This window comes from Enterococcus sp. AMC1157, from assembly GCF_058216555.1.
Map to the genome: position 1 here is coordinate 1,005,172 of NZ_CM177099.1, position 57,671 is coordinate 1,062,842.

General features: G+C 35.6%; 62 protein-coding genes and 1 other annotated feature (2 of these 63 only partly in view). Of the genes, 12 read left to right on the plus strand and 50 right to left on the minus strand.

Annotated features, from left to right (window positions below; all coding sequences use genetic code 11):
- Both AC4BBX_RS04905 and AC4BBX_RS04910 read right to left on the minus strand, forming a co-directional pair.
- A protein-coding gene (locus AC4BBX_RS04905) for a cation:proton antiporter domain-containing protein (protein ID WP_490455329.1) crosses the window boundary here: on the minus strand, positions 1 to 6 show its 5' portion. Its footprint begins 1,179 nt before the window's first position; the window shows 6 of its 1,185 coding nt (coding positions 1-6); it begins with the start codon at positions 4 to 6; its stop codon lies off the left edge, out of view.
- A gap of 280 nt (positions 7 to 286) precedes the next feature.
- Positions 287 to 814, minus strand: a complete 528-nt coding sequence (locus tag AC4BBX_RS04910; protein WP_490455330.1) for a dihydrofolate reductase family protein — start codon at positions 812 to 814, stop codon at positions 287 to 289.
- A gap of 137 nt (positions 815 to 951) precedes the next feature.
- On the opposite strand from AC4BBX_RS04910, the gene AC4BBX_RS04915 reads away from it, so the two are divergent.
- The 3 genes from AC4BBX_RS04915 to AC4BBX_RS04925 are packed head-to-tail and all read left to right on the plus strand — an operon-like array spanning position 952 to position 3,502.
- Positions 952 to 1,335 (plus strand): GntR family transcriptional regulator, encoded by a 384-nt coding sequence (locus tag AC4BBX_RS04915; protein WP_490455331.1) that lies wholly within the window; start codon positions 952 to 954, stop codon positions 1,333 to 1,335.
- Positions 1,332 to 2,222: an ATP-binding cassette domain-containing protein gene (locus AC4BBX_RS04920; protein WP_490455332.1), complete on the plus strand. Its 891-nt coding sequence runs from the start codon at positions 1,332 to 1,334 to the stop codon at positions 2,220 to 2,222. The genes AC4BBX_RS04915 and AC4BBX_RS04920 overlap by 4 nt, the downstream gene beginning before the upstream one ends.
- A complete protein-coding gene (locus AC4BBX_RS04925) occupies positions 2,222 to 3,502 on the plus strand; it encodes a hypothetical protein (RefSeq protein WP_490455333.1) in 1,281 nt (426 codons plus the stop codon). The genes AC4BBX_RS04920 and AC4BBX_RS04925 overlap by 1 nt, the downstream gene beginning before the upstream one ends.
- Positions 3,503 to 3,546: 44 nt before the next feature.
- On the opposite strand, the gene AC4BBX_RS04930 is transcribed toward AC4BBX_RS04925, so the two are convergent.
- The 5 genes from AC4BBX_RS04930 to AC4BBX_RS04950 all read right to left on the minus strand — a co-directional run bounded on the left by AC4BBX_RS04930 (position 3,547) and on the right by AC4BBX_RS04950 (position 6,978).
- Positions 3,547 to 3,741: a CsbD family protein gene (locus tag AC4BBX_RS04930; RefSeq protein WP_490455334.1), complete on the minus strand. Its 195-nt coding sequence runs from the start codon at positions 3,739 to 3,741 to the stop codon at positions 3,547 to 3,549.
- Between the two features lie 61 nt (positions 3,742 to 3,802).
- Positions 3,803 to 4,651, minus strand: coding sequence for a S66 peptidase family protein (locus AC4BBX_RS04935; protein WP_490455335.1), 849 nt, complete (start codon positions 4,649 to 4,651; stop codon positions 3,803 to 3,805).
- A gap of 60 nt (positions 4,652 to 4,711) precedes the next feature.
- Positions 4,712 to 6,136: a signal recognition particle protein gene (gene ffh, locus AC4BBX_RS04940; protein ID WP_490455336.1), complete on the minus strand. Its 1,425-nt coding sequence runs from the start codon at positions 6,134 to 6,136 to the stop codon at positions 4,712 to 4,714.
- Between the two features lie 15 nt (positions 6,137 to 6,151).
- Positions 6,152 to 6,490, minus strand: a complete 339-nt coding sequence (locus AC4BBX_RS04945) for a putative DNA-binding protein (RefSeq protein ID WP_490455337.1) — start codon at positions 6,488 to 6,490, stop codon at positions 6,152 to 6,154.
- 29 nt (positions 6,491 to 6,519) lie between these two features.
- Positions 6,520 to 6,978, minus strand: coding sequence for a 2-thiouracil desulfurase family protein (locus AC4BBX_RS04950; protein ID WP_490455338.1), 459 nt, complete (start codon positions 6,976 to 6,978; stop codon positions 6,520 to 6,522).
- Positions 6,979 to 7,248: 270 nt separating this feature from the next.
- Here AC4BBX_RS04950 and AC4BBX_RS04955 point away from each other — a divergent pair, with 270 nt between their 5' ends.
- Together AC4BBX_RS04955 and AC4BBX_RS04960 are read left to right on the plus strand one after the other, a co-directional pair.
- Positions 7,249 to 7,950 (plus strand): response regulator transcription factor, encoded by a 702-nt coding sequence (locus AC4BBX_RS04955; RefSeq protein ID WP_490455339.1) that lies wholly within the window; start codon positions 7,249 to 7,251, stop codon positions 7,948 to 7,950.
- A 2-nt stretch (positions 7,951 to 7,952) separates the two neighbouring features.
- Positions 7,953 to 9,653, plus strand: coding sequence for a sensor histidine kinase (locus AC4BBX_RS04960; protein ID WP_490455340.1), 1,701 nt, complete (start codon positions 7,953 to 7,955; stop codon positions 9,651 to 9,653).
- 359 nt (positions 9,654 to 10,012) lie between these two features.
- Here the strand turns inward: AC4BBX_RS04960 and AC4BBX_RS04965 are convergent, their stop codons facing one another.
- Positions 10,013 to 10,918: a phosphate ABC transporter substrate-binding protein PstS family protein gene (locus AC4BBX_RS04965; RefSeq protein WP_490455341.1), complete on the minus strand. Its 906-nt coding sequence runs from the start codon at positions 10,916 to 10,918 to the stop codon at positions 10,013 to 10,015.
- Between the two features lie 367 nt (positions 10,919 to 11,285).
- Positions 11,286 to 12,452: a pyridoxal phosphate-dependent aminotransferase gene (locus tag AC4BBX_RS04970; protein WP_490455342.1), complete on the minus strand. Its 1,167-nt coding sequence runs from the start codon at positions 12,450 to 12,452 to the stop codon at positions 11,286 to 11,288.
- A 228-nt stretch (positions 12,453 to 12,680) separates the two neighbouring features.
- Between AC4BBX_RS04970 and AC4BBX_RS04975 the strand changes: the two genes are divergently transcribed.
- Positions 12,681 to 13,400, plus strand: a complete 720-nt coding sequence (locus AC4BBX_RS04975; protein ID WP_490455343.1) for a DUF2087 domain-containing protein — start codon at positions 12,681 to 12,683, stop codon at positions 13,398 to 13,400.
- A complete protein-coding gene (locus tag AC4BBX_RS04980) occupies positions 13,388 to 13,834 on the plus strand; it encodes a GNAT family N-acetyltransferase (RefSeq protein WP_490455344.1) in 447 nt (148 codons plus the stop codon). The genes AC4BBX_RS04975 and AC4BBX_RS04980 overlap by 13 nt, the downstream gene beginning before the upstream one ends.
- Positions 13,835 to 13,978: 144 nt before the next feature.
- Here the strand turns inward: AC4BBX_RS04980 and AC4BBX_RS04985 are convergent, their stop codons facing one another.
- The 10 genes from AC4BBX_RS04985 to map (AC4BBX_RS05030) form a co-directional block, all read right to left on the minus strand.
- Positions 13,979 to 14,512, minus strand: a complete 534-nt coding sequence (locus tag AC4BBX_RS04985) for a type II toxin-antitoxin system Phd/YefM family antitoxin (RefSeq protein ID WP_490455345.1) — start codon at positions 14,510 to 14,512, stop codon at positions 13,979 to 13,981.
- A gap of 172 nt (positions 14,513 to 14,684) precedes the next feature.
- The gene (copZ, locus tag AC4BBX_RS04990) at positions 14,685 to 14,894 is read right to left on the minus strand and encodes a copper chaperone CopZ (RefSeq protein ID WP_490455346.1); all 210 of its coding nucleotides are present in this window, start codon (positions 14,892 to 14,894) and stop codon (positions 14,685 to 14,687) included.
- A 19-nt stretch (positions 14,895 to 14,913) separates the two neighbouring features.
- On the minus strand, positions 14,914 to 15,342 hold the full coding sequence (locus AC4BBX_RS04995; protein ID WP_490455765.1) for a CopY/TcrY family copper transport repressor: 429 nt from the start codon (positions 15,340 to 15,342) through the stop codon (positions 14,914 to 14,916).
- 119 nt (positions 15,343 to 15,461) lie between these two features.
- On the minus strand, positions 15,462 to 16,199 hold the full coding sequence (locus tag AC4BBX_RS05000) for an ABC transporter permease (protein ID WP_490455347.1): 738 nt from the start codon (positions 16,197 to 16,199) through the stop codon (positions 15,462 to 15,464).
- Positions 16,189 to 16,950, minus strand: a complete 762-nt coding sequence (locus AC4BBX_RS05005; protein ID WP_490455348.1) for an ABC transporter ATP-binding protein — start codon at positions 16,948 to 16,950, stop codon at positions 16,189 to 16,191. The genes AC4BBX_RS05000 and AC4BBX_RS05005 overlap by 11 nt, the downstream gene beginning before the upstream one ends.
- Positions 16,934 to 17,872 carry an ABC transporter substrate-binding protein gene (locus AC4BBX_RS05010; RefSeq protein WP_490455349.1) on the minus strand — a complete coding sequence of 313 codons (939 nt, stop codon included), beginning with the start codon at positions 17,870 to 17,872 and terminating at the stop codon, positions 16,934 to 16,936. Before AC4BBX_RS05010 ends, AC4BBX_RS05005 begins: the two co-directional genes overlap by 17 nt.
- A 173-nt stretch (positions 17,873 to 18,045) precedes the next feature.
- Entirely contained in the window at positions 18,046 to 19,182 is a 1,137-nt protein-coding gene (locus AC4BBX_RS05015) for a glycosyltransferase family 4 protein (protein WP_490455350.1), read from the minus strand.
- The gene (locus AC4BBX_RS05020) at positions 19,182 to 20,117 is read right to left on the minus strand and encodes a YihY/virulence factor BrkB family protein (RefSeq protein ID WP_490455351.1); all 936 of its coding nucleotides are present in this window, start codon (positions 20,115 to 20,117) and stop codon (positions 19,182 to 19,184) included. Before AC4BBX_RS05020 ends, AC4BBX_RS05015 begins: the two co-directional genes overlap by 1 nt.
- Before the next feature lie 103 nt (positions 20,118 to 20,220).
- Positions 20,221 to 20,985 (minus strand): type I methionyl aminopeptidase, encoded by a 765-nt coding sequence (map, locus tag AC4BBX_RS05025; RefSeq protein WP_490455352.1) that lies wholly within the window; start codon positions 20,983 to 20,985, stop codon positions 20,221 to 20,223.
- 18 nt (positions 20,986 to 21,003) lie between these two features.
- On the minus strand, positions 21,004 to 21,768 hold the full coding sequence (map, locus tag AC4BBX_RS05030) for a type I methionyl aminopeptidase (protein WP_490455353.1): 765 nt from the start codon (positions 21,766 to 21,768) through the stop codon (positions 21,004 to 21,006).
- Positions 21,769 to 21,921: 153 nt separating this feature from the next.
- Between map (AC4BBX_RS05030) and AC4BBX_RS05035 the strand changes: the two genes are divergently transcribed.
- Positions 21,922 to 22,362 carry a flavodoxin gene (locus AC4BBX_RS05035; protein WP_490455766.1) on the plus strand — a complete coding sequence of 147 codons (441 nt, stop codon included), beginning with the start codon at positions 21,922 to 21,924 and terminating at the stop codon, positions 22,360 to 22,362.
- A gap of 39 nt (positions 22,363 to 22,401) precedes the next feature.
- Here AC4BBX_RS05035 and AC4BBX_RS05040 read toward each other — a convergent pair whose 3' ends face one another.
- A complete protein-coding gene (locus tag AC4BBX_RS05040) occupies positions 22,402 to 22,986 on the minus strand; it encodes a TetR/AcrR family transcriptional regulator (protein WP_490455354.1) in 585 nt (194 codons plus the stop codon).
- Between the two features lie 359 nt (positions 22,987 to 23,345).
- On the opposite strand from AC4BBX_RS05040, the gene AC4BBX_RS05045 reads away from it, so the two are divergent.
- From AC4BBX_RS05045 to zwf, 3 genes are all read left to right on the plus strand, one after another.
- On the plus strand, positions 23,346 to 24,581 hold the full coding sequence (locus AC4BBX_RS05045; protein WP_490455355.1) for an aminopeptidase: 1,236 nt from the start codon (positions 23,346 to 23,348) through the stop codon (positions 24,579 to 24,581).
- Positions 24,582 to 24,804: 223 nt separating this feature from the next.
- Positions 24,805 to 25,476, plus strand: coding sequence for a transcriptional regulator EfaR (efaR, locus tag AC4BBX_RS05050; protein ID WP_490455356.1), 672 nt, complete (start codon positions 24,805 to 24,807; stop codon positions 25,474 to 25,476).
- 57 nt (positions 25,477 to 25,533) lie between these two features.
- Entirely contained in the window at positions 25,534 to 27,054 is a 1,521-nt protein-coding gene (zwf, locus tag AC4BBX_RS05055) for a glucose-6-phosphate dehydrogenase (RefSeq protein ID WP_490455357.1), read from the plus strand.
- Between the two features lie 488 nt (positions 27,055 to 27,542).
- On the opposite strand, the gene AC4BBX_RS05060 is transcribed toward zwf, so the two are convergent.
- From AC4BBX_RS05060 to AC4BBX_RS05155, 20 genes are all read right to left on the minus strand, one after another.
- Positions 27,543 to 27,683, minus strand: a complete 141-nt coding sequence (locus tag AC4BBX_RS05060; RefSeq protein WP_490455358.1) for a hypothetical protein — start codon at positions 27,681 to 27,683, stop codon at positions 27,543 to 27,545.
- Between the two features lie 337 nt (positions 27,684 to 28,020).
- Positions 28,021 to 28,254, minus strand: coding sequence for a hypothetical protein (locus tag AC4BBX_RS05065; protein ID WP_490455359.1), 234 nt, complete (start codon positions 28,252 to 28,254; stop codon positions 28,021 to 28,023).
- 42 nt (positions 28,255 to 28,296) lie between these two features.
- The gene (locus AC4BBX_RS05070; protein WP_490455360.1) at positions 28,297 to 28,635 is read right to left on the minus strand and encodes a hypothetical protein; all 339 of its coding nucleotides are present in this window, start codon (positions 28,633 to 28,635) and stop codon (positions 28,297 to 28,299) included.
- Between the two features lie 364 nt (positions 28,636 to 28,999).
- The gene (gene ileS / locus AC4BBX_RS05075) at positions 29,000 to 31,798 is read right to left on the minus strand and encodes an isoleucine--tRNA ligase (RefSeq protein ID WP_490455361.1); all 2,799 of its coding nucleotides are present in this window, start codon (positions 31,796 to 31,798) and stop codon (positions 29,000 to 29,002) included.
- A 65-nt stretch (positions 31,799 to 31,863) separates the two neighbouring features.
- Positions 31,864 to 32,078, minus strand: a binding site (T-box leader).
- Entirely contained in the window at positions 32,075 to 32,755 is a 681-nt protein-coding gene (locus AC4BBX_RS05080; protein ID WP_490455362.1) for a DivIVA domain-containing protein, read from the minus strand. It overlaps the preceding feature by 4 nt.
- Positions 32,756 to 32,774: 19 nt before the next feature.
- Positions 32,775 to 33,557 (minus strand): YlmH family RNA-binding protein, encoded by a 783-nt coding sequence (locus tag AC4BBX_RS05085; protein WP_490455363.1) that lies wholly within the window; start codon positions 33,555 to 33,557, stop codon positions 32,775 to 32,777.
- A gap of 14 nt (positions 33,558 to 33,571) precedes the next feature.
- Entirely contained in the window at positions 33,572 to 33,814 is a 243-nt protein-coding gene (locus AC4BBX_RS05090; protein WP_490455364.1) for a YggT family protein, read from the minus strand.
- 48 nt (positions 33,815 to 33,862) lie between these two features.
- Positions 33,863 to 34,459 carry a cell division protein SepF gene (locus AC4BBX_RS05095; RefSeq protein WP_490455365.1) on the minus strand — a complete coding sequence of 199 codons (597 nt, stop codon included), beginning with the start codon at positions 34,457 to 34,459 and terminating at the stop codon, positions 33,863 to 33,865.
- A 15-nt stretch (positions 34,460 to 34,474) separates the two neighbouring features.
- Entirely contained in the window at positions 34,475 to 35,149 is a 675-nt protein-coding gene (locus tag AC4BBX_RS05100; protein WP_490455366.1) for a YggS family pyridoxal phosphate-dependent enzyme, read from the minus strand.
- A 17-nt stretch (positions 35,150 to 35,166) separates the two neighbouring features.
- Positions 35,167 to 36,402, minus strand: a complete 1,236-nt coding sequence (gene ftsZ, locus AC4BBX_RS05105) for a cell division protein FtsZ (protein WP_490455367.1) — start codon at positions 36,400 to 36,402, stop codon at positions 35,167 to 35,169.
- Between the two features lie 23 nt (positions 36,403 to 36,425).
- Positions 36,426 to 37,751, minus strand: a complete 1,326-nt coding sequence (ftsA, locus tag AC4BBX_RS05110; RefSeq protein ID WP_490455368.1) for a cell division protein FtsA — start codon at positions 37,749 to 37,751, stop codon at positions 36,426 to 36,428.
- A gap of 174 nt (positions 37,752 to 37,925) precedes the next feature.
- Complete coding sequence (locus AC4BBX_RS05115; RefSeq protein WP_490455369.1) at positions 37,926 to 38,822, minus strand: cell division protein FtsQ/DivIB; 897 nt, start codon at positions 38,820 to 38,822, stop codon at positions 37,926 to 37,928.
- 124 nt (positions 38,823 to 38,946) lie between these two features.
- Positions 38,947 to 40,038 carry an undecaprenyldiphospho-muramoylpentapeptide beta-N-acetylglucosaminyltransferase gene (gene murG / locus AC4BBX_RS05120; RefSeq protein WP_490455370.1) on the minus strand — a complete coding sequence of 364 codons (1,092 nt, stop codon included), beginning with the start codon at positions 40,036 to 40,038 and terminating at the stop codon, positions 38,947 to 38,949.
- Between the two features lie 20 nt (positions 40,039 to 40,058).
- Positions 40,059 to 41,420, minus strand: a complete 1,362-nt coding sequence (gene murD, locus AC4BBX_RS05125) for a UDP-N-acetylmuramoyl-L-alanine--D-glutamate ligase (protein WP_490455371.1) — start codon at positions 41,418 to 41,420, stop codon at positions 40,059 to 40,061.
- Positions 41,421 to 41,460: 40 nt separating this feature from the next.
- Positions 41,461 to 42,426 (minus strand): phospho-N-acetylmuramoyl-pentapeptide-transferase, encoded by a 966-nt coding sequence (mraY, locus tag AC4BBX_RS05130; RefSeq protein ID WP_490455372.1) that lies wholly within the window; start codon positions 42,424 to 42,426, stop codon positions 41,461 to 41,463.
- Between the two features lie 60 nt (positions 42,427 to 42,486).
- Entirely contained in the window at positions 42,487 to 44,715 is a 2,229-nt protein-coding gene (locus AC4BBX_RS05135; RefSeq protein ID WP_490455373.1) for a penicillin-binding transpeptidase domain-containing protein, read from the minus strand.
- The gene (gene ftsL / locus AC4BBX_RS05140; RefSeq protein ID WP_490455374.1) at positions 44,716 to 45,123 is read right to left on the minus strand and encodes a cell division protein FtsL; all 408 of its coding nucleotides are present in this window, start codon (positions 45,121 to 45,123) and stop codon (positions 44,716 to 44,718) included.
- A 5-nt stretch (positions 45,124 to 45,128) separates the two neighbouring features.
- Entirely contained in the window at positions 45,129 to 46,085 is a 957-nt protein-coding gene (gene rsmH / locus AC4BBX_RS05145; RefSeq protein ID WP_490455375.1) for a 16S rRNA (cytosine(1402)-N(4))-methyltransferase RsmH, read from the minus strand.
- Positions 46,086 to 46,099: 14 nt separating this feature from the next.
- Positions 46,100 to 46,531 carry a division/cell wall cluster transcriptional repressor MraZ gene (gene mraZ / locus AC4BBX_RS05150; RefSeq protein WP_490455376.1) on the minus strand — a complete coding sequence of 144 codons (432 nt, stop codon included), beginning with the start codon at positions 46,529 to 46,531 and terminating at the stop codon, positions 46,100 to 46,102.
- Positions 46,532 to 46,712: 181 nt separating this feature from the next.
- Entirely contained in the window at positions 46,713 to 47,072 is a 360-nt protein-coding gene (locus AC4BBX_RS05155; RefSeq protein WP_490455377.1) for a DUF3397 domain-containing protein, read from the minus strand.
- 1,065 nt (positions 47,073 to 48,137) lie between these two features.
- Between AC4BBX_RS05155 and AC4BBX_RS05160 the strand changes: the two genes are divergently transcribed.
- On the plus strand, positions 48,138 to 48,251 hold the full coding sequence (locus AC4BBX_RS05160) for a DUF4044 domain-containing protein (RefSeq protein WP_490455378.1): 114 nt from the start codon (positions 48,138 to 48,140) through the stop codon (positions 48,249 to 48,251).
- Between the two features lie 143 nt (positions 48,252 to 48,394).
- Here AC4BBX_RS05160 and recN read toward each other — a convergent pair whose 3' ends face one another.
- From recN to AC4BBX_RS05210, 10 genes are all read right to left on the minus strand, one after another.
- Positions 48,395 to 50,089: a DNA repair protein RecN gene (recN, locus tag AC4BBX_RS05165; RefSeq protein WP_490455379.1), complete on the minus strand. Its 1,695-nt coding sequence runs from the start codon at positions 50,087 to 50,089 to the stop codon at positions 48,395 to 48,397.
- A 737-nt stretch (positions 50,090 to 50,826) separates the two neighbouring features.
- The gene (argR, locus tag AC4BBX_RS05170; protein WP_490455380.1) at positions 50,827 to 51,279 is read right to left on the minus strand and encodes an arginine repressor; all 453 of its coding nucleotides are present in this window, start codon (positions 51,277 to 51,279) and stop codon (positions 50,827 to 50,829) included.
- Between the two features lie 175 nt (positions 51,280 to 51,454).
- Positions 51,455 to 52,273 (minus strand): TlyA family RNA methyltransferase, encoded by an 819-nt coding sequence (locus AC4BBX_RS05175; protein WP_490455381.1) that lies wholly within the window; start codon positions 52,271 to 52,273, stop codon positions 51,455 to 51,457.
- A 16-nt stretch (positions 52,274 to 52,289) separates the two neighbouring features.
- Positions 52,290 to 53,165, minus strand: coding sequence for a polyprenyl synthetase family protein (locus tag AC4BBX_RS05180; RefSeq protein ID WP_490455382.1), 876 nt, complete (start codon positions 53,163 to 53,165; stop codon positions 52,290 to 52,292).
- Positions 53,165 to 53,383, minus strand: coding sequence for an exodeoxyribonuclease VII small subunit (locus AC4BBX_RS05185; protein ID WP_490455383.1), 219 nt, complete (start codon positions 53,381 to 53,383; stop codon positions 53,165 to 53,167). The genes AC4BBX_RS05180 and AC4BBX_RS05185 overlap by 1 nt, the downstream gene beginning before the upstream one ends.
- Positions 53,364 to 54,716, minus strand: coding sequence for an exodeoxyribonuclease VII large subunit (gene xseA, locus AC4BBX_RS05190; RefSeq protein ID WP_490455384.1), 1,353 nt, complete (start codon positions 54,714 to 54,716; stop codon positions 53,364 to 53,366). Before xseA ends, AC4BBX_RS05185 begins: the two co-directional genes overlap by 20 nt.
- A gap of 40 nt (positions 54,717 to 54,756) precedes the next feature.
- Complete coding sequence (locus AC4BBX_RS05195) at positions 54,757 to 55,605, minus strand: bifunctional methylenetetrahydrofolate dehydrogenase/methenyltetrahydrofolate cyclohydrolase (protein ID WP_490455385.1); 849 nt, start codon at positions 55,603 to 55,605, stop codon at positions 54,757 to 54,759.
- Positions 55,606 to 55,742: 137 nt separating this feature from the next.
- Positions 55,743 to 56,192 (minus strand): transcription antitermination factor NusB, encoded by a 450-nt coding sequence (gene nusB, locus AC4BBX_RS05200; RefSeq protein WP_490455386.1) that lies wholly within the window; start codon positions 56,190 to 56,192, stop codon positions 55,743 to 55,745.
- Positions 56,185 to 56,610, minus strand: a complete 426-nt coding sequence (locus tag AC4BBX_RS05205) for an Asp23/Gls24 family envelope stress response protein (protein WP_490455387.1) — start codon at positions 56,608 to 56,610, stop codon at positions 56,185 to 56,187. The genes nusB and AC4BBX_RS05205 overlap by 8 nt, the downstream gene beginning before the upstream one ends.
- A 151-nt stretch (positions 56,611 to 56,761) precedes the next feature.
- Positions 56,762 to 57,671: the 3' portion of a M24 family metallopeptidase gene (locus AC4BBX_RS05210; protein WP_490455388.1), read on the minus strand. 155 nt of this gene lie beyond the right edge of the window; the window shows 910 of its 1,065 coding nt (coding positions 156-1,065); its start codon lies beyond the right edge, outside the window; the stop codon is at positions 56,762 to 56,764.

Consider the following 57,671-nt stretch of genomic DNA (forward strand, 5'->3'; position numbering starts at 1 on the left):
TAACATCCTCATCACCACCAACTTATTTGTTTGTATTTTAGCATATTTTAGTGATGAATAGCTTTGGAAGCGCTTATCACAAATTCCAAATATTAGTTAACAAAACTCATAGTTAAAAATATTTTTCTCCCTAATCTAAAGTTGCAACAATCGCTAACAATAGTTCTTAAGTCCCATTTACTGAATACTCCCAAAACATGATTCCTCTTACTTTGTTTTACATAAGCGACTTTTCCTTAAAAAATTCTGGATTGTCATAAGAAATAGGTGTTTTAATTCAAATGTGTTATCCTTGCTTTCTTTTGAAATGCAACTCTGTCAATTCGCCCATTTGTGTTGTTTCAACAAATTTTAAGCGTTGACGATAGTTTCCTTCCTCAAATAACCGCTTCCCTTTACCTAAAAGAACGGGTGCTATTTGAATCCAATATTCATCAATCAAATCCGCTTCGATTAGTTCAGAAAATAAGCCCCCTCCACCAACAATCCAAATATCTTTTCCTTCATTTTTTTGAAGTTCTTGTAACACTTGCACTGGGTTTTCAGCAGTAAAATAGCCTTCATCTAGTTCCTCATTTTTAGTGCGAGAAAAAATAATTTTTTCTTTTCCTAAATAAAAAGGTTTTTCTTCCAACATTTTTGTTGTCTCTTCGTATGTCACTCTTCCCATGACCACAGTATCAATATTTTTTTCAAATGCTTCGTAAGTGGATACACCTGCCAAATCCGTATCAAACAACCATTGCAAATTATCCTGTTCATCAGCTAAAAATCCATCCAAACTGATTGCTCCATAAAAAACTATTTTTCTCATATCAACACCTCTTTCAAACTTATTTTAACAAAAAATCAAAAAAAGATTGCTTTTTGTTACTGTACTATGTATAGTAGTACACGTAACTAGTGTATGACAACGAGTAGTACACTTTTGTCTCACAGAAAGGACTTGCCATGGTTAAAATTAATAAAAACAATAGTCGGCCATTTTATGAACAATTGATTATTGGCATCAAGGAAGAGATTTTACAGGGAATTCTACAACCCGGAGATCAAGTACCCTCAGTCAGAGAAATGGCTAAACAATTATTAATGAATCCTAATACCGTAAGTAAAGCCTATAAGATATTAGAGTCTGAACAGGTATTAATTACCGTTAAGGGAAAAGGAACATTTGTTAAATCGCTCGAAAATATTTCTCGAGATGAAGATCGCGTTCAGGAGTGGAAAAAACAATTCAGCATTCTGTTAATTGAAGCCAAGCATTTACAAATCACTGACGCTGAAATTAACGAATGGTGGGAAGAAGCAAAAGTTGAGTTAGGAGGGATTGCATGAAACTGTCTCATGTGACAAAACAAATTGATAAGCATGTCATTTTAGAAGATATAAATTTTGAATTATTTGAAAATGAAATTGTTGGTTTAATTGGTCGGAATGGCTCAGGAAAAACGACTTTATTTAGAACGATTGCTGGACATTATCGAACAGATGGTGGAGAAATGATAATTGATGGTCAAAATATTGAAACCGATCCTTTGCATCGCCAAGATATTTTTTACATCGATGACAAAGAAAACTTTTTAGGACAATATTCACTCAAAAAACTGAATGCTTTTTATCGTGCAATTTATCCTAATTTTGATCAAGATACCTTTCTTGATTTAATTCGTGAACATGAACTTCCAATAAATTTATCATATCGTCGGATGTCTAAAGGAATGCAAGGATTATTTCAAATGATTTTAGCTATCTCTTCCAATGCAAAATACCTATTATTGGATGAACCATTTGATGGACTGGATGTTATTGTTCGTAAAAAAGTCATTCGTTTATTGTTGGAAAACTTGAGCGAAGGTCGTCGAACAGCTTTAATTGCTTCACATAATTTAAATGAATTAGAAAATATTATTGATCGTGCCCTATTACTAAAAGGTAGCACGTTGTCTCGTGACTACCGTTTAGAAGAGTTAAGAGAACATGCGAAGAAAATTCAGATGGTCTTTAAAACCAAAAAAGTACCAGAAATTATCAAACAGAACTCGAAAGCCCTTGATTTTCAAGGTCGTGTGGTGACAGCCTTGTTCGAAAACTTCACTGTTGAACTTGAAAGTCAAATTAAAGAGTTAGAGCCACTAGTCTTTGAAGAACTTCCATTAACTTTAGAAGATTTATTTGAAGCTAACTTAAGTCAAGAATCGCTAGTCAAAGGAGTGAGTCAATAATGGAAAAAATCCGTACTATTTATTTTCAACGATATTTTGGTTATATGATTGCACTTAGCATTCTAATTTTAGGAATTTACATCTATCCTACTTTTAATAGTATAAATGCTTGGCATGAGCAACGTGACTACTATAATTCTGAAGAATTTATTCAAGATTTTGAGCAAAATCCAGAGTGGTTTTCTAAGAGTTATTTCGTTAATAACGATGGCGAAGATGAAGTCATTCTTTACGATTCTATCGAAGATTATCGAAGTGATACATTAAGAATTTTTTACAAATCAAACAACAAATATTTGGAGACATTTCGAGAAACAATCAATGATAACTCCACTTATTACTCTAGATATAATGAGATAGAGGAAGTTGAACCACAAGAGTATGAGCTAGGTGCTACTTATTATCAAAATTTCCATAATGACGGTAGCTTTATCCCTATTTTAATGGTTGCTTTAGGATTTTTACTCTTTTTCGTGGATCAAAAAACAAACTTTAATCGTTTGTTATTTTCCCTATCTGAAAAACGAAAAAAGCTATTTTTAGGAAAATTACTTTATGTTGCCCTTCCAATAATCGGAGTTACTGCCATTGGAATTTTAAGCTCTATCCTAATTCAATACATGGGAATCCCAGCTCCTTACCTAAATGCAAGTTTATTACAAATGGTTTATTCTGGTTTTAGTCAATTAATTTTCAGTATTTTTAGTTTAACGATTGGCATCTTTTTTGGAACTTTGTTAAATAATTTAGTTCTTGCCCCATTAGCCTTGATAACAGGTGGATATTTTATTCTATACACTGGATATAGTTTTTATTATGGTATTAATAATATTTTGACTTACTTTTTCCCAAACATTCGTATGCTAACACCCACTAGTTTGACTCGGTTTGATCTTGGGAAAACAGGCACTCCTTTATCAGGAATTTTATTCTGGGTTGTCTTCAGTTTGTTATTGTTATTTTTAGCTGAAAAAATTTTTAACAAAATTGCTCTCGAAAATGAAGGGGATTTTGTTACCAATGCTAATTTACGAAGACCAACATTCTTAAGTTTGTTTATCGGTTCAACAATCTATTTTGGAATAGCTTTGTTTGATTTCTATTCTGTATTAAATATGATTCAATTCAATCATCTGGGGTTAATAGATATACTGAAAAATTTCTTGATAGTCACAGCATTGGTCTTCACCGTCAGCTTCTCACTGGTCTACCATCGTTCCATTATTAAATGGTTCCAAGAACGAAGAGATTCACATTTGCGACAACAAATGAATAGATAGAAAAAAGCGTTGGAATCTTTTGTATTCCAACGCCTTTTTGATGCTTATTTATCTTCTTTATCTTTTTTATCTAGCTTTTCGTTGATTTTTGCTGAAGCATTATCAACTAATTCGCCAGCTTTTTCTTTGATGTCTCCGTATTTCCCTTGGATTTTACCTTTTAATTCTTCAGAGTCATCACCTGTAACTTTACCTTTTACTTCAGTTGCTTTTCCTTCAACTTGATCTTTGTTTACCATTGTGAAATTCCCCTTTCTTGAATCTATCTTAATAGTAACACCAAGCGAAAAAAAGTACCAATTATTTGACGTTTAACGTTATTTTTCTTCCTAAAGACAACGCATTCGATGTCGGCCGATGACCAATTTGTTGGGTGATAGCAATAGGAAGATCCGGCATTTGCAACACATCTTTTAATAATTCTGCAACCGGATAGCTATTTTCTTCTTGGTAGGAAATAAAGGTTCCAAGCAAGATTCCTTTTAATTTATCAAAATGAGGCTGTTGCTTTAACTGATGAAAACTTGAGAACAAAGCATTTTTATCTCCACCATAACTTTCTAGAAATAAAATTTTATCTGTAAAATCAGGTTTATAAGGTGTGCCTGCTAATTTTAAGAAACAACGAATGTTCCCACCAATCACTCTTCCTTCTAGTTCATTGCCTTGTATAAATTGCCAGTCGCTTTGATATAAACTATTTTTTCCTTCAAAAAATGTTTGTTTAAACTTTTCTACTTGTCCGCCACTTTCATCCCAAATGAGTGTTTTTAATTGGAATAATTCGGCAGTTTGTTCAGTATGAGCCAACAAGCTATTTAAAACAGAACTTACATCACTATAACCAAAAAAAGGAGTAGGATGAGCCTTTAACAACTGAAAATCAAGATAAGGTAACACGCCATTGGCTCGATCGCCACCAGAAATATCAAAAATTGCCTTAATTTCTCGATCTTGAAAAAAATGACGCATGACACGGGCTTTTTCCGCTCCATTCGTAAAACTATTTTCAAATAATAAAGGACTTTTTTTTACTTTTAAGCCCAAGGATTGCAGGCATTTTTCTAATTTTTGAATTTCTTCTGGACGATTTTGTGGATTGGAATTTGCAACAAAAGCAACAGTATCTCCGGATTTTAATTGAAACATCAAATCTCCTCCTCGTTCATTATAAAAATTGAGCCAACATTTCTGCTGACTCAATACTTGTTATTTTTTCTTTTTCTTCTTTTTCTTTTTGTTCTTTTTGACCATACGATTCATCGCCATTTTGCCAAGTTTTCCTTTTACTCCACCACCAAACATTTGATCCATGCCTGGGATATTGTTCAAGTTTCCGTTACTCATTTGTTGCATCATTTTACGAGATTCTTTAAACTGCTTGATCATACGGTTGACTTCCACCACACTATTTCCTGAACCAGCAGCAATTCGACGACGACGACTTGGGTTTAACAAGTCTGGATCTTCTCGTTCTGCAGGAGTCATTGAATAAACCATGGCTTTTTTACGTGCGACATCTTTCGGATCTAATTTGAAGTTTTCTAAACCTGGAACTTGACTCATTCCAGGAATCATTTTCATCAAATCATCTAATGGCCCCATATTTTCTAACTGATCAAATTGTTCGATAAAATCATTAAAGTCAAAGCTATTTTCACGCATTTTTTGCGCTAATTCTTCGGCTTTTTTCTCATCATAATCCTGTTGCGCTTTTTCAATTAAAGTCAGCATGTCTCCCATACCCAAGATTCGGCTAGACATCCGATCTGGATGGAAAATTTCAAGATCTGTTAATTTTTCACCAGTACCAGTAAATTTAATTGGTGCACCAGTAACGGAGCGAATAGATAAAGCTGCCCCCCCACGAGTATCACCATCTAATTTAGTAATAACCACACCAGTAATGCCTAATTGTTGATTAAAACTGTCAGCAACATTCACTGCGTCTTGACCTGTCATCGCATCAACAACTAATAGAATTTCATTTGGTTGAGCCACTTCTTTGATTTGTTGCAGTTCTTCCATCAAATTTTCATCAATATGCAGACGACCTGCCGTATCAATCAAAACATAATCGTTTTTCTTTTCTCTAGCTAATTCCATCCCTTGGCGAACAATTTCAACTGGACTTACATCAGTTCCCATATCAAAAACAGGGACACTTAATTGTTGTCCTAAAACTTTCAACTGATCAATCGCTGCCGGACGGTACACGTCTCCTGCAATTAATAAAGGACGAGCATTTTCCGTTTTCATTAAATGATTAGCTAATTTACCTGCAAAGGTCGTTTTACCCGCCCCTTGTAAACCGGCCATCATAATTACGGTTGGAATACGGGGATTTTTTTCTAGTCCTACTGTCTCCGAACCTAATGTTTTGGTTAATTCTTCATCAACGATTTTGACGATTTGTTGTGCTGGAGATAAGCTTTCTAAAACTTCCACACCAATTGCCCGTTCACGAACGTTTTTGGTGAATTCTTTTACAACTTGCAAGTTAACATCGGCTTCTAATAAAGCTAGACGAATCTCACGCATCATTTCTCTTACATCTGCTTCAGTCACTTTTCCTTTACGACGAAGCTTACTCATCGCCTGTTGCAGACGTTCTGTTAAACTTTCAAATGCCATTTTTTATTCATTCCTTTATTCTTCAATTTCTTGGATAGTACGAATTAAACTTGCTAATTGCTCATCTTCTGGATAATTATCTGTTACCCGTTCTGCTAATTGATCTAATAATTCTCCACGAACAATATAATCTGAAAATAAATGTAGCTTACGCTCATAATCTTCCAGTATTTTTTCTGTTCTCTTTATATTATCATAAACTGCTTGTCGACTGACACTAAATTCCTCAGCAATCTCTCCTAAAGAAAAATCATCAGCATAATACAACTCCATATAATTCATTTGCTTTTGTGTTAATAGCGTAGAATAAAATTCAAAGAGAGCATTCATTCGATTCGTTTTTTCGATTTCCATTAAAATCCCTCCTTGTTTTCAATCTTGTTCTATTCTAATTCATTTAACCATTCCGTTTCAGATTGAACGATCATTCCTTGTAAAATAAAATAGGCGGTTGCTACACCGACTCCTGCTACTTTTGTTCCTGAAAAGGTGCCATCATAAATTAATTGGCTGCCACAAGATGGACTCTTGTCTTTCAATACTAGTTGCGTAATGCCACGTGCTTGCAAAACTTTATAGGCTTTCTTAGCTCCTGCTTTAAACATTTCTGTCACATCTTCCCCACGATTGGTTTGGACAATCGTTTTTCCACTCCAAACATCAAAACCATTACCATTTAGAATTTCTGCAGGATCACGAGGGATCGGTAAACCTCCCAATACCTCGGGACAAACTTGTATCGCTTCTTTTTTTGCAATCATTTCTTTTAGTTGCGAAACCTCTTGATGTCGACCATCATACCGACAAAAACTACCTGCTAAACAAGCACTCACACCAATCATGAAAAAATGCCCCTTTTCTATTAAATTCGTCTTATATTATAACATTTAATTGGCTTATACAATAGTCCCAAGGGCGGATTCATGATAATATATAGATATATTCGTTTCTATTTGAAGATAGATTTATAGGATTAATTTCCTTAAATATTTTTCTAATTTTTTTCAGAAAAAGAAATCAATCAATCTAACTGTAAATAAAAATAATTTAAGCAATTTTTGTAACAGACAGAAACTTTTTTTCTGTTCAATCTTATATAAAAGGAGTCACTTATGAAAAAAGTATTAATCGTAGATGATGAACCGTCTATCGTCACTCTCTTAACATTCAATTTAGAAAAAGAAGGCTATCAAGTAACCAGTGCCACTGATGGTATGGAAGGTTACGAGCTTGCCCTAAATCACTCCTTTGATTTTTTGATTTTGGATGTTATGTTACCTAACCTAGATGGGATTGAAATTACTAAAAAATTACGTCAAGAAAAAATCGAAACGCCTATATTAGTTTTGACTGCAAAAGATGATCCAATTGACCGTATTTTAGGTTTGGAAATTGGGGCAGATGATTATCTAACAAAACCTTTTAGTCCTAGAGAAGTTGTAGCAAGAATGAAAGCTATTTTCAGAAGAATTGAGCCTCGTTCTGCTAAAAATGAAACCGAGGAACCACAGGAATTAATCACTGTTGGAAAAATTATTGCCGATGTCAATAACTATCAAGTAACAGTAGATGGAAAAGCCATTGTTCTTACACCTAAAGAATTTGAGTTACTTGTGTATTTTATGAGAAGAAAAGAACGTGTTATCGATCGCGATACTTTACTTGATCGCATTTGGCATTTTGATTTTGATGGACAAAGTCGAATTGTAGATGTACACGTTAGCCATCTTCGTGAAAAAATTGAAGATGATCCTAAGCATCCGCAATACTTACAGACCGTCAGAGGGTTTGGTTATAAGTTTCAGGAGCCTTAAACATGAAAAAAAGAACACTTTTTAGTTTAGTCGCATTACTGTTAACTATCTTTGCTGGTAGCTGGTATTTTATTCAAAACTTTTATGATCAACAGGTACTTTCTCAACATGAGACTTATCTTAAACAAAAAGCAGAATTATTCATTCGTTTAGCTGAAGAACAAAATTTTGATCAAATTGCCCGTGTATATGTGGCCGACTCTGAAGAAAGAATCACGCGCTTAAATAATCAAGGGCAAATTTTATTTGATACCTTCGATCCTACTCTTTCAGAAACACGCTCCCAAAGACCAGAAATCAAAGCAGTCTTGGAAGGACGAGCAGTTGGGCGTTCACTTAGGATGAGTCCTACACTACACAAAGAATTACTTTATGTAGCCATCCCAATTAAAGAAGATGGTGAGATAGTAGAAATCATTCGAGTAGCTGAGCCCACTGAAAATTTCTTACCAAACTCTAAAAGAATGAAACTAGGAATTTTTATTGTCTACAGTATTCTTTGTCTAATTTTGAGTGGTATGATTATCCAAATTTTACGACGACGGAACCGACCTATTGAAACAATTCTTCCCGTCTTAAAAAAAATGATTGAAACACCCGATCATCCAGAAGTCATTATGCAATCTTCTCCTCAATACGAAGAACTTTATCAAGTTATCAATTCCTTAAGTGAACAAATGAGTTTAACTTATCAAGCTTACAGTGCCAGTGAAAAACAATTGCATATTTTATTAAATGACTTGATGATTGGGATCTTTATTATTGATGAATACGGAAATCTTTTACTGATGAATGTAGCTATGCAAGAACAGCTAGCGACCTTCACTCCTTTTCTAAACGAGACTTTTACAAAGAGTATTACGGAAACTAGTCTAATTCAATTAATTTATCAAGTAACAACCTATCAAACGATTGTTCACGAAGAACTCAAAACAAGCAATAACCGAAAATTGGAAGTAACTTTACGCTACTTTGAAGAGTCTCAACAAACCTTGGGTATTTCTTACGATTTAACACGAATTCGCCAATTAGAAAAGTTACAAAAAGATTTTGTTGGCAATGTTTCCCATGAATTAAAAACACCAGTCACTTCTCTAATTGGTTTTACAGAAACATTGTTAGATGGTGCCAAAGATGATCCAGAAACAGCTACGCAATTTTTGAAAATCATGCAAAAAGAAGCTTATCGTCTTCAAACATTGATTCAAGAAATTATCCAACTTTCCAAAAATGCAGATATTGATTATCCTATACAAACAGTTGATGTCATCACAATTCTTTCGCAAATCACTACCAATTATCAACAACTAATCAATGAGAAGAACTTAACTGTAACTTTGGATGTTCCTGCAACTTATCTATTTACTACAAAATTGGAATTGTTTTACCCAATTTGCAAAAATTTAATTGAAAATGCCTTTAATTACTCTAAACAAAACGGTGCCGTAAAGATTCGCTTAGAAGAAAAATCGGGAGTGATTTTAACCGTTCAAGATTTTGGAATCGGCATTGAAAAAAAAGAACAGCAACGAATCTTTGAACGTTTCTATCGAGTAGATAAAGCTCGTACAAGAAATTCTGGGGGCACGGGATTAGGTCTAGCAATTGTGAAAGATTATGTTGAACTTTTAGGTGGGAATATTCAGTTAGAAAGCCATCTAGGAGTGGGCTCTACTTTTACAGTATCTCTTCCTATAGAATAAAAAAGGACTATGACATAAGAGTAAGACAATAATATTCGAACAAAATTGAATCAATTGCGACGAGGACCTACTGGACCACAAGAGCAATCTTCTATTATTCGGATATTTTACTGTTAAACTACTTATGTCACAGTCTTTTTTTACATAGCGAATGAGTTTAATCAAACAAAACTTCGAAAATTTAAGAATCGTGTAAGCTGGGGTGGATATGTTCTCTTATTTTGGCTACAAATTAAAAACCAACCGATGAATCGTGGCTCATCGGTTGGTTTTTTTATAAAAGGGCATTTAATTAGGGGTGCCGCACTAAGAAATTCCCTAGTGCGGCTATAAAAAGAGATGTCATCTCGTTTTATCAATTATAAATTTGTTACATCTCCATCTACGCTACGCTCAACTTGCATATCAGTAATCGGTAGGTAACCTAATTCAACAACTACGTTTTGTTGTACATCGTCTGTTAAGATGAAGTCTAAGAATGCTTGAACTTCAGCAGTTGGTTCGCCATTTGTATACATATGCTCGTAAGACCAGATTTCCCAGTCGTTTGTTTGAATGTTTTCAGCAGTCGGCTCAACACCATTAATTGCTAATGCTTGAATAGAATCGTCTAAGTAAGACAATGCTAAGTAGCTAATTGTTCCTGGTGTTTGAGCAACGATTTGACGTACAGTACCTGAAGAATCTTGTTCTTGAGTTTGGATTGTTTCCGCTCCATCAAGACCCCATTTTTCAAAAGTAGCACGAGTACCACTTCCAGAAGCACGGTTTACAACAGAAATTTCTAAATCAGCTCCGCCAACTTCACTCCAGTTTGTAATTTCACCTGTAAAGATGCCAATTAATTCATCTTTAGTAATGTCAGTTACGCCTGCATCTTTATTAACAATTGGCGCCATTCCGACAACTGCTACAAGATGATCGACTAAAATAGAAGCATCTACACCGTCTTTTTCTTCAGCAAATACATCTGAGTTACCGATATCTACTGCATCGGCTGCTACTTGGCTTAAACCAGTACCACTACCGCCACCTTGGACAGAAATTTGATAATTTGGATTATCTGTTTCAAACATTTCTCTTGCTGCATCAACTAATGGTTGTAAAGCTGTAGATCCTACTGCAAGAATTTCTACTGTTTCATTTGATGGTGCTGGTGTAGCTGCATCAGAAGAACCAGTTGCATCTGTTCCTCCATTGTTACCGCCGCCACATCCGGCTAATAATACTCCTGCTAATACAAGTAATCCTGTAAGTTTTTTCATGTTGTACAATCTCCTTATTAATAAAAATAATTTTTCGGACAAAAATTTTCATATGTTTCACATATGTAATTCCACTGGCATGAGTGAAACTGACATCCCCTTCTTTGTCACAACCATAGTCTAACAAGAGAATGTAAATCTCTAATGTTGTTTATGTAAAATTTACATCAATTTGTGTTAAGTTTTCGTAAAGTTGTTATGCTTCATGAATAAAAATTATTGTGCGAATTTCCAATAGTGAAGACTTGGCAACTAAAAACTATTTTACAAGAAAATATGACAATTGTTTCCTTTATCAAAGAGATTTATACTTAGAAAGTAAAAAACTGTGGCATAAGTCAAAATAAGACTTATGCCACAGTTTTTTTTATCTTTTTATATAACGCTCCATACGAGCCATTGCTTCTGTTAGACTTTCTAAACTAGCCGCATAACTAATTCGGATGTATCCTTCTCCCGCATCACCAAAGGCAATTCCTGGAATCACTGCTAAGGCTTCTTTTTGTGCTAAATCCACACAAAATTCCATTGAGTCTTGAATACATTGTGCTGGAATTTTTGCAAAAACATAAAAGGCACCTGATGGTTTTGCCACTTCAAATCCTAGTTCTGTCATTTTATCAAAAACAAAATCACGACGGATCAGATACTCTTTTTTCATTACTTGAGCATCATCGATTCCCTCAACCAAAGCTTGAACGGCTGCTTTTTGTGAAATCGTTGTTGCTGCAGTCACTAAATATTGATGAACTTTGATGATCTGTTTGGTCAACTCTTGCGGTGCAAAAATGAAACCAATTCGCCAGCCTGTCATAGCATGAGATTTAGATAAACCATTGATTAAAATAGTTTGCTCTCGTAAATATTCAGCAATCGATACATGCTTTTCATCATAAGTTAATTCACTATAAATTTCATCGCTAATCACAAACACAGGGTATTTTTTCAACACTTCTGCCAAAGCTTTTACTTCATCTCTAGAATAAGTAACACCTGTTGGATTGCTTGGATAATTTAAAATGACTGCCTTAACTTGCTCGCCATGTGTTTCTAAGGCTTCTTCTAAAACCTCAGGCGCCAGAACAAAACCATTGTCACTAGTGTCTAGATAAACGGGTTCTGCTCCTGCTAAGGTAATTACAGGCTCATAGCCTGGATAAATTGGCGCTGGTAGAATCACTTTATCCCCTGCTTCTAAAATTCCTAATAAACTAGCAGAGATCGCTTCTGTTCCACCAATGGTTATCATCACTTCAGTTTGCCAATCATAATTTAGATTATATTTTTTCTCCAAAAATTGCGTAGCTGCTTGACGGGCATCTGGTAAACCAGACATTCCTGAATAATGGCTATAATTGCCTTCAATAGCTTCAATACCAGCTTTCTTTACATGCTCAGGTGTATTAAAATCAGGTTCTCCTAAAGTCAATTTTAAGATATTGGGAATACTTGAAACTCTTTCATCAAATTGTCGAATTAAAGAAACGGCAATTTTATCTACTTGTTTATTAAAACGGTTGGTTAAATCAGTCATTTATAACACCCCTTGATTTATTGGTGGATTTCTCTGTAATTGTTTGTAACAGTCAGTTGAATATCCTATGAAAGATATCCTACCATAAAAAATGACTTTTGTGTGAAAAAGATGAGAGTGAATCTCATAATATTCTGATAATTGTTTGATCAAATGTAATTTGCAAACAATAACAATTTATGTTAGTTTTTATATAGATAAAATAATAAAACGTTTGGAGTCACCTAGATGAAAAATGAAAATGTTCATACCAATATAGAATACAAACAAGGTTGGATTAGAGAAAATGATCAGTATCGTTGCTTGTATTGCGAAAAAAGTTTTGAAGATGGAACTATTTATAATGTAGATGAACAATTAATAACTGCCAAAAAGGCAATGACTCTACATTTGAAGAACAATCATGGTGGACCCTTGCAAGCCCTTCTTAATCAGTCGAAAGAGAGTCTTGGTATCACGGACACCCAACAAGAGATTCTACAGCTATTTGCCCAACAATTGAGTGATACCGTGATTGCCCAAAGACTAGGAGTCTCTTCTTCAACAGTTCGTAATCACCGTTTTAAATTAAAAGAAAAAGAACGACAAGCTAGACTGTTTTTAAGCACGATGGAATTACTGAATGTCAATACGAGCAGTCTTCCTCACAAAGGAGCAACTATGATTGATGATCGTTACCAAATCACTGATATAGAGCGTAAGAAAATTTTAGAAACCTATTTCACGCCAGATGGACGACTTAGTCAATTACCTAGCAAAGAAAAACGTAAACTAGTTGTTTTAGCCAAACTTAGTCAACAGTTCGAAACAAAGAAAAATTATTCAGAAAAAGCTGTCAATGATATTTTGCAACAATTTGTAGCGGATTATGTGACCGTTCGCCGTTACTTGATTGAATATGGCTTTATGAAACGAACGAAAGATGGACAAACCTATTGGCTGAATTAGAAAGGTATAACCTAAAAATAAAAGAATTAACTCAAGTTCAAGATACTAAATTGCTCTATGATTTTGTTTTGGCAAATACAGATTATTTTACAGATTATCAACAAATATCCCCATCGATTGAAGAAATTGTTGACGAATTTTTCTTGGATATTCCTGCGAATATCCGTTTAGAAAATAAAAAGATACTGGCGATTTATCAAGATGAGAAAATGATAGGATTTGTTGACTTGCTCTATCATTATCCAGACAAAAAGACTTGTTGTTTGGGATTGTTTGTTCTAGATAGTCTGGTCCGTCATCAAGGTCTTGGTCAAAATATTTATTCATTAATAGAAGAAATGATTTGGAAAGAAGGTTTTTCAAGAATTTTTCTTGGGGTGCTTACTGAGAATCAACCTGCTAAAAAAATGTGGCACAAGCAAGGCCTATCGTAAGATTGAAGAGATTGTTACCTCTTACGGAAAGCAGATGAATATGGAGAAAGTGAAAATATAGATTCTTTTTTAAACAAAAAATATCCAAGCAATAGAAGAAATCTCCTATTACTTGGATATGTAACTATTAAGAATCAAAACATCTTATACTTCTCTTAAATATATTTTTTTAATAATCAATTTATCAAATAATTGCGTTTGATTGTCTGTCTCGCCAATCACTTCGGCAATCACACTCTTGCCATCTTGTTTACGGCGTAATTGATAGACAATTTTCCCAGTTTCTTTTAACTCGTTAATCATAGTTACAACTCCACCAAAACCGGTTTTTTTAGTGATGAATCCAAGTGCTACCATTCGTTCATCTAAATTTTTAGCTGAAATGCTGGCTCCTGTAATCAACGTATTCCGAAGTGTATGAGAAAAATCTTCCAATCCTGAAACCGTTGGATATTCAGGTTCCTCTGGTTCGTTTTGGCTTGGACGCGCTCGTAACTCATCTAACTCTTGTAGCAAGTCTTCATATTGCTGTTGTGTCATCATCACACCTGCTACTTTTTCACGATTGAATACATAGACACCCGTTCCTGCTTCTCTTGCTTGGTTAAATACGTCCATGGGAGATTTTTTGACTTCTGTAATTGAAGTTGTGGGAACTTCTAATTTTTTCAGTTCCATCTCTTCTCCTCCTTGTTTCTATTAAGATCTTAGCGATCCGTTTCTCGCGAATAGATAATCTTAAGCAGACCTCTATCTTGTTTCGACTTTTTTATTATATCATAAATTTTCTCTAAGATTTCATGAGAATCAAAAAATATGAGAGAAAACTTGCTTTCCCTCATACTTTCTACTATATAATACTCGCTTCATAACCTGTATCAGTAATTTTTTTAGCAATTTCTTCTGATGTCACTTCTGATTCATCAAATTTTACTACGCCATTATTTTTTTTCAAATGAATTTTTACCTTTTTAATTCCTGGTAATTCCGTCACGGCTTTTTCTACTCGACCTGCACAATGGTCACAGCTCATTCCTTGAATTGAAAATGTTTGTTTCATTCTATCTTCCTCCGTCTTTTTATTCATGTTTACATGCACACTGACCAGGAATACAATTACAACTAATTTCCTGTACAGCTTGCTTATCAGCCAAGACTTGTTGCAAATTATCAATATCTTCAGCAGTTAATTCAACTTCTTCTAACAAGTTTACCAAGGTTTCTCCTGCTTTTTTTGCACAAATATGCGAAAAAAGGTTGGCACTTGCACTAAGAATTACTTCCTCTTCTGCGACTTTAGCAGAATAAATAAATTTTTTGCCTACTTTTTCAGTGTGTAGAATATCTTTTTTTACCAATCTTCCCAACAACGTTTTTACGGTAGCGATTTTCCAATCTTTTGATCCACTTAACAATTCATAAATTGTCGTTGCATCAACAGTCTCTTTATTCCAGACAACCCGCATAATTTCCCATTCTGAATCACTAATTTTCATTGGTTCAACCATCGTTGTCACCTACATCACCTCTTATTTCATACTACATATAGTTTACATCCGTAATCCAAACTTGTCAAAAGTTCTTGCTTTTGAAATAGAAATAAAAGAAGTCAGAGTAGAAAAAAAGTTTATTTTTGCCATTTAAATAGCAAATTAGCGAAAGTATCCATTCCTATAAATAGTAGAAATCCAAAACTACTTAATACTAAAATTCCCGCATACATCCCTGGATAATCCATTCGTGTCCAAGCATCCATGATAAAATAGCCCATTCCATATTGGGTACCATAATTTTCTGTAAAAAATAAAATAGAAATAGCCGTTCCTAAAGACACTCTCGTTCCACTAAAAATTGCCGGTAGTGTTGCTGGAAAAGTAATATGAAAAAATTTACGCCATCGACTAGCTCGCAAACATTGATAGACATCATAATAATTATGAGGAATTTCTCTGATCGCATCTCTTACCGAAATAGTCATCTGGGGTAAGACAATTAAGACAATCATCAAAATCTTTGAACGATCTCCCAGTCCTCCCAGTAACATCACTATCGGAAGAAGAGCCATTTTGGGTATGGGATAAATGAGATAGACAATCGCATCGAAAAATGGTTGATCAGGAAAACTTCCTATCATTAAACCCAAGGTAAAACCACCAAGAATTGAAAAAAACAAACCCAAAACTACCCGATAAAAACTGGCTTTTAAATGCCAAAGCATACTAGTAGAAATCAACTCTGGAAGACGTTGAAGAACGATCCAAGGAGTAGGCAACAAATTTTTTTGCAAAATAACACTTGCAAGCCACCAGATACTCACTAATACAATGACTGCGAATACTCCATCAAATATTTTTTTAACTCTCATTCTCAATCACCTCTCTGACCTGTATTGATGCACTAAATAAATGTTCAGATTGACGATAGGACTTCAAGTCATTTTTTTCTTGAAATGGAGAGGAAATAATTGTCTGAATTCTGCCAGGATTAGCAGATAAGACAATTACTTCATGGGCTAACAAAAGTGCTTCATCAATGTCATGAGTCACAAAAATGGTTAGACGTTTTACCTGTTCCCAGCAATCCAAAAATAATTGTTGGGCAATTTCTCTGGTAAATGCATCCAAGGCTGAAAAAGGTTCATCCATTAACAAAACATCGCTTTGAACAGCTAAACTACGAGCAATCGCCACACGTTGTTTTTGTCCACCACTCAGTTGACTGGGATAGCTAGCTATCAAAGGAGTCAATGCCATGCGTTGAATCAATTTTTCTACAAAAACTTGATCTTTCTTTGTTAGCTTTTTGCCGGTACTAATCTTTCTAGCTTCCAAAACGGCTTTTTTTACCTTTTGCCAAGGCAATAATCCATAGTCTTGAGGAACAATTGAAACAACTGACTTGTCCACTGACTCCTCACCCAATAATAAGCTCCCTTGGCTAGGCTCTATTAATCCTGCCAACAACTTTAATAAAGTTGTTTTTCCAGCACCTGAGGCACCAATCACTGCATAAATTTTTTCTGATTCTAAGTGACAGGAAATTTTCTCTAAAATTAGTTGGTTGTTTTTTTGATAGGAAATATTGGTTAAATCGTAAGCTTTATTTGAAATAGACATCGCTTAAAACATCCTCAGCTTGTAAATCCAACGTAAAAATTCCTTTTTCTCTTGCCCAGTCAAAAGCCATTTCAATGTCTTCTCTCTTCGCTTGATTTGCTTCAGGATAATCTGGTACTTCAATTTGCTCTTTTAATGCTTCTGGAAATCCGATTTCATCAATAAATAATTGGATGTAAGCTTCTTTATCGTTTTCTTTCATCCATGCGACTGCTTCATTATACGCTTCATACATTCCTTGTAGCGCTTCTGCTTTTTCGTTGATGACTTCTGTTGTAAAACACAAAACAAATAAATTAATTCCTGCATCTCTAGTAGAGCCTAGATTGTTCATCCCTTCTGCTTTGGTCATGGTAACGAAAGGTTCTGGTAAAATCGCTGCTGCAGCTTGTTGGTTTTGTAATAACTCCACTCTACTTGGAACTTGTGGAACTTCGACTAAATTGACATCGGCTTCGGTCATTCCTGCTTGTCTTAGTAACTGATCCACTGCAAATTCTGGTCCTTGATTTTTAAGAATGATCACATCTTTGCCTTGCAAATCACTAATCGTTTGATTTTCAGCTGTCGCAACTAAATCAAATTGTCCGTAGGTTGAACTCGTAATTTGAATATCCATACCGCCTTCTAAATAAGTAGAAAAAGACACTAAATCGGCATTAATTCCATCGACAGCACCTGCTTGAAAAGCAGCATCTCGATCTCGAGCAGATTTAAAAGACTCCAATTCAATAGACACGCCATGCTTCACATCAAAGCCTTGTTCATGAGCCACGATTAAAGGCATATTGTCAGTGGAAGGCATCACGCCGATGCTAACTGTTGTCGCTTCTTCTGTTGAAGATTCTTCCTGTGTAGCAGTGGCAGCTCCACAGCCACCCAATACAAACAAAGTTAATAAAATAAAGACATTTTTTTTCATTGATTTCCCTCGCATTTTTCAAAAATTAATTCATTATTATTTTACCACTTTTTTCACAAACAAAAACATTTTTTTCCAAAAGCATAAGAAAAAAGCATTCCTATTCTCGATTAATGGCTATAAATACCAGTAATAAAGTTAGAAATACTTTTGTTTCATTTGATAATATTTTCTCAATCTTCCGAATCTTCCTCTTCATCGGATGGTTGTTTTAATACTTCTTGTCGATAACGACGATTTCCTAAGAATTTTAAAGCTTGCATTAAAGGTTGACGATTCACTCCTACCAGACCAATTAATTCAATGAATAGCTCCAAACCAAAAGCGGTACTAATCACTAATAAAATAATCGCTGAGGTACTTGCATAATTCATCAGTAAAGCAATAAAAGAAAAAACCATTGCCATCGCATAAATGGTCAATACAGCCCCACGATGGGTAAAGCCTAAAGAAATCAGACGATGGTGTAAGTGCATCTTGTCCGCCGAAGAGATCGGTTGTTTATTAAAGCGACGACGAATCATCGCAAAAATGGTATCGGTAATCGGAACTCCTAAAATAAACATTGGTGTGATTACCGAAATAAAAGTCGCATTTTTTAATCCTTGTAAAGAAAAAACAGAAATCATAAAACCTAAAAATAAAGCTCCTGTGTCCCCCAAGAAAATAGTCGCTGGATAAAAATTATAGGGAAAGAAACCAAAAATCGCAGCAACTAAAATAAAAATCATCACAGATAAAGCCACACCTGTTGCTGGTAGGAAAAAATAACTAATCAAACCGATAGTAACAAGGGCAATCATAGAAATTCCTGATGCTAAGCCATCTAAGCCATCAATTAAATTTACCGCATTGGTTATTGCTAAGATCCAAATGACAGTAACAGGAAGACTTAACCAGTTTAAGTGAACCACTCCCATTAAGGGAATTGAAATTGTATTAATTCGGATATCCGCAACAAAGTAGATAACCAATGCCGCTAGGGTTAAACCCACTGTTTTTTGTCCAGGAGTTAGTTCATAAACATCATCAATCAAACCTGTCAAAACAACAATCAAAGCCCCTAAAAGCATCGGCCAAACACGATTCATCGAATACGTTCCCCAAAATTCCCACAACACAGCTACTGAAAAAGTAATAAAAATACTCAATCCTCCTGCTGTGGGCATTGTCTTGGTATTAATTCGACGTTCCCCTGGTTTATCTACAGCCCCTATTTTAAAAGCTAATAACTTAATCAATGGGGTTAAAATTATTGAAAAGATGGTCGTTAAGAACAGCCGAACAATAAATTGAAATGTAAATCCCATTATTCATTCTCACTTTCATCGTCACTTTTTCCAAAGTGCTCTTTAACCTTTTCTTGAATTTTTTCCATACTATTTGAACGCTCAACTACTTTTCCACCAACAAATTCTTCTACCACAGCATTAATGATACTTCCTAAAATAATGATAGTTGCAGCAAAGTTTAACCACAGCATTAGTACCATAAAACTCCCGATAATTTGATAGCCACTTACTCGATTAGCAAAATATTGGGCATATAATCCAAATGCTTGGGAGAGAATTAACCAACCGATTGTCGCAAAACCTGCTCCTGGTAGAACTGAGCGAAGTTTAACTTTAACGTTAGGTACAATCCAGTAAATAACACTCATTGCTGCCATCATTGTGATAAAGGTAATTGGCCATTTGACTGTTTGGAATGTGGAAATAAACGAATCTGAAAACTGGAAGATTGGTTGAATCGCTTCTAAAATAACTTTTCCAGAGCCCACAAGTAAATTGACCCCCACAATCGCTAACAATAATAAAACGACCGCAAAAACAGAAAAGATTCTAGTAATAATAAAGTTGCCTCGATCATCGACGCCATAGGCTTTATTCATTGCTTTTTGTAGAGCATTGATACTCTGACTTGCAGACCATAAAGTGGCGACAGCTGAAATAGATAAAAGTCCACCAGAACCTTGAGTCAACAAATCTTGAATAGCTGGTCCTAAGAAGTCATAAACTGGCTCTGGAATCACTTCTTGAATGTAAGGAAGCACTGAGTTTGGATCGATTTGTAGAAAAGGCAATAAATTTCCAACTGCAATTAACAGAGGAAAGAGTGATAAAAGTAAATAATAAGCGACAACAATAGAGCTTGCCCCCATATCAGAATCTGTCACTCGAGCTTGAACTGTTTTTACAAATCGAATCAGCTCATCATTTTTTCGAAATTTCTGTAATAGTTTCATCGCTTTTCTCCTTCTCTATTCATTTAATTAGCGATTTTGTTTTAATATGCTTAAATTTCTGATGTGTTCTTGATAAACAGAGTAGAAATGGGTACGTCCCAGTCTAATAAGTGCCTTCTTCCCCTTGAGAAGTAAGAATACGTGGGCCTTCTTTAGTAATCGCTAAACTATGTTCATATTGGCAACTCAATCCACCATCAAGTGTGTAAGCTGTCCAACCATTAGGATCCATTTTCATTTTCCATGTGCCAGTATTGATCATTGGTTCAATCGTGATAACCATCCCTTCTTTTAAGCGTAATCCTTTTCCTGCTTCACCATAATGGGGAATAGAGGGACTTTCATGGATCGTTGGTCCAATCCCATGTCCGATAAAATCACGAACAACGCCAAAACCTTCACCTTCAGCATAAGTCTGAATCGCATGACCAATATCTCCCACTCGATTCCCTACTTGGGCTTGTTCAATTCCAAGATATAAGGCTTTTTTGGTGACCTCCATCAATTTTTTGACTTCTGGTGTGGGTTCTCCTACAGAATAGGTCCAACAAGAGTCAGAGATAGCACCTTTTAAGTCAACACACATGTCAACCTTAATTAAATCGCCTTCTTTTAAAGTTTTTTTACGTGGAAAACCATGACAGATTTCATCGTTGATACTACAGCAAGTCGCATACTTATATCCTTCAAAACCAATTTGAGCGGCTACCCCCCCATGACTTTCGATATAATCTCTGACAAACACTTCAATATCCCAGCTAGTAATCCCTGGTTTAATAAATGTTCGTAACTGTTTATGAACATCGGCTAATAAAGCACCTGATTCTGCCATTTGATCTATTTCTCTTTGTGATTTTAGTGTAATCATTTTATCAAATCTCCTCTTTTAGTAAGTACCTTCTTCTCCTTGTGAAGTAAGGATACGTGGACCTTCTTTAGTAATCGCTAAACTATGTTCATATTGGCAACTCAATCCACCATCAAGTGTGTAAGCTGTCCAACCATTGGGATCCATTTTCATTTTCCATGTGCCGGTATTAATCATCGGTTCAATTGTGATAACCATTCCTTCTTTTAAGCGTGCACCTTTCCCCGCTGGACCGTAATGTCCAAAGAATGGTTCTTCATGAATGGTAGGACCAATTCCGTGGGCAATAAAATCTCGCACCACGCCATAACCTTCTGCTTCTACATAGCTTTGAATCGCATGACCAATATCTCCCACTCGATTCCCTACTTGGGCTTGTTCAATCCCAAGATATAAGGCTTTTTTGGTGACTTCCATCAATTTTTTGACTTCAGGTGTGGGTTCTCCTACAGAATAAGTCCAACATGAATCAGAAATGCCACCTTTTAAATCAATACACATATCAACCTTAATTAAATCGCCTTCTTTTAAAGTTTTTTTACGTGGAAAACCATGACAGATTTCATCGTTGATACTGCAACAAGTCGCATACTTATATCCTTCAAAACCAATTTGAGCAGCTAACCCTCCATGACTTTCGATATAATTTCTGACAAACACTTCAATATTCCAGCTAGTAATCCCTGGTTTAATAAATGTTCGTAACTGTTTATGGACATCGGCTAATAAAGCACCTGATTCCGCCATTTGATCTATTTCTCTTTGTGATTTTAGTGTGATCATTGTAACTAATCTCCTCTATTGAAATCTTATCTATTTTACCATAGGAACGCTTTTTTTTCCAAATACCGTCCACTTTCCAAGAACTGTTTCCTAATTTCATATATTTTGTTATAATCAAATTTGAGAATATAGATGAAGGAGTTTCGAAAATCCATGACTTTAGCAAAAATTGTTTATGCAAGTATGACTGGTAATACCGAAGAAATTGCCGATATCGTTGCCGAAACGATGGAAAATTTAGGTATTGAAGTTGAAATAGAAGAGTGTACCCAAATTGATGCCACTGATTTTGAGGAGGCTGACATCTGTATTGTTGCTTCCTATACCTACGATGAAGGTACTTTACCTGATGAAATTATGGACTTTTACGATGATTTACTTGAATTAGATCTTTCAGGAAAAATCTTTGGCGTTTGTGGTTCAGGCGATACATTCTATGACTTTTTCTGTAAAGCCGTAGATGATTTTGAGGAAGCCTTCTTAAAAACAGGTGCAAGTAAAGGTGCTGATTCTGTAAAAGTTGATTTAGCTGCCGAAGAAGAAGATATCCAAAAGTTAGAAGCTTTTGCTAAAACAATTGTTGAAAAAATATAAAAAGTCGTTTCAGGAGTACTGCTTCTGAAACGACTTTTTTTATCTTGGTAATGTTTTAAAACTCATATCTAATGGTTGACTACTCTTCATTGTTTCAAATGAGCCTTTGAGTAACTCAATGATTTCCTCTTGTTTAAATTCCAAAATCCCTGACGAAGTTAAAGCTGATAAACCTGAAACCAAGATCCAAAAACCTGAATAAACTGACTTAATTTGTTCTTCTGACAATTCAGCATACTCTGTATCAGTGATGATATTTTCGACAAAGTATTCATAAGAATATTCTTTCATTTTTGAAACATCTGCTGCCCCTTCTAAATAAAGAGCTTTATATAACTGTTTTTCTTTATTGGCAAACTCAATACTATTAATTCCTAAATCAAGAAGCTTGTCTCCAGTAATTTCTTTGTGTAATAGTTTATTCGATAATTCTTCGATAACTTTCTCCACTAATACATGTTTTAAGTCATCCATATTTTTAAATTCTAAATAAATTGGTTGAGTGGAACACTTCATTTTGGCTGCAATATTTCTGGCAGTAAAATGGGAAAAACCTTCTTTTGCGACAACATCATACGCAGCGTCTAAAATCTGATCTCTGGTAATCGTTTTTTTTCTAGCCATATTTCTGGTCTCCTTATATTCAATATATACCGCTTTCACTCATTGTCCTTATTTTACCATGTTTTCAAAAGAATTCAAATTAGCACTCCTAATCTTTTAAAATAAAAAAACATTTTATCTTTATTTATTACATTTTAAAGCCAAATAAGTGAAATAAAATCTTTCAGTCATTTCCCTGTCCTTCTTTAGATTTAAAAAAAAATCATTTTACCGATAAATAGTCGTTTTTATTTCATATCCCTATTCTCTCTTCTATTTGTTTTGAAATTTAGTTAGTGTTATTATAATAACAGACTTATTATCAGGTTTTTCAAAGGATTTTAGATAACTTTGTTAAACTATTTAGGAGGAACTTGTACATGGTACTAGAAAATTTTGATACAAATCTTGAAAAATATGCACAACTAATTGCAGAAGTTGGAGTCAACGTTCAAGACTCACATACAGTTGTTTTAACTATTAGTGTAGAGCAAGCCCCTTTAGCTCGCTTAATCACGCAAAAAGCTTATGAATTAGGTGCTGCAGAAGTAATTGTTCAATGGACGGATGATATTGTTCAAAAAGAATTTTTATCTCACGCAGCAGACGATCGTTTGAAAAATATTCCTCAACATAAAATCGATCAAGTGGATGATTGGATTGAAAAAGGCGCAAGTCGTATTAGTGTTGTATCCTCTGATCCAGGCTCTTTAGCAGGTGTAGATGCTGAACGTGTGGCGGCTTATCAATTAGCTTCTGGTAAAGCGATGCATAACCTACGTATTGCGACTCAATCAAACAAAGTCAGCTGGGTAGTGGCGGCAGCTTCAGGTACAGAATGGGCTAAAAAAGTCTTTCCTGATTTATCAGCTGCAGAAGCTCAAGATGCTTTATGGGATCAAATCTTTAAAACAACTCGTGTCTATTCAGAAGATCCAATTGCTGCATGGAAAAAACACGATCAAACTTTACAAGCTAAAGCAGATGAATTAAATAGTGAACAATTTGACTCCCTGCATTACACAGCTCCAGGTACTGATTTGACAATTGGTCTTCCAGAAAATCATTTATGGGAAGGTGCAGGTAGCTTTAATGTCCGTGGAGAAAAATTCATGGCAAACATGCCGACAGAAGAAGTATTCACTGCTCCTGATAGCCGTCGTGTAGATGGATTCATCTCTAGTACAAAACCTTTAAGTTATGCGGGTAACATCATCTCTGGTATGAAATTTACCTTCAAAGACGGAAAAGTCGTTGATTTTTCTGCTGAACAAGGAGAAGAAGTTCTTGGCAAATTGTTAGACACCGATGAAGGTGCTAAACATTTAGGTGAAGTTGCTTTAGTTCCAGATCCTTCACCAATTTCTCAGTCAGGCATTATTTTCTTCAACACTTTATTTGATGAAAATGCTTCGAATCATTTAGCTTTCGGTTCAGCTTACGCCTTTAACTTACAAGGTGGAACGGAAATGTCTGAAGAAGAATTAATTGCTGCTGGTATAAACCGTAGTCAAACCCATGTAGACTTTATGGTAGGTTCTGCAGAAATGAACATCGATGGCATCCGTAAAGATGGTAGCCGTGTGCCAATTTTTAGAAATGGTGATTGGGCTTAAAACAAAATTTTTGTTACTCAATTGTGAAGGAATGTGACGAGTCAGTCACATTCCTTTTTAACACCCCTTTCAAAAATTCTATATTGGATTCCCAAAACCATTTTTTAGCCACATTTCATTTTCTTAAACTATTTAAAAGTTTTCTTCATTTATCAATCATTTTGCATAGTAAAATTGTCAAAATTTTGATAAAATTTACTTCATATGGAAGGAATGATTTAGAATGACACCGAATCGTGAAGATTATCTAAAATTAATCTTAGAGCTTGGCGGAGATCAAAAAAAAATAAATAACAAACAAATTGTATCAGGCTTGTCTATTTCTGCCGCCTCTGTCAGCGAAATGATTTCCAAACTTTTAAAAGAAGGTTTAGTCCAACACACTCCTTATCAAGGTGTGCAGCTTACTGAGGCTGGTCACAAAAAAGCTAGTTCTCTTATTCGACGACATCGTCTTTGGGAGGTTTTCTTAGTAGAACATTTAAATTATTCTTGGAATGAAGTCCATGATGATGCTGAGGTTCTAGAACATGTTACTTCTGACGTTTTAGCCGAACGACTGGAAGAGTATCTCAATCATCCAGAACATTGTCCTCATGGTGGGATTATCCCTAAAGAAAAGCAAGTTATCCACGAAATAAAACGTGAAACGTTAAGTCATTATTCTGAAGGAACCAAAATCAAAATTGCGAGAGTATTGGATGAAAAAGAACTCTTAGATTACTTAGTATCTATTGATTTAAAACTTCATGAAGAATATCAAATTGTGGAAGTTGCTCCTTATGAAGGACCCATCACGATTCAAAATGCAGAAAAGCAAATTGCCGTCAGCTTCAAAGCGGCTAGTACTATTTTTGTTGATCAGTTGTCAGAGTCGAAAGTCGAAACGAATTGATAGATTAGATAGGTGACGAAATTTTATTACACTAGAAATGAATTAGGAGTGAATCAAATGAGCGAGAAAAAGGTATTGATTACTATATTTGGTGGTACAGGTGATTTAGCACAAAGAAAGCTATATCCCTCATTGTTTCGATTATACAAAAAAGGCGACTTGGTTGAATCGTTTTCTATAATTGGAACAGCACGTCGTCCATGGACGAACGAGACTTACCGTGATATTGTCAAAGAAACAATTGCTAGTTTAAATCCAAGTGAAGAAGAAGCCGAAACTTTTGCTTCTCACTTCTACTATCAATCTCATGACGTCCAAGACACGGAACATTATGATACTTTAAAAAACTTAGCTGACGAACTAGATGAAAAATATCAAATTGAAGGCAATCGTCTTTTCTATCTAGCAATGTCTCCAAATTTCTTTGGAACAATTGTGGCACATTTAAAATCTCAAGGAATGCTAGATGTCAAAGGGTATCACCGTGTAATTATTGAGAAACCATTTGGTACAGATTATGAAACTGCAGCTCAATTAAATCAAGAAATTGCCGATGTTTTTGAAGAAGAAGATATCTATCGTATCGATCATTATTTAGGCAAAGAAATGATTCAAAACATTTCAGCGATTCGTTTTGCAAATAATATTTTTGAATCTCTATGGAGCAATCGTCACATTGATAATATTCAAATTAATATCGCTGAAGATTTAGGTGTGGAAGAACGCGGTGGTTACTATGATAAGAGTGGTGCGCTAAAAGATATGGTGCAAAACCATATTCTACAAATCTTATCTCTATTAGCTATGGAACCTCCTGTTGCCTTTTCTGAAAAAGGCATTCGTTCTGAAAAAATCAAAGCTCTGGATGCCTTACGTGTTTATACTCCTGAAGAAGCTTCCGCAAACTTTATTCGTGGTCAATATAGCGCAGGTACTTTAGATGGCAAAGAATTTACAGGGTATAAAGAAGAAATGAACGTTGATCCAGAATCAAAAACAGAAACCTTTGTTGCTGGAAAATTCCTAATTGATAATTTCCGTTGGTCTGGAGTTCCTTTTTACGTTCGTACAGGTAAACGTCTAACTGAAAAAGGGACACGAATCAATATCGTCTTTAAACAAGTCCCAATCAACGTTTTCAAAGATTCTGTTGGTGGTTCTTGTAAACAAAAAAACCTAGCACCAAATGTTCTATCTATCTATATTCAACCAACAGAAGGCTTCTCTCTTTCCTTAAATGGAAAAGAGGTTGGTCAAGGATTTAATATGTTACCGATTCGTTTAGAACATCGTAACAGTACAGAAATCATTGAAAACACACCAGAAGCCTATGAGAAATTGATGCTGGATGCCTTAAATGGTGATGGTACGAACTTTACTCATTGGGATGAAGTCGCTCAATCATGGCGTGTAGTGGATGTTATTCGCCACGCTTGGGATGATGATGATTCACCAGTCCCTCAATATCAAGCAGGGACTATGGGTCCACAAGAAGCTTATGACTTACTTGAAAATGACGGCTTTGAGTGGATTTGGACACCTGATGAATGGTATCGTAAACGAGATTTATTGTCATAAAACGAAAAAAATGAGAGAGAAACCATTATGGTTACTCCCTCATTTTTTTATATCCATTCAACAATCGCACTGGGCTTTCTACTGATTACAGTTATTTTTCAGTTACTATTCACGGCAAACTTGACGCTTCACTGCGAGAATGGCTTGCTTAGGTCAGCCCGGAACCGCTCCAAGCCTGTAGTCTTGGAGCTTTTAAGCTTCACACGCCCAGTAACCAATCAATTGACAGCTGTGCGTTCTTCACATTGAATTCTTAACGTGGCGACAACGCAAGCCTCTCTCTTCGTTGTGTAGTGTAGCCTATGGATTAGAAAAGTAACTGTGAATAGTAACATATTTCAATTAATCTTCTTTTACGAAATTATTTCCTGAAAAATCTGCTTAAAACTAAAACCTTTTCGTATACCAGAGACCCAACTTCGTAAGTAAGGGCTAGCTCCATCCACAGGAATCACGACACTAATCTGAATTAGATTGTCCTCTTCTACTTAATCATTTCCATTTTTTAGATAATCAATAATTTGCTGATAAAATTTATAAAAACCATCTACCTTTAATTCACTAAAATCAATTGTTTCAGCCTCAGTTCCTTCTTTATAGGGCTCTCCTTTAAAAACTCGTTCCATCATATCGATAGTCGTCAAAATAAGTGAGTTCAGTGGGGTCTTGAATTACCACATTAACCCAACGATTATTGATCGTAAAAGCAAGAACACGAAATGGCTGACTGCTAAGTTTTTCTTCTAAATCAAGAAAATTTGTTCTAATTCCTCTTGGTCTGCTTACAGTGCTGACTTTTTGCCAAAGTATCCTGAACTTTGATTTCCCGTGTGCCGTGTCTCATAGTAAACAATCTTCCCGGATTGAACAAAAAAGTATCCTCCAACTAGTATTGCTAATAGCAATAAATCCAGCTAGCCATTTCTTCATATACTAGCCCTCTCTTTTAGAAAGTTTTTCACACCTTTAATTAGTCTCACCAGTGAAGTTGTTCCCCTCAAAGTCGGCTTCAAATTTGAAGTCTTGGCGCTCACCGCTGACATTTGAACTAAGAAGCCCATCATCAACAAATTTATCAAATCTCACTGAAATTTGAATGGGTCTTTTTTTATCTAATTCATATTTTCCTTCTTCAAGATAGTTTGATATTTTACGGTAAAATTCGATAAGTCCATCAACTGGAACTTCACTTACCTCCAAACGATCTACAGAATCTGAATTTTTGTAAGGTCTCTCTTTTTCTCATCTTGGAAAAAATCTAGTTCCATCGTAACGATAATAATCGTAATAAGAAGTTTGATTGGGATCTTCGACAATGGCCAAAATAGCATTATTAGATACATTCAGTAATGTAAAATAAACAGATTGTCCAACAAATTCCTCTGACAATTCTTGAAACACTTGATCTAAATGCTCTTCATCTTCTAAAAGCGTTGATTTTTTACCAAAATAGCCACTAACTTCGCCACCCATTCGAAATGTTTCATAAAAACGTATTTCTCCTGTAGCAAATAAATAGATAGTCATCAACAGAGTCATTCCTAGCAATATAAACACTAAACTGAGAAAAAACTTTTTCATAAAAACACTCCTCATCGCTATTAATCTATGCACATTTTATCTTCTACTTTAAGTATAAGTTAGTGAAAATTTGGAAACAATAGGAACACCAATTTTTACCATTTATCAATCATTTTTTGACAAAAAAAATACTATTTTTACTTTTTTTGTTACCATTCACAATTATCTTTCTAATCTCTTCGCTACACTGCACAACGAATTCTGCTTTTGTCGGTCAGGGACCAACTGGAGCGATTCCTGGCTGACCTAAGTAAGCTTCTCACAGTGAAGTGTCAAATTTGTTATTATTTGCTATGAATAGCAACGTTTTTCTTAAAACAAAAAACCTGAAAGATAGGTTTTAGCCCTCTCTCAGGTTCATCTATTATTTTGTTTCAAAACCTTCAGCTACCGCTTCAGGAAATTCTTTTTCAACAATTTCTGCACAATGTGAGCATAGAGTTGGTAATGCTTCATTTGAACCCACGCTATTTTTCACTTGGCGGCAACGATCACAAACTTCTCCGTCTGCTTTTTCGACTAAAATTGCCCCATTTTCAAATTGTTGTGCATTTGTAGGCACTTCTGTACCGACAGCTTTCACTTCAAAGAAATCTGGAGATACAATTAGTAATTGTGCTAAATCAGTATCTACAGCCGTTAACAAAGTAGCCAAAGGTTCTGTAGGATAGATAGTTACTTTCGCTTCTAAAGACTTACCAATCAATTTCTCGTTACGAGCAACTTCCAACGCTTTTAAGACATCATCACGGAAGTCCATAAAGGCTGTCCAAGTATCTAACAATTCTGTTTGATTTGGATACTCTTGATAAGCTGGGAATTCAGCTAATTGTACATATTCCTCTTCTTCTTTTAAGTGTGCCCAAATTTCTTCAGAAGTATGAGGAATAATTGGTGTCAATAACTTAGATAAAGTAACTGCTGCTTGATAAAAGACAGTTTGCATGCAGCGACGTTGGTAATCATCCTCTGACTCGATATAAACAACATCTTTAGCAAAATCTAAATAGAAAGAAGACAATTCAACCGTTAAGAAATTCATTACGGTACGATAAATATGCAAGAAGTTATACTTTTCATAACCATTTTCACGAATCTCTTTAATCACTTGGTTTAAACGAACGGTCATGTATTTATCAACAGAACGTAAATCATCAAAACCGACTCCATCTGTTTTTGGATCAAAATCAGATGTATTGGCTAAAAGGAAACGCATGGTATTACGAATTTTACGATAAACTTCAGATACTTGATTAAGAATGTCCATTGATACACGAACATCTGATTCATAGTCGACACTACTTACCCATAGACGTAAAATATCGGCACCCATTTGATTAATTACTTTACTTGGAACAATCGTGTTACCTAATGATTTACTCATCTTACGACCTTCTCCATCCAAGGCAAAACCTTGGGATAAAACAGCCTTGTAAGGAGCGACGCCATTAATTGCGACACTTGTTGTGATACTTGAGTTAAACCAACCACGATATTGGTCAGAACCCTCCAAATACATATCCGCTGGGAAAGTTAGATCTTCTCTTTGACGTAAAACAGCTTCATGAGAAGAACCTGAGTCAAACCAAACATCCATGATATCTGTTTCTTTCGTAAATTCACCATTAGGAGATCCAGGGTGGGTAAATCCTTCTGGTAGTAAATCCTTGGCTTCACGTTCAAACCAAACATTCGAACCAAATTCACCAAATAATTGAGCCACATGTTCCACTGTTTCTGGAGTCATAATAACTTCGCCATTTTCTGCATAGAAAACTGGCAATGGTACACCCCAAGCACGTTGACGAGAAATTACCCAGTCGCCACGGTCACGAATCATGTTGTATAAACGTGTTTTCCCCCAAGGAATAATCCAATCAACTTTTTCAATTTCGTCTAGAATATCTTGACGGAATTTATCGATAGATGCAAACCATTGTGGTGTTGCACGGTAGATGACTGGTTTTTTCGTACGCCAATCATGTGGATAACTATGTGTGAAGAAGTCCAGTTTCAACAAAGCATCCTTTTCTGTTAATAAGTCGGTAATCATTGGATTGGCTTTATCATAAAAGATTCCTTCAAAACCAGGAGCTTCATCTGTAAAGCAACCACGACTATCCACAGGAGAAATAACATCTAATCCATATCTTTTGCTAACGATGTAGTCATCTTCCCCGTGTCCAGGTGCTGTATGGACCAAACCAGTACCCGCATCAAGTGTTACGTGATCTCCTAGCATTACTAAAGAGGTACGATCGTAAAACGGATGGTGACCAGTCATGTTTTCTAGTTGGCTTCCGGCTAGTTCTTGTAATACTTCTACTGATTCCCAACCAATTGCATTTTGAACTGTTTCTAATAAATCTTTGGCAACCACAAATTTACGGCCATCTGCTTCGATTTGAACATAAGTATAATCGGGATTTACAGAGATTCCCAAGTTAGCTGGTAACGTCCAAGGGGTCGTTGTCCAAATCACAAATGAAGTATCTTCATTTAATAAATCTTTACCGTCTGCCACTTTAAAAGCAACATAAATAGATGGTGATTTCACATCTTTATATTCAATCTCAGCTTCAGCTAAAGAGGATTCACTTGATGGTGACCAATAGATGGGTTTAAGACCTTTGTAAATATAGCCTTTTTCAGCCATTTTACCAAATACACGGATTTCAGCAGCTTCATAATCAGGAGTTAATGTAATATAAGGATTTTCCCAATCTCCAGCTACACCTAAACGTTTAAAATCTTCACGTTGTGTATCTACTTGAGTCAAAGCATAGTCATAACATTTTTGGCGATATTCTGCCATAGACATTTCTTTACGTTTGATTCCTTTGTTCGTCAAAACTTGCTCAATCGGTAGACCATGTGTATCCCAACCAGGAACATAAGGTGAACGGAAACCTGACATTGATTTTGAGCGGATGATAATATCTTTACTAATTTTATTCAATGAATGACCGATATGGATATTTCCGTTTGCATAAGGAGGCCCATCATGCAAAACAAAGGTTGGTTTGCCTTCATTTAGCTTTTGACGTTGACCATAAATATCTTTTTCATGCCATTCTTTTTGCCATTCGCCTTCACGATTTGGTAAATTTCCACGCATTGGAAAAGCAGTTTTCCCAAGATGTAGTGTCTCTTTCATTTTCATGTTTGCTTGCTCCTTCTTCCATTGTACTTTTAATTTGAGCGATAAAAAAAACGCTCCTCCCTATAAATAGGGACGAACGTGTCGTGGTACCACCCAAAGTTTAAAAACAAAATTTGTTTTCCTCTAGTAATCAATAACGAGATTAGCCGTTGATTTTTACTTTATTCAAAATCAAGATACGTAGAGGATCTAGCTTCTGCAGGGTTTTTTCGGGCTTCCACTATCCCCGATTCGCTTGAAAAATACATAAAGCTTTTCTGTTCTACTTGATATCGTTTATTCTTCTTCAGATACTTCAACAAGCTTTTCGTCTGCTTCAACCACAGACACAACTGACTCTGAGTTTACTTCAGATTCATTTTCATTGTCAAGTTCTTTTGATAAAACTTCACGAATAACTTGGTGACTATCTTGTACATAACTTGAGAAAGGTGCTAAAATTTCTTCCCATTCTGGACTTTTGACTTGCTCTAATTGCGCTTGTAACATTACAGATAAGTTATTATGGAAGACTCTAGTTTTCTTCTTCAAATCATTTGTTTCTGTAGCTAGTTGACGAGCATTTTCAGTTGCAGCTTCAAGAATTTCTTTGGCTTTTTCTTCTGCAGTTGTCGTTAAAGCATAGGCACGTTTTTCCGCAGTTGCAACTAATTCATCTGCTTTATTTTGTGCAGAAGTCACGATAACTTCGGATTCTTTACTTGCACTAGTTTTTACTTTATCTGCTGTATCTTGAGCCACAATAATTGATTGATTTAATGCATCTTTTAATTCATTGAAGTATTCTAGTTTTTCTTCTGCATGACGAAGTGCTTTTTCTAATTCACGATTTTTTTGAACTGCATCTTCGTAATCTCTTACGATTAAATCTAGAAAATCATCTACTTCGTCTTTTTCGTACCCTCTCATTTTTACAGGGAACGTTTTATTTTGAATATCTAATGGAGTTAATGCCATTTTCATTCACCTCTTTTGATTATTTACGTAAAACACCCAATAACAAACGTATTTTTTCTTTTTTTGTTGTTCCTTCAATTCCTTGAATTTGAATTCTTCCAAATCCGCGGACAGAAATAATATCCAGAATATCCAACATAAAATCAGGACGTATATTTTCCGTCCAGTTGATTTTAATCTTTCCGGATTCAATCAATTGTTTTGAGCGCTGACGAGAAATATTAAAAACACTTGAAATAACTGTATCTAAGCGTAAAGAACTCACAGTTGTTCGTTCTTCTGTCCATCCATCTTTAGGGATCAAAATTTTGGTATAATCTTGTTTTTTCAAACGAACAGTCACATTTCCCATTTTTGTAACTTGCATTTCCACATAATTATGGACTTCTTCTGCCACAAAAACTTGCCAATTTTCACCATCGGAAATAATATCCCCAAACATTTCACGTTTTACTCCAGAACCGACCAGCGTTCCCAGTACTTTACCGTGACTCAAATTTGTGAACTTTTTCGGATAATTAATATCGTATAATACGATATCAAATTCATCTTGAGTGGGTTGGTAGTAATCAGGAAAAACTAGGCAACGTGTTCTTTCTGCCGCCTCATACCCACCGAAAAATTGAAATTTTAAATCTGTATTTTGCCTGACAAGTGTTTCTAAAATATACGCTTGTCTTGGATCCAAAAATTCTGTAAGTAAAGGTGCATATTGCATCGTTACTTGTTCAATCCAATCTTCTACAGTATCAATAAAAGGACGTTCATCGGGTCGAAAATGCTGATATACATTCGCATTCATCGATTTCCCCTCCATTATAGAAGCATAAAAATGATTCTAAACAATGCTCTTGATGCTAATTGTAAAACCAGAATAGCAAACGCAATATTAAAGTTCATCATCCCAATTGATAAATTAAGATGATCAAACAAACTCAAATATGGTTCACATACTTTACTTAGAAATTTCCCAAAAGATGATTGGTATCCTCCTGGAAACCAAGACATCAAAGCATAAACTACTAATAAAACTGTGTACAGATAGACTGCTCTATCCAATAATTGTATCAGATTGACTAAAAAGATAGGCTTATCCTCCTCTTATGATTATACATCGAAAAAGTTGCTATCCACTAAAGATTGTGCCGTACCATCGATTTCAATTCCTTTTGGTGTGCATAAGAAAATCTCATCAGCAACTCGTTTGATATCCCCATCTTCAGCGTACACTGTTCCAGTTAGAAAATCAACGATTCTACGTGCTTGATGCTCTTCAATTAAATGAAAATTAACAAGTACTGATTCTCCACTCATAACATGCTTGGCAATATTCATTGCTTCTGAATACACTCTAGGTTGAATAATCATTATTTTATTTGTGATTGATGTGGCTGTAGCTGTTTGTTTATTATTAGAAGATTTCATTGCAATAACCTTTTCACGTGTTGACTGTGTTTGTGATTCCGGTCTAGCTACACGTTGCTGTTCTGTCCGTTGACGAGTAGGGTCAGCCATTGGTCTACTTACCGTCTCCTTAGCAACTGTATTTTGAACTGGTTGCTCTCTTCTAGGACTAAAAGTGGATCGTTCTTGTGATTGTGAAACTGGTCGTTGTACTCTAGGTTGAGGCTGAACGACTGGTTCTTCAAAATATTCTTCATCTTCTAGTCCAAAAAAAGTTTGTACTTTTGCGAAAATTGACATGGGTTAGCCCCCCCTTTACTCTTTAAATAATGCTGTTCCAATTCTTACGAAGGTCGCACCCTCTTGAATGGCTATCGAAAAATCATTTGACATTCCCATACTAGTTTCTTTACAAGGTGCATAAGGTAAATTTTTAATTGCTATTTTTTCTTGAAGCTCTTTTAAGCGAGCAAACACATGGTGTTGTTCACTTACTGTTGAGTCATATGGAGCCATTGTCATTAATCCAACAATAACGATTTGGTCCAACGTCCCTATTTCTTCAATAAAACTCTCTAATTCATTAGGAGTAATTCCTTGTTTACTTATCTCGCCTGAGACATTGACCTCAACAAAACATTTAATTTTTTTGTTTGCACGTTTTTGGATTTCATTTGCTAATTTCAGACTATCTAGTGCATGAAAATAGTCAATTTCATTTATAACTGATTTTACCTTTCTCCGTTGCAAATTACCAATAAAATGCCAAGAAACATTAGAAATATCAGCCATTCTTTCTTTTTTTTCTAAGAATTTTTCCATTCTATTTTCTGCTAAATGGGTCACTCCTTGATTGACTAACTCCATGGTGGTCTCAAAATCCACAGTTTTGGTGACAGCAATCAAAGTTACTTCTTCTCGCTGACGAGAAACAAGAGCACAAGAATCCCGCAGCTCTTGCTCTATCTCTCGCAAGTTCTCAGAAATCATGTACTCTGTCCCCCTCTTTATCTTTTACGACGGAAAAACGGTGGTGTGTTTAATTCATCGTCATTTGGTTTTGATTCTTCACGGTTGAAAGTATCAAACTCCTTTTTCTCGATAGATTCAAACTGAGGTTCTTCCACTCTTTGTCGTACATTTTGTTCTTTACGAATATCCCAATCACCAAAAGCCGTTGTATCTTCAGTTTGAGCAGGTTTTACTTGATCCATTTCAAAAACTGGCTTTTGTTGGGGTGTTTGTACTTGGTTTTGACGAGCACGTGAAGATCTGTTTTCACGCTTTGATGGGTCAATTCCAGTTGCAATAACTGTTACACGAATTTCATCTCCAAGTTCTTCATTGATTGAAGTACCTAAAATGATATTCACATCACCAGCAGCTGCACTAGCAACAATATCAGAAGCATCTTGTGCTTCAAACAATGTCATATCTAATCCACCCGTGATATTTAACAATACTTGCTCTGCACCATCGATAGAAGTTTCTAACAATGGAGAAGAGATTGCTTTTTTCGTTGCTTCGATGACACGTTCTTCACCACTAGCAACACCAATTCCCATTAAGGCAGTTCCTTTATTTTCCATTACTGTTTTCACATCAGCAAAGTCCAAGTTAACGTAACCTGGTGCAGTAATTAAATCAGAAATACCTTGAACCCCTTGTCTTAACACGTTGTCAGCTTCACGGAAAGCTTCTAACATTGGAGTTTTCTTATCAACAACTTCCAATAAACGGTTGTTAGAGATAATCAACAATGTATCCACATTTTCTTTTAATTGTGCAATACCCTCTGCAGCAAAGCGACCACGTTTTGGTCCTTCAAAAGTAAATGGACGAGTAACAACACCCACAGTTAATGCGCCTAAATCTTTTGCAATACTTGCAACGATTGGTGCAGCTCCTGTTCCTGTTCCGCCTCCCATACCAGCAGTGATAAAGACCATATCAGCGCCTTGTAAAGATTCGCGAATAAATTCTTCGCTTTCTTCGGCAGCTTTTTGACCAACTTCTGGTTGAGAACCGGCACCTAAACCACGTGTGTATTTAGGGCCTAATTGGATAACTGTTTCTGCTTTTGAATTTTTTAATGCTTGAACATCTGTATTTACGGCAATAAATTCTACGCCTTTTACGTTTTCTTCAATCATACGGTTCACAGCGTTTCCACCGCCACCGCCGACACCAATAACTTTAATTACTGCGCCGTCATTGACATTATTATCAATTGAAAATTCCATAGTTTGTATTCCTCCTGAGTTTTTTAGTCAAAAATGTTAGAGAAAAAGTTTCTAACTTTACTTGAGATTCCTTCTCCCTGTTCTTCTGAAGCTGGTTCTTGATAAGCAGCAGTTTCTTCTTCGTATCGAGGTTGCTCATACGTAGGTTCTTGTTGTACAGCTGCTTGTCGATCCAAATTGGCTTTTTCGCCAGTTACAGCACTTTTAGCTAATTGATAAACTTCACTTAAATTCGCTGTATAATCAACAATACTAATCACATTTGTGAAGACTGGATTACGTAATCCCATATGATTTGGTACATGAAGTTTTACATTCACTCCAAAGACATCCTGTGCTAAATCTACTACACCAGGAAGACTTGCTGCTCCACCTGTCAACACGACACCACCAGGTAAATCTAAAGCTTCAATATCATCTAGAACATCTTTGACTTTTCCAAAGATTTGATCCATACGAGCTTCAATGACTTCTGATAAGTAACGCTCATCAATTTTAACTGGTTCAGATTTCCCGATTACATCAACTGGAAATTCTTCGCTTGCTGATGTTCTTCCTGGATAAGCATCACCGTAATTGATTTTTAGTGCTTCTGCATTATTGAAAGATGTATTCAAAACTGTAGAGATATCTTTTGTAACGAATTCTCCACCTTCTTGATTTACATGAGTAAATTTCAATTGTTTGTCATGCATCACAGCAACAGTTGTTTGTCCACCACCGATATCAATGACTGTTGTTCCAAAATCTTTTTCACCATCAGATAAAATAGTTTCTGTCAGTGCAAGTGGTGTAATAACCATTTCATTTAATTGTAAGCCTGCTTTTTCCACACACTTACGAATATTGTGGATGATTGTTTTCGGACCAGTATAGACTAATCCTAACATTTCTAAACGAACACCAATCATTCCACGAGGATCTTTAATTCCTTCAAATCCATCTACTGTAAATTCCTGAGGCATAATTGTAATAATTTGTCTTTCAGGTGGAATAGAACGAACCAATGCTGCAGAAGCGACATTACGAACATCTTCATTCGTAATTTCTTTTGATTCGCTACTAACTGCAATCATCCCTTGGCAATTTTCAACTTCTAAAAGATTTGCTGGGACACCAACATTGACGTTTCGAATTTGAATACCTGCTTTTTCTTCTGCTTGACGAACCGCTCTTTGAATTGCTTGAACTGTTTTGTCAATATCTACAACGATTCCACGATTAATTCCTTCTGATTTAGCGTTTCCTACACCAATAATGTTCATTTGGCTTTCTACGTATTCAGCTACAACCACTTTTACTGATGTTGTGCCGATGTCTAGGCCAACATACATTCCTGTTTTTGCCATGGATGGGGTTCCCTCCTACCTTAGTTTCCATATACCTCGAACGTATTTTGTACGTATTTAGTTATATATTGAATCATTTGTTCACTGCTACCAATTTTACCATAGTTTCGCTCATTTGAGAAAGAACTTGACAAAAAATATGTGACAAAAAGATTAAAAATTTATTTCTTTCTGTTATTGAGCCTCTTCTTCTTCATTTTCAGTATTTTCCGTGCTTGAATCAACACTTGAATATGGATAAGTAAATATACCAACTTCCATATCTACCACGCCTTTTTCATTCAACTCTTTAGCAACTTGAGGATAATACTGCATCTGGCTAGCCAAATTACTAATATTTACAATTACTTGGTTGCCGTCATTCATAAACAGATTTAATAGTTGATTATTTGTTTCTGTTCCAGCAAACTTCACTTGTGAAATTCCTTTTTGAATTTCCGAAGAAAGTTGGTTATAGGCTTCTAAAGTTTCTAAGATTTTCTTTTCACTGGTAAAGCTTTCCATGATTACTTTTTCTTGATCTCCATTACTCTGTGGTTCATCAATAATTTTTCCGTTATCCAAAATAGGTAAATATTGATTTCCACGAACCAACAATGCCACTTCTTCATGTTCAGCAATTGTAATCTCTAACTTATTCAAGCGAGTTACACGTATGCTTACTGTCTTTACCCGAGGCGATTGCTCTTTTATATTCTGAATCGCGATATCTCGATTAAAATATTGTGGCCAAATTTGTTCATCAATTTGTAAGCCAGAAGTTTCAAAAATGAAGCCTGAATCAACTTTTTGGTTTCCCTCAATAAGTACTTCCGACAATTTATTCAATGGTGAAATATAATACAAAGTGGCCAAAATTGGGACTATAAATAAACTTGTAATTAAAATTAGTTGTCGAATTAATTTTTTATTTCGATATTCTTTTAATTTAGGGAGACGATCCGCAAAAGAAATTCGTTTTGTATCATTAGAAACATCCACCTTTGGTTCAACTTCTTCTGAATCCACCGATTCTTCTAATTCTTCTATTTCTTCCGAATCGAATAGTTCTTCCTGTTCATTTTCTTCCAATATTTTTTGTTCATTTTTTTCTAAGTATAGTCGATGTTCTCTTTGCCAAGGAGTTAAATTCTCATCTTGTTCCGGCGTATTTGAACCTTCTTTCGTACTAATAACAGTCGCCTCCTTTCATTTTTTAGATTAGATTTGTTACAAGTTTAAACAAACGTTCAGAAGCATCTGGAATCCCTTGTCCTTTCGATGCATCCGCCATCTCTTGACGTAGTGTTTCATTATCCATGATTTCATCAACTGCAGCAACTAATTTTTCTGCAGTTAATTGATTATCTGCTATCATCTTGACAGCCCCTGCGTGAACTAAACTTTCCGCATTTTTCGTTTGATGATCATTTGTTACATAAGGACTAGGAATCAAAATAGCTGGCAAACCTAAACCAGTAAATTCAGCAATAGAAGTTGCTCCCGCTCGACCAATTAATAAATCACAATTTACCATGACTTCCATCATTTGATCAATATACGGTTGAATACTAATATTTGAAAAAGCATCTTTAGTCATACCAATTGATTCTTCAATTTCTTGATAATATCTTTCCCCAGAAGCATATAAAACTTGATAGTCTTTTTTGGAGAATTCGGGGATAGCTTCAATCACTGCTTGATTAATTTTTAATGCTCCCTGACTTCCTCCAAAAATTAAGACCGTTTTTACATTAGGTTTCAAATTGTATTCTGATAAAATTGTTGATTCTTTTATGCCGACAACTTCCTGTGCTCTAGGATTTCCCACTAAAACTGTTTTATTTTTAGGAAAATATTTTTCTGCATCTTTAAAAGCCACAGCTACTTTATCAACATATCTAGCTAAAAATTTATTGGTAATTCCAGGAACACTGTTTTGTTCATGAACAATTGTAGGAATGTTCATCTTAGCTGCCGCGTAAACAACCGCTCCGGATACATACCCCCCAGTACCTATTACCACGTCTGGTTGAAATTCTTTTAAAATCTTTTTGGCGCTACTAATACTTTTTAAAAATAATTGAATCGTTTTTAGATTATCTAAACTTAAGCTTCTTTTAAATCCTTGGATTTCTAATGTTTTAAAAGGGATGTCTGTCGTAGGTAGAATCTTATTTTCCAAGCCTCTAGTTGCTCCAACATACAAAAAACTAGAATTAGGCACAGTTTCTTGTACGTATTTAACAAATGCTAAAGCTGGATAAATATGTCCTCCCGTTCCCCCACCGGTGACTAAAACTTTCATTGTGTTTCCCTCGTTCTTTTTTATTTTTTCAATGCTTGAATCGCAGCGATATAACGTTCGCCTCGAACTTCGAAATTAGGGTACTGATCCCAACTCGCATTAGCTGGAGACAATAAAATTGTGTCTCCTTCTTCACCTAATTCAAAAGCAATGGGTACGGCAGTCTCTACATTTTCAGTTAAGCGAATAGTTGTGATTCCTGCTTCTTTAGCCGCTTCTTCTAATTTATATTTGGTTTCGCCAAATAAAATGATCGCTTTTATTCCCTCTAAAGAAGGAACTAATTCGTCAAAGCCATTTCCACGATCTAACCCACCTGCTAATAAGATTAGTTTGGAATGGTCAAAACCACCTAACGCCATCTCAGTAGCTAAACTATTGGTCGCTTTAGAATCGTTGAAGAAAGTGACCCCCGCTATTTTTTCAACATATTGGGTTCGATGAGGTACACCTGAAAATTGTTTTAATGCTTGTGCGATAGCCTCTTTTTCAATACCCCATACTCTCGCCACTGCAATAGCAGCTAAGGCATTTTCAATATTATGATTTCCTGGTACACCCAACTCAGTGGCAGATAGGATAAATTCATTTTTAAAATACAAGTTTCCATCTAAGAGATAAGCGCCATCCACTTGTCCATTCGTTGAAAAAGGAATGATTTTTGCTTTGGTTGTCTCAGCTAATTTTTGTACTTCCTCTTGATTCCAGTTTAACACGATAGAATCTTCTTCTGTCATATTTTCTTGAATATGCCATTTTGCGCCTACATATTCTTCACGAGTCCCATGATAGTCCAAATGAGCCTCATACAAGTTAGTTATGACAGCTATTTTAGGATGGAAAGTCTCGATTCCCATTAACTGAAAACTAGATAGTTCCATAACCAAGCAGTCCTTTTTCGAGACTTCTTGAGCGACCGAACTAGCTGGAAAACCGATATTTCCAGAAAGATATGCTTTGCCTTCAGAAAGACCTGTGTTAAGTATTCGTTCAATCATTGTGGTGGTAGTGGTTTTACCATTTGTACCAGTAATTCCAATGATTGGCGCTTCTGATATTTGATAAGCTAATTCCACTTCAGTTAGGACAGGAATTTTTTTCTCCAAAGCTTTTTGCACTAATGGCTGAGAATAAGGAATTCCCGGATTTTTAACAATCAAAGAAAAATCTTCATCCAATAATTCAATTGGATGACTTCCTGTGACCACTTTTACACCTAAAGCTAGTAAATCTTGTGCTTCTGGATTATCTTCAAAGGGTTTTCCGTCATTAACCGTAACAAGTGCGCCCAAATCATGTAACAATTTGGCCGCACTAAATCCGCTTTTTGCTAATCCTAAAACTAGAATTTTTTTATTTTTATAATCAACAATTTTTTTCATTGCGTTCATCTCCCACGGATTATCTGTTAAATACTATATTTTATAGAAAATAAATGAATAAGGTTACGGCTGAACAAATCAAAGCAACTAACCAAAAAACACTATCAATTTTCCATTCAGTCCATCCACTTATTTCAAAATGGTGATGAATCGGAGACATCTTGAAAATTCGTTTTCCAGTTAATTTGAATGAAGTCACTTGTAGAATAACACTAGCTGTCTCAATTACATAAACCAACCCGATTAATAACAACGTCCATTCTTGTTTTAATAAAATAGAAATAGCTGCTAATAATCCGCCCAAAGCTAGTGAACCCACATCACCCATAAAAATTTTGGCTGGTTTATGATTAAAAATAAAGAAACCAACTAATCCGCCAATCACACTTAGACATAAAATAAGTACGTCAATTTGATTTTGATGCCATGCAATAATTGCGTAGGTCCCAAAGGAAATCGTTGCTAGACCTGAAACAAGACCGTCAATACCATCCGTCAAATTAACTGCATTAGAAAATCCAACTAACCAAAATAAAGCAAACACTCCATATAGGTAGGAAAGAGGTAAAGAATACCCAAAAATATTTAACACATTTTGGTTTCCTTCAATTAAATACACGATGTAAAAAATTATCCCACCGACAATTTGCCCAATTAGCTTTTGTAAAGAAGTTAACCCCATATTGCGTTTCTTAAAGATTTTAATAAAATCATCTAAAAAACCCAATGTGCCATATAGCATCAAAATAAACAAAAGAATCAAGATGGATGGCGTCAGTTGATTTTGCCAAACACCTACCCAAATTGCAGTAATAATTGAAGCTACTAAGAAAACTAAACCGCCCATGGTTGGAGTACCCGCTTTAACATTGTGCCATTCAGGTCCCTCTTCACGAATTTCTTGCCCATATTTCTTCATTTGAAAATACGCAATAAATTTAGGCATAGTAGTAACCGTTATTGCAAAACTACTGGCAATCGGTAAAATCATTTTTGTCCATTCCATAGTTGTTCTCCTCTTCAATTTAGGGATTTCATTTTTAATAAAACAAAATCCATATCATCATTAATTTCCGTCTAAAGTGAAGGTGATCGCCTCATCGGTGATCAATTCGTAAGGTTCGATGTTTTGACCCACACAGTACCCTTCACCTTCAAATAAAACTTCTATATTTAGTAATTCACCAAATTTCACCAAGTCAGCTTTAGACCACCCAGTCAAATCTGGCATATAGTATTGCTCACTATCTGTTAATAAAATTAAACGCGTACCTGGCATCACCTGTCGACCATTAGGTGTTGATTGACTTTTAATTAACTCTCCATCTCCAACAACAGTCACAGCTAAACCTCTTCGATTGGCATCCTCTGCTGCTGCAGTCGTTTCTAAGTTACGATAGTCTTGGATTGAAACCATTTCAGTACTAACTTCTGATGTCTGTTCAATCATATCCACATCGTATAAATCCATCGCTCGTTTCATTAACGGATTAGCAATCATTTGAAAAATCCGGCTAGCCACTTGCTCTTGAGGTCGTTTTAAAGTTATATATAAAATGTATTCTGGATCCTCTGAAGGAAACATAGAAACGACTGAGTAAAGATAATCGTTCTCTGAATAGTTACCATCACTCGCCATTTCGGCTGTTCCTGTTTTTACTGAAATATTGTAATCTGGTAGTTCATAAACTCCATAAGCTGTTCCATAAGATTCGCTTTCTACAGTATCTCGCATATATTCTCGCACAGTTTTTGCAGCTTCAGCTGAGATTGGATTTCCGACAACTTCCGTTTGAGTAACTAATTCTTCTCCAGTTGTTGGATTCACAATTTTTTTAACAAATTGTGGTTTCACCATCACACCATCGTTTCCAATAGCTGTCATTGCTTGAAGCATTTGAAATTGAGATACACCTATAGCTTGACCAAATGACGTCATCGATCTACTAACAATATTATCCTCTGGTAAGTTCCCTGTATGTTCAGACCACAAGCCTGAATAGGTACTACGACCAAAACCAAACTCTTCTAAATATCTTTGCCAACGTTCTGGCATTTTTTGTTCTAACTTAACCATTCCAATATTACTTGACCAAGACAATGCGTTGCGCATACTTAAAGTAGCGTGAGTTGCTCCTAAATCCCAATCATTAATCGGTGTATCTATGACCATTAATTCTTGCGTACTATATGTTTCATTCGGATTAAATACACCTTGATCAATCGCAGCTGCTACAGTGAACATTTTCATCGTTGATCCAGGTTCATAACTATCCTCGATGAAAAGATTTTGCCATAAAAAATTTTCCTCGCTGAATCCTTCTTCTTTAGACTCTGGGTTAAAAGTTGGTCGTTGAGACATCGCCACAATTTCTCCCGTTTTTGCTTTCATCATAACCATGGTTAAATCTTCAGCTTCTGTCTCTTCCCATGCCTCATCCATCAAAGCTTCCGAATAGTTTTGTAAACGACTATCAAGCGTTGTATAGATATCTTGTCCATCTTCTGCTGGGTCTGACTCAGCAACCGTCCCTGGTAAAGGATTTTGATAACGGTCTTTTTGGAAAATCACTTTGCCGTCTTTCCCTCGTAACACATCTTCATAGGCTTGTTCAATCCCCATTTTACCAATTAGTTCTTCGCGTTTAGTCTCTTCGTCCACTTCAACATCGGCATATCCAATTAAATGTGAAGAGAAAACCCCATTTGGATATATTCTTGAAGGATGGTCATCAAAATACAGTCCTGCAATTTCTCTTTGATCCATTGCTTCTTGAATAGCTTGACTTTCCTGTAAAGTGATGTTACGGGCATTTGGTATGTTTACCTGCCACAATTGATCTTCTGCACCTTGTTGTAAAACGGCTAGAATACTTTTTTTATCCGCACGTTCACCTAAAACGTCCACGATAATATCAGCTAAAGTATTAAAATTTTCTTCTTCTGCATATAAGTTTTTTTGATTATCGCCACTACCAGTTACATAAGATTCATTTAAAACAGCGTAAAGGGTATATGAAGTGGCATCTTCGGTAATAGCTACACCATTACGGTCGTAAATGCCGCCACGTTTCGCATTGACAATCTGACTACCTTGGTATAAGTTTTGTGTTCTAACTTCTAATGATTCTCCTGCAACTTGTCCCACAATGACAATATAGCTCAATCGCGCGACAAACAAAAAGAACAATCCAATACTCGTAGTAAAGAGAATAATTCCTACTTTTTTGCGATTGTTCATTGTAGATAAATTTTTCTTTTTTAAGTACTGCTTGAATTTTTCTATTGTTCGCATTTACTTCTTCACTTTCCTTAAATTATCACTATTTACGGATAATCCTTTGTCTTCAGCAATTTGTTGAATTCTTTCATTTCTTGAAAGTTCATTTCGTTCTTGTTCTAATTGAACGATTTCTGCTTCGTTTGCAGTGACCTCATTTTGAAGAATAGAAATATCATTTTCCAATTGACTGATATTGGTTCGCAAACTAATCATTGATAATCCTAAAATGATTAATAGACCTACCAATGAGGTAGCAATAATTTTTTCTATCCGAGTAATTCGGTTCAGCTTACGTGCTGGAGATAAAGGAACAACTACAACATTTGGGCGTTCAGGAGTATAAGCCGGCTCATTACCGATAGATGAAATCGTCTCTTCTTCTATTTCATATGGAATATCATTTACTTTCAATTCTGCCATCTGCTTTACTCCTTTCCTTTAACTTTCTCAGCAATCCGCAATTTTGCACTGCGAGATCGATTGTTTTCTGATAATTCTTCTTCAGACGGAAGAATTGGTTTTCTTGTAATTACTTTCAATTCTGGTTGAAATTCTTCCGGAATAATTGGTAAGCCCGGTGGTAAATCTTTCATCGTGCTGTACTCTTTAAACATACTTTTCACAATACGATCTTCTAAAGAATGGAAAGTAATCACACTGATTCTTCCATCTTTATCCAATAGATCAATTGCTTGCTCTAAAGAGTCTTCTACCACACCCAACTCATCATTAACTGCAATTCGAATCGCTTGGAAGACACGTTTGGCAGGATGTCCGCCCTTACGTCTTGCCGGTGCGGGAATTGCCGTTTTGATTACTTCTACCAACTCAGCAGTTGTTCGGATTGGATTTACTTGGCGTACACGTTCAATTTCTCTAGCTATCTGCTTAGAAAATTTTTCTTCTCCGTATCGAAAGAAAATTTTCACTAGTTCATGATATTCATAGTCATTTACTACTTCATAAGCAGACAAAGGTGCTGACTGATCCATACGCATATCTAACGGTGCATCTTGATGATAACTAAAACCACGTTCAGCTTCATCTAACTGCGGTGAGGAAACACCTAGGTCATAAATAATTCCATCCACCTCGGTAATACCTAATTGATTTAATTCTTCTTTTAAATGTCTAAAATTTCTTTTAATAAAGGTCACTTGACCTCGGTCAACAAAGGCGGCTAAGCGTTCACTAGCAAAATCAATAGCTCTTTGATCTTGGTCAAAGGCATATAAGTGTCCGTCTTCGTTAAGTTGTTGCAATATATATTCACTATGACCTGCCCCACCAAGAGTACAGTCCACGTAAACCCCATTAGGTTTGATGTTCAAACCATCAACCGTTTCTTTTTTCATTACGGTATAATGTTGAAACACTGCCATTTGTTTGCCTCTTTCTATAAGCCAAAATCAATCATTGTTTCAGCTATCTCATCAAAATTCTCTTCAGCTTCATTTGAAAATTCATTCCATCGTTCTTCATCCCAAATCTCAATTCGATTTGAAACACCAATAATCACACAGCTTTTTTGTAAATTCGCATGATTACGTAAAGTGTTTGGAATGTTAATTCTTCCTTGTTTATCAATTTCACATTCAGTGGCAGCGGAATAAAAGAAACGAACAAACGTCCTTGCATCTTTCTTAGCAAGGGGCATTTCATTTAACTTTCCTTCTAATTTTTCCCATTCAGGTAAAGGGTAACCAAATAAACAGCCATCTAACCCTCGTGTCACCACAAACTTTTCACCGAGTTTTTCTCGAAGTTTGGATGGTACGATAAGTCGGCCTTTTGCATCGATTGAATGTTGAAATTCTCCCATAAACATCGACAAACCCCTCCAGTCGCCACCTGATAAACACAGTCTACCACAATCCCCCACTTTCTACCACAATTTATATAGAAATAGGATTCAAGTTTTTTGACTTTTTTTTACCTTTAGCGAATGACAGGGATTCCACAGCTTTTAAAAGTTTTTTAAAAAACTTTAAGATGAAATTTGACGCACTTTATAAAAAACTCACAACAATCAAAACAGCATATAATAACACGGTTAAGAGGAACACTGAGCGCCAATACATTTTTAAATATCTTCCATATTTGATTTCATCATAAAAATAAGCTTGAAAGAATGCCAAGCCTATCCCTAAAGAAAATAAAGAAAGAAAGAAATACGGAATGATTGACCCCACCAAAGTCGCCTGTGATAGTTTATGTACACCATAAAGTAGTAATGGCACGGCTAAGTCTGGGGCCTTTATACGAAAACGAGTGTTCAGCGAAAATACTGAGACTAAAAATCTTGCTGCAAAAAATGCAACAACTGGGAAAATATACCAAAATAAAATCATCGGCGAAAATGTTGACATACCATTAATTCCTTTCTCTACAACTAGGATTACTATACTGTATCTTCATTACATAGATGTTTCAGTTTTCTTAAAATTTAGTGCCTTTCACCTAGGTAATAAGAAAACTTTTCCAGTTTTTCTCTCAAATGTGTTTTCTTTGGTAAAAACTATGCAGCTTTCTCACTAAAAATAAGAAAACTCTTAAAACATTCTACATTTAAGGCTTCTATTTTGAAAGTCTTTTTCTGAATTTATAAGCTTTTTATTACTATTTTCAGTCAAAACCAACTAGAAGTTAAAAGTTTCAAAACGAAATTCCAAAATCAATCCTAATGTGTAAAGAGATAAAACTTAAAATCTCTTGGAATGAATTTTTCAAAGAGAAGCCTAGTATTTTCCTCCTATTTTTTAGGTAATAACTAAATAATTGTTACTACTCACGGTAAACTTGACGCTTCATTGCGAGAGAGGCTTGCTTAGGTCAGCCAGGAACCGCTCCAAGCCTGTAGTCTCGGAGCTTTCAAGCTTCTCACGCACAGTAAGCCAATCAATTGGCAACTGCGCGTTGTTCACATTGAATTCTTGACATGGCGACAACGCAAGCCTCGCTCTTCGTTACACTGTAGGTTGATTGACAGATGTTACCTATTACATTCAGTTCTGTAATTATTTTTAATGTACGTAATTACCTATTTAACCTACAGAAATATTGACAGCTATCTAGCAACAACGAAAGCTGCGTTGTCACCTTGAAAAGGAGTCAATGTGAACTGTTTTAAATCACTACGATTGGCTTGCGTAGCAAGACAGAGTAGATGATGAAAAATACCTACTTGGTACTGTAACTTAGCGCAGCGATTAGTTACAGTTTGAAGTTTGGCAGACTGGAGACTACTGGATCCAGTTTGTCCCACGGTCGACAAAAGCAGTCTTCGTTACGTAGTGTAGCGTATGAATTAAAAAAGTAACTGTAAATAGTAACAAATAATTAGAAGAATATTTGAATTTTCGTTCTGAAGTCTTGAGTTATTTCAATTATGGTTGTACACTAACACTATCAATTAAAAAAGGATGTAGCAAAAAATGAATGAAAAGAAATCTTCAACTTTTAAACGAATCACCAAAGTAGTTATTTGGACTATGTTAATCGTAACGATTGGAACAGCCATTTTAGGTGCCCTTTCAGCATTAGGATAAAATAAAAAAACGAAGCTATGATATAAGTAATTTAAGAAACATCCGAACAGATAGAAGTTGCCTTAAAGATCAATTGATCCTCAGTAAAATTCACTTAAGACTAGTGAATAACCTTCTAATTTGTTCGGATATTTTTACTTATATTATAGTTTCGTTTTTTTCTCTGACTTTTGAGCAGAAAGCAATAGTTCTTTAGCATGTTGAATCGTTAGTTCAGTAATTTCTGCACCAGCTAACATACGAGCAACTTCTGAAATACGCTCTGATTGTGTTAACTGCTCTACCTTTGTTTGGGTTCGCCCATCTCTCACTTCTTTTGCGATAAAATACTGATAATCCGCAACTGCCGCCACTTGCGGAAGATGTGTAATACACAGTACCTGGGAATTATAGGCAATTTTAGCAATTTTTTCAGCAATCGCTTGAGCTACTCGCCCACTCACACCTGTATCTACCTCATCAAAAACAATACTAGTCATCCCTTGCGCTTTAGAAAAAATAGTTTTTAATGCCAATAGAATCCTTGACAACTCTCCTCCTGATGCCACCCTCACTAAAGGTTTCAAAGGTTCTCCAGGATTTGTTGTTAAATAAAATTCCACTTGGTCAAAGCCAGTGTCTCGCAATGTTTTTTCAGGATGGAAACGGACTTCAAACTGCGTATTCGCCATATACAAATCAGCAAGTTCTTGTAAGATTTCTTTTTCTAATTTTCTAGCCAACTCTTTACGTTGAGCATGTAAGGACTCCGCAAGACGCCAAATTTCATCGCCTTTTTTCTCTAAACGTTCTTCTAGCTCCTCTAACTTCCCTTCAGTTAGATTAACCTCAGAAAGTTCATTAGAAATTTCTTTATAGTAGGCTAAGATAGCTGGAATCGTTTCTCCATACTTTCTTTTCAACTGACGGATTGTCTCCAATCTAGAAATGACCACTTCCAAACGTTCTTCATCTAATTCTAAATTATCCATCTGTCTAGAAATATCACTAGCTGCTTCTTGCAATAAATAATAGGCACTTTGAACATTTTCTGAAATCTGATTGTACTCTGTATCTAATCGAGCGATCTCTTGGAGCTCATTTAAGGCAAGGCTCACTCCATCTAACATATTTTCTGAGTCAGAAGCAAGTAAATTATAACTTTTACCAAGTGCATCGACTATTTTTTGAAAATTACTTAGTTTGTCACGTTCTTCAATTAGATTTTCTTCTTCATTTATTTGCAGTTCAGCTTGTTCAATCTCTTCTTGTTGAAATCGGAGCATATCAATTCGTTGGACATAAGATTGCTCATTAGCTTGAATATTTCTAACTTGTTTTTCTAGCTGTTTAAATTCTTCATACTTTTGTTGAAAGTCACTTAAATCTGCTTGGAATTTTTTAGATCCAAAGCTATCAATTAAAGACAAATGCTTTTCTGGTTGTAGTAATTCTTGATGCTCATTTTGTCCTTGAATATCCACCAAGTACATGCCGATTCTACGCAGATTAGCGAGGGTAACAATCCGACCATTTACACGACAGACACTCTTACCTGAAATGGACATATCTCGTTGGACAATCAGCATATCCTCTGTGTACTCAATTCCTAATTCGTCTAATAATTCTTTAAATCCCGGCTGTTGCGGCATTTCAAATAATCCCTCTAGCAAACATTTATCCGCTCCTTGACGAATGTAATCACTCGAGCTTCGGCTACCTGCTAACTGTCCCATCGCATCAATAATAATTGATTTCCCTGCACCTGTTTCTCCAGTTAAGGCAGTCATCCCTTGATGAAAAGATAAATGTAGTTGCGGAATAATCGCAAAATTTTCAATTGTTAATTCAAGAAGCATTTTTTTCACCTCGTTCGTTTCAATGTAATAAAGTTTCTAAAAAACGAAACTTTATTTTTATGCTCTCTTCGCATACCATCCTACTAGTTTATTTCATTTAATTGATATTCTCTACTTTACATTCAACTAGCTTGATATTTCAGTAAGTACAACTGGTACAGTAGGACTGGCAACCTCGTTCGTTTCAATGTAATAAAGTTTCTAAAAAACGAAACTTTATTTTTATGCTCTCTTCGCATACCATCCTACTAGTCTATTTCATTTAATTGATATTCTCTACTTTACATTCAACTAGCTTGATATTTCAGTAAGTACAACTGGTACAGTAGGACTGGCAACCTCGTTCGTTTCAATGTAATAAAGTTTCTAAAAAACGAAACTTTATTTTTATGCTCTCTTCGCATACCATCCTACTAGTCTATTTCATTTAATTGATATTCTCTACTTTACATTCAACTAGCTTGATATTTCAGTAAGTACAACTGGTACAGTAGGACTGGCAACCTCGTTCGTTTCAATGTAATAAAGTTTCTAAAAAACGAAACTTTATTTTTATGCTCTCTTCGCATACCATCCTACTAGTCTATTTCATTTAATTGATATTCTTTATTTTACATTCGACTAACTTGATATTTCAGTAAGTACAACTGGTACAGTAGGACTGGCAACCTCGTTCGTTTAAAAAGTAATTAAATTTTCACATATCGAAAATTCATTTTATTTTTCTATAAAAATACCTATCGATTATATTTGTTTAAGGAATGAAATAATGTACTTCTATTTTCTTCAGTTCTTGCGATCATTAAAATGTTATCATCATCATTTAAGCTACTAAATAATTCTTGCTTAAATCTTTTATCAATCAAATTGGCAATGGCTGAAGCATTACCCGGCAAGGTTTTTAAAATGACAAATTTATCCATTTCATCAATCGAAACAAAGGCATTCTTCAGCAATCTGTCTAACTTTTCTTCTACATCATCATCTGTTTCTTGTGGCAAGCTATAACGATAACCGCCTGAAGACGAAGGAATTTTGATTAATTTTAATTCTTTAATATCTCGAGAAATTGTCGCTTGTGTGACTTGTACTCCTTGACTCTTCAAATAATCAACAAACTCTTCTTGTTTTTGAATGTCATTTTCTGTCAAAAGTCGCGTAAGTAAACGATGGCGCTCTTTTTTTCTCATTGTACTTTCCTCCCATCACTAAAAATTTGTTATTCTAACTTGAAGTTATTTTTAGTTCATTTTAAATTATGAAACTCCTTCTTGAATTCTTATTTATCATAGCTTATTTTTTAGTAGAAGGAAAGAACCAACAATAGAAAAAACTCCTTAGAAACCAATTCTAAAGAGTTTATACTTATTTATCTAATTGCTGATGGGCTTCAACAACGATTTCCGAAATATCGACATTTGCTGCCAAAGAGCCTGTCTCATTTGATTTTTTTAAATGAACTATAAATTCAATGTTTCCTTCGCCACCAGTGATCGGTGAATAACTTAAGTTTTCCACATCGAAATTTTCTCTCTGAGCAAAACCCAAAATATCCTCCAATACACTGCGATGCGTTTCAGGATCACGAACAATTCCATTTTTACCAACTGCTTCTCGACCAGCTTCAAATTGAGGCTTAATCAAAGCCATTACGTCCCCTTGATTTGCTAAAATGGCATGCAGCGGAGGTAACATTAATTTCAATGAAATAAAGGAAACATCAATTGTCGCTACTTCAGGTACACCTTCTGTAAAATCTTCAGGCTTACAGTAACGGAAATTTGTCCGTTCCATCACGGTCACCCGTTCATCCTGGCGAATTTTCCATGCCAATTGGTTATATCCTACATCCAAAGCATAACTTCTAGTTGCCCCATTTTGTAAAGCAACATCTGTAAAACCACCCGTAGATGCTCCAATATCCAAGACTGTTTTATCTTTTACAGTAAAATCAAAAATCTGCAACGCTTTTTCCAATTTTAAACCGCCTCTTGAGACGTAAGGAAGTTTTTGCCCTTTGATTTGCAACGCCGTATCAATCGGAATTTTTTCTCCTGGTTTGTCTAAGCGTTCATTATTTTTTTCTAAATAAACTAAACCTGCCATTACGCCACGTTTGGCTTGCTCTCTCGTTTCAAAAAGACCTTGTTGAAAAGCCAATACGTCGACTCGTTCTTTTTTCATGTAGTTCCTCTTTCTTTTATAACTCAAATAATTGGCAAAGTTCTTTTAACAGTTGCGTATCTGTCGCAGGTAAATCAGAAATTTTTTCTAAGATCTGATGAGCTGCTGATAATTCATCTGCTAAAGATGCTTTTGCACCGTCTACTCCTAGTAAATTAGGATAGGTACTTTTTTCCAAAAGCTGATCGCGATTCGTTACTTTTCCTAATTCTTCCGTCGTTCCAACAACATCTAACAAGTCATCTCGGATTTGAAAAGCTAATCCTAGATGTTGAGCCAATTGATCTAGTTCTTCAATCGCTGCTTTATTCCCTAGTACACCACCAGCAACTGTCGCAAAACGAATCAAAGCACCTGTTTTTCGTTGATGAATTTTTATTAATTCATCAAGAGAAACTTGCTTGCCTTCCGCTTGCATATCTGCAGCCTGACCTGCCACCATTCCATTTGTTCCTGCTGATTTCGAAAGGAGTTGAAATAAGTAGACTTTATCTGCTGGAGGAACATCTGCTTTACTAAGTAATTCAAAAGCTCCTGTCAGCAAACCGTCACCAGCTAGAATAGCCATTGCTTCACCAAAAACTTTATGGTTGGTTGGTTTTCCTCTTCGTAAATCATCATCATCCATTGCAGGCAAATCGTCATGAATCAATGAGTAGGTGTGAATCATTTCCAATGCAGCGGCTACTTGAAACGCTCCTTGATGAAGTTCTCCAAAAGTAGCTACAGTCGCCAATAAAAGTAGTGGTCGAATCCTTTTTCCACCAGCTTGAATCGAATAAAGCATACTTTTTTTCAACTCTTCATCATTGGTTGAGTTCTGAACAAATTCAATCATGACTTCTTCTACTTTTGGTAAAACCTTTTGTTGGAAATTAGCTAAAGTTGCCATTATTCTGCCTCTTCAAAAGAAACTTCTTCATTCGCTTCTGTCATCATTTTAGTTAATGTTTTTTCCGCCTTCGTCAATGTATCTTTACATTGCTTGCTCAAAACCATTCCTTGTTGAAAAGCAGTTAGTGCTTCTTCAAGTGGAACATCGCCTTGTTCTAATCGAGTCACAATTTGCTCTAACTCCTGTAATGATTCTTCAAATGTCGGATTTGCCATCTTGTATTTCCTCCTTGATTTCAAGAACTTCAACTTTCGCTTGTCCATCTTGATAATGAATATCTACTACGTCCCCGACTGTCAGTTCTTGTACTGATTTTACAACATTTTCCTTCGTTGTATAACTATATCCCCGCCCCATAATTTTCAAGGGACTTAATAAATCTAAAGATTGAAGGGCTTGTTGAAATTGTCTTTGTTTGTCTTCAAATAAGAAGCGAATTTGTTTATTTAACCGTTCAGAAAGATACGTGACTTCCTGATTCGCTTCCCTTACTCTTGCAGTTGGCACAACCTGCGCCAAACGATGAATCGTTTGATTAGCATTTCGCTCTTTATCATAAACTAACGTCTGCATTTGTTGCACTAAACGTTGCTGTAATTGATCAAGTTTTAATGATTGTGCCTCATACAACCGCTCCGGTTGGCGGAAAATGTATGATTGTTGAATTCGTTGGAACCGTTCGTATTTTCGTTGCATTTGATTGGCATATGCTTGAATTAGACGAGCTTGTCGTTCCTCAATTTTAATTAACACTTCAGATAAAACGGGCACAGCTAATTCTGCTGCAGCTGTTGGGGTAGCTGCTCGAACATCAGCAACCAAATCTGCAATTGTGGTATCTGTTTCATGACCCACAGAGGAGACAATCGGCGTTTTGGCATCAAAAATTGCACGGGCCACTCGTTCTTCATTAAACGGCCACAGGTCTTCAATCGATCCGCCACCTCGACCAATAATCATTGTATCAAAATTCCCCATCTCTTCCACTCGAGAAATATTTTTCACAACATCATCTGCTGCCTTACTGCCTTGAACGACAGTTGGAAATAGGACAATTTGAGCAATAGGATATCTTCTACGAGCCGTTGTGATGATATCTCTAATAACTGCTCCACTTGGACTAGTTAATACGGCAATTCTTTTGGGATATCTTGGTAAAACTTTTTTAGGCGCTCGAAATAAGCCTTCTTTATCTAACTTTTCTTTTAGCTGTTCATACGCTTGGTACAAGGCGCCTACACCATCAGGTTCCATATGCTCAACGTAGATTTGATAATTTCCACTCGATTCAAATAGTGAAATCCGACCAACGACTAAAACTTTCATCCCTTCTTCAGGTTTAAAAGTAAGTTTGTCGAAAGCTCCTTTGAACATCACTGCAGAAATTTTTGCTCGATCATCTTTTAAGCTGAAGTACTGATGATTTGGACGTAAACGAAAATTTGAAATTTCTCCTGTTAAATAGACACGTTCTAAATAAGGATCTGCATCAAATTTTCGTTTAATGTATTTTGTCAACGCAGTCACAGACAAATATTGCTGTTCCATGCTAATTGCCTCACGTTCATTCAAATTTCTTGTGTTTCATTTATACCGCTTGCCGTTTGGCAGCTTCTACTGTTTGCCACATCAACATTGTAATCGTCATTGGTCCAACACCTCTAGGAACAGGAGTAATATAACTTGCCAATGGTTCGACTTCATCAAATTTGACATCACCGATTAACTTACCGGCAGAATCTCGGTTCATACCTACATCAATAACTACGGCACCTTCTTTGACAAAATCTTTTGTCACAAAATGTCCTCTACCAATGGCTACAACCAAAATATCCGCTTGTTTAGCCACTTCAGGTAAATTTTTTGTTCGTGAATGAGTCATAGTAACTGTCGCATTTTCCGCTAGTAAAAGTTGTGCCATTGGTTTTCCGACAATATTACTGCGGCCAATCACTACAGCATTTTTTCCTTCAAGGTCAATATCATAGGCTTCAAACATTTTCATAATGCCATAAGGCGTACATGGAATCATTTCAGGATTTCCAGCAAAAAGTTTACCCAAATTTATTGGATGAAAGCCGTCCACATCTTTTTTTGGATCAATAGCTAGTAAAACTTTCTCTTCATCAATATTTTTTGGTAAAGGAAGCTGCACCAAAATTCCATGGAAAGCCGAATCTTGATTATATTTTTCAATTTCTGCTAATAGCTCTGCTTCAGAAATTGTTTCAGGATAATGCTCTACCTTGGAATGAATCCCAATTCGTTTAGCTGATAATTCTTTGTTTTTAACATAGGTTTGACTTGCTGGATTTTCTCCGACCAATAAAACAACTAATCCCGGATGAATTCCTTCAGGTTTGATTTTTTCTACCTCTAAACGAATTTCCTCTTGCATTTTCTCTGCTAACTCTTTGCCATTAATCAACGTACCCACGATAATAGGACCCCCTTACATTTTTAACTATTTTATCATAGCTCCATTTGATGAAAAAGAATTCCCGCCCATTTCTAATCAAATTTCTTATAAATGTTCGGTAAATCGAAGAATCCCAAACAAGAACAAAAGCTAGCTTATTCGCTAGCTTCTAGTTCATTATTCACTGTTGATAAAATACCATTCACAAATTTTCTGGATTGATCGTCACTAAATGTCTTTGTTAATTCGATTGCTTCATTTAAAGCAACTCTATTAGGAACATTGTCTACATGCAACATTTCAAATAAAGCAATTCGCAAAATTGTCACATCCATTTTAGATAAACGTCGTAAGCTCCAGCCTTTACGAAGATGCTTAGTAATTACTTCGTCTAAAGCCGCTTTGTGTTCACAAACTCCCGTTACTAATAAATCTAAATAAGTAGGTACAAAATTTGTTTGTTCTTCATCAATCATTTCTTCATGATCTAATTCAATCGCATGATAAATCGCATCTTGTTTTGTCAAGTCTTGATTAAAATCTAACGGAAATAAAGCTTGTACCGCCATTTGGCGTATTTCATGTCTCGATAACTCTTTACTCATTCTCTTCCTCGTCATTTCCGAATAGTTCTTCTAAATCTAATTGCTCTGTCTTTTCAGGTACTACAGCCACTACGTGTATATTCACTTCTGCTAGTTCAACATCTGTCATAAATAAAACTTGTTGCTTCACACGTTTTTGAATTTCCATCGCTACTTTGGGAACAGAAACACCATATTTCATGTAAGTGTAAATATCTACTTTCAAACCAGCTTCTTCTGATTCTAAGTAAACTCCTTTTCCATAAGCAGAACGCCCTAACCACTCATTGACATTATTGGCAAATGTTCCTTGCATACGGTAGATACCTTCTACTTTAGAAGCAGCAATACCGATAATAACTTCAATTACTTCAGGAGCAATAACGATATCTCCTAAGTCATGGTTAGCATCTAATACGAAATTTTTTTCATCGACCATTCTAAATTCCTCCATCTCTGAATAGCATTCAACTGTCTATCAAAAACAAAGATCACAATCTCTCTTCGCTTTTTTCTAGACCCGAACCTCGTTTCTAGTTTATCATTTTATCAATGGTTTAGCTAGAAAAACCGCTATACCGGACTGGAAATTATAAGATAATCAATTCTTTTGGTGAATGAGTTAAAACCTTATTTCCCGTCTCAGTAATTAGTAGATCATCTTCAATTCTAACGCCACCAATTCCTGGTAAATAAATCCCTGGTTCATCTGTAATTACATTGCCTGGAACAAAAAGTTTGTCTGCACGGAAAGAAACATTTGGGCCTTCATGAATTTCTAAACCAATTCCATGACCTGTTGAATGACCAAAAGCTTCACCATATCCGAATGAAGCGATATGATCACGAGCAATTGCATCTAATTCAATGCCTGACATTCCTGGTTTTGCTGCTTCTAAGACTTTTAATTGTGCCTCCAAAACAATTTGATAAATTTCTTTTAATTTTTCTCCTGGATCACCAATAGCAAAGGTACGAGTCATATCCGATACATAGCCATTGTAATAGCAACCAAAATCTAAAGTGATTAAGTCGCCTTGTTCAATTACTTTCTCACTTGCCACTCCATGAGGCATAGCTGAACGAACACCACTGGCAACAATCGTTTCAAAAGAAACACCTGATGCACCTAATGAACGCATGTAGAAATCTAATTGGTTGGCTACTTCAATTTCCGTCATTCCTGGACGAACCATTTTTAACACATGATCAAAAGCTTGATCAGCGATATGACACGCATGTTGAATCGTGTCAATTTCTTCTTCGTCTTTGACTTCTCTTAAAGATTCAATCATACCTGAAATTGGGACAAGTGGTGTTTCTTCAATAACGTCTTCCAAAGCAGTATATTCTGCAAAACTTACATGGCTTTCTTCAAAAGCTAATGCATTGAGTTCTTCTTGTTGGCAAATACGAGCAACTTCTTCAAAAATAGGACCGCTATGCTTTACAATTTCATATCCTTGAGCTTGTTTAGCTGCTTGCTCTGTATAACGAAAA

Coding starts and splice junctions, on each gene's coding strand:
- AC4BBX_RS04915 (WP_490455331.1), top strand. CDS start 952: ATGGTTAAAATTAATAAAAACAATAGTCGGCCATTTTATGAACAATTG.
- ffh (WP_490455336.1), bottom strand. CDS start 6,136: ATGGCATTTGAAAGTTTAACAGAACGTCTGCAACAGGCGATGAGTAAG.
- AC4BBX_RS04920 (WP_490455332.1), top strand. CDS start 1,332: ATGAAACTGTCTCATGTGACAAAACAAATTGATAAGCATGTCATTTTA.
- mraY (WP_490455372.1), bottom strand. CDS start 42,426: ATGGAATGGACAAAAATGATTTTACCGATTGCCAGTAGTTTTGCAATA.
- AC4BBX_RS05015 (WP_490455350.1), bottom strand. CDS start 19,182: ATGGGATTTACATTTCAATTTATTGTTCGGCTGTTCTTAACGACCATC.
- AC4BBX_RS05175 (WP_490455381.1), bottom strand. CDS start 52,273: ATGAAAAAAGAACGAGTCGACGTATTGGCTTTTCAACAAGGTCTTTTT.
- AC4BBX_RS04955 (WP_490455339.1), top strand. CDS start 7,249: ATGAAAAAAGTATTAATCGTAGATGATGAACCGTCTATCGTCACTCTC.
- AC4BBX_RS05135 (WP_490455373.1), bottom strand. CDS start 44,715: ATGCGAACAATAGAAAAATTCAAGCAGTACTTAAAAAAGAAAAATTTA.
- copZ (WP_490455346.1), bottom strand. CDS start 14,894: ATGAAACAAACATTTTCAATTCAAGGAATGAGCTGTGACCATTGTGCA.
- rsmH (WP_490455375.1), bottom strand. CDS start 46,085: ATGGCAGTGTTTCAACATTATACCGTAATGAAAAAAGAAACGGTTGAT.
- nusB (WP_490455386.1), bottom strand. CDS start 56,192: ATGAGTAAAGAGTTATCGAGACATGAAATACGCCAAATGGCGGTACAA.
- AC4BBX_RS05080 (WP_490455362.1), bottom strand. CDS start 32,755: ATGGCATTAACTCCATTAGATATTCAAAATAAAACGTTCCCTGTAAAA.
- AC4BBX_RS05205 (WP_490455387.1), bottom strand. CDS start 56,610: ATGGTCGATGAAAAAAATTTCGTATTAGATGCTAACCATGACTTAGGA.
- argR (WP_490455380.1), bottom strand. CDS start 51,279: ATGAGAAAAAAAGAGCGCCATCGTTTACTTACGCGACTTTTGACAGAA.
- AC4BBX_RS04930 (WP_490455334.1), bottom strand. CDS start 3,741: ATGGTAAACAAAGATCAAGTTGAAGGAAAAGCAACTGAAGTAAAAGGT.
- AC4BBX_RS04925 (WP_490455333.1), top strand. CDS start 2,222: ATGGAAAAAATCCGTACTATTTATTTTCAACGATATTTTGGTTATATG.
- AC4BBX_RS05020 (WP_490455351.1), bottom strand. CDS start 20,117: ATGAAACTATTACAGAAATTTCGAAAAAATGATGAGCTGATTCGATTT.
- AC4BBX_RS05045 (WP_490455355.1), top strand. CDS start 23,346: ATGGTACTAGAAAATTTTGATACAAATCTTGAAAAATATGCACAACTA.
- ileS (WP_490455361.1), bottom strand. CDS start 31,798: ATGAAAATGAAAGAGACACTACATCTTGGGAAAACTGCTTTTCCAATG.
- AC4BBX_RS05040 (WP_490455354.1), bottom strand. CDS start 22,986: ATGGCTAGAAAAAAAACGATTACCAGAGATCAGATTTTAGACGCTGCG.
- map (WP_490455352.1), bottom strand. CDS start 20,985: ATGATTACACTAAAATCACAAAGAGAAATAGATCAAATGGCAGAATCA.
- recN (WP_490455379.1), bottom strand. CDS start 50,089: ATGCTTCTTGAATTAACAATTGAAAATTTTGCGATTATTCCGCAACTA.
- AC4BBX_RS04945 (WP_490455337.1), bottom strand. CDS start 6,490: ATGGAAATCGAAAAAACGAATCGAATGAATGCTCTCTTTGAATTTTAT.
- AC4BBX_RS05060 (WP_490455358.1), bottom strand. CDS start 27,683: ATGATGGAACGAGTTTTTAAAGGAGAGCCCTATAAAGAAGGAACTGAG.
- map (WP_490455353.1), bottom strand. CDS start 21,768: ATGATCACACTAAAATCACAAAGAGAAATAGATCAAATGGCGGAATCA.
- AC4BBX_RS04965 (WP_490455341.1), bottom strand. CDS start 10,918: ATGAAAAAACTTACAGGATTACTTGTATTAGCAGGAGTATTATTAGCC.
- AC4BBX_RS04975 (WP_490455343.1), top strand. CDS start 12,681: ATGAAAAATGAAAATGTTCATACCAATATAGAATACAAACAAGGTTGG.
- AC4BBX_RS04970 (WP_490455342.1), bottom strand. CDS start 12,452: ATGACTGATTTAACCAACCGTTTTAATAAACAAGTAGATAAAATTGCC.
- AC4BBX_RS04960 (WP_490455340.1), top strand. CDS start 7,953: ATGAAAAAAAGAACACTTTTTAGTTTAGTCGCATTACTGTTAACTATC.
- AC4BBX_RS05000 (WP_490455347.1), bottom strand. CDS start 16,199: ATGAGAGTTAAAAAAATATTTGATGGAGTATTCGCAGTCATTGTATTA.
- AC4BBX_RS04950 (WP_490455338.1), bottom strand. CDS start 6,978: ATGATTGGTGTGAGTGCTTGTTTAGCAGGTAGTTTTTGTCGGTATGAT.
- AC4BBX_RS04910 (WP_490455330.1), bottom strand. CDS start 814: ATGAGAAAAATAGTTTTTTATGGAGCAATCAGTTTGGATGGATTTTTA.
- AC4BBX_RS05180 (WP_490455382.1), bottom strand. CDS start 53,165: ATGGCAACTTTAGCTAATTTCCAACAAAAGGTTTTACCAAAAGTAGAA.
- murD (WP_490455371.1), bottom strand. CDS start 41,420: ATGAAAAAAATTGTTGATTATAAAAATAAAAAAATTCTAGTTTTAGGA.
- xseA (WP_490455384.1), bottom strand. CDS start 54,716: ATGGAACAGCAATATTTGTCTGTGACTGCGTTGACAAAATACATTAAA.
- efaR (WP_490455356.1), top strand. CDS start 24,805: ATGACACCGAATCGTGAAGATTATCTAAAATTAATCTTAGAGCTTGGC.
- ftsZ (WP_490455367.1), bottom strand. CDS start 36,402: ATGGAATTTTCAATTGATAATAATGTCAATGACGGCGCAGTAATTAAA.
- AC4BBX_RS04995 (WP_490455765.1), bottom strand. CDS start 15,342: ATGGTTGAACCAATGAAAATTAGTGATTCAGAATGGGAAATTATGCGG.
- AC4BBX_RS05070 (WP_490455360.1), bottom strand. CDS start 28,635: ATGAAAAAGTTTTTTCTCAGTTTAGTGTTTATATTGCTAGGAATGACT.
- AC4BBX_RS05100 (WP_490455366.1), bottom strand. CDS start 35,149: ATGATTTCTGAGAACTTGCGAGAGATAGAGCAAGAGCTGCGGGATTCT.
- zwf (WP_490455357.1), top strand. CDS start 25,534: ATGAGCGAGAAAAAGGTATTGATTACTATATTTGGTGGTACAGGTGAT.
- mraZ (WP_490455376.1), bottom strand. CDS start 46,531: ATGTTTATGGGAGAATTTCAACATTCAATCGATGCAAAAGGCCGACTT.
- ftsL (WP_490455374.1), bottom strand. CDS start 45,123: ATGGCAGAATTGAAAGTAAATGATATTCCATATGAAATAGAAGAAGAG.
- AC4BBX_RS05085 (WP_490455363.1), bottom strand. CDS start 33,557: ATGAATGCGAATGTATATCAGCATTTTCGACCCGATGAACGTCCTTTT.
- AC4BBX_RS05035 (WP_490455766.1), top strand. CDS start 21,922: ATGACTTTAGCAAAAATTGTTTATGCAAGTATGACTGGTAATACCGAA.
- AC4BBX_RS05160 (WP_490455378.1), top strand. CDS start 48,138: ATGAATGAAAAGAAATCTTCAACTTTTAAACGAATCACCAAAGTAGTT.
- AC4BBX_RS04985 (WP_490455345.1), bottom strand. CDS start 14,512: ATGGAACTGAAAAAATTAGAAGTTCCCACAACTTCAATTACAGAAGTC.
- AC4BBX_RS05005 (WP_490455348.1), bottom strand. CDS start 16,950: ATGTCTATTTCAAATAAAGCTTACGATTTAACCAATATTTCCTATCAA.
- AC4BBX_RS05010 (WP_490455349.1), bottom strand. CDS start 17,872: ATGAAAAAAAATGTCTTTATTTTATTAACTTTGTTTGTATTGGGTGGC.
- AC4BBX_RS04935 (WP_490455335.1), bottom strand. CDS start 4,651: ATGTTTCAATTAAAATCCGGAGATACTGTTGCTTTTGTTGCAAATTCC.
- AC4BBX_RS05185 (WP_490455383.1), bottom strand. CDS start 53,383: ATGGCAAATCCGACATTTGAAGAATCATTACAGGAGTTAGAGCAAATT.
- ftsA (WP_490455368.1), bottom strand. CDS start 37,751: ATGGCAAAAACAGGAATGTATGTTGGCCTAGACATCGGCACAACATCA.
- AC4BBX_RS05155 (WP_490455377.1), bottom strand. CDS start 47,072: ATGTCAACATTTTCGCCGATGATTTTATTTTGGTATATTTTCCCAGTT.
- murG (WP_490455370.1), bottom strand. CDS start 40,038: ATGAAAGTTTTAGTCACCGGTGGGGGAACGGGAGGACATATTTATCCA.
- AC4BBX_RS05095 (WP_490455365.1), bottom strand. CDS start 34,459: ATGTCAATTTTCGCAAAAGTACAAACTTTTTTTGGACTAGAAGATGAA.